This window comes from Nakamurella flava (genome assembly GCF_005298075.1).
GTDB lineage: Bacteria > Actinomycetota > Actinomycetes > Mycobacteriales > Nakamurellaceae > Nakamurella > Nakamurella flava.
This window is the reverse complement of the sequence record NZ_SZZH01000003.1, coordinates 1-56072: the sequence shown is the minus strand read 5'-3', so window position 1 is coordinate 56072 and position 56072 is coordinate 1. Positions and strand designations below refer to the sequence as shown.

General features: G+C 71.7%; 51 protein-coding genes and 1 rRNA gene (1 of these 52 running past the window's edge). 23 read left to right on the top strand and 29 right to left on the bottom strand.

Going from position 1 to position 56072, the window contains the following annotated elements:
* Positions 1-764, top strand: partial view of a DMT family protein gene (locus tag FDO65_RS12010; protein WP_137449968.1) — the 3' portion only. 184 nt of this gene lie to the left of the window's left edge; 764 of the gene's 948 nt are visible here — the last part of the coding sequence; the start codon falls outside the window, past its left edge; its stop codon occupies positions 762-764.
* On the opposite strand, the gene FDO65_RS12005 is transcribed toward FDO65_RS12010, so the two are convergent.
* The 5 genes from FDO65_RS12005 to FDO65_RS11985 all read right to left on the bottom strand — a co-directional run bounded on the left by FDO65_RS12005 (position 695) and on the right by FDO65_RS11985 (position 5419).
* Positions 695-1432, bottom strand: a complete 738-nt coding sequence (locus tag FDO65_RS12005; protein WP_240757570.1) for an FAD-binding oxidoreductase — start codon at positions 1430-1432, stop codon at positions 695-697. The genes FDO65_RS12010 and FDO65_RS12005 overlap by 70 nt on opposite strands.
* Entirely contained in the window at positions 1425-2030 is a 606-nt protein-coding gene (locus tag FDO65_RS12000) for a sulfite oxidase-like oxidoreductase (protein WP_137449967.1), read from the bottom strand. The genes FDO65_RS12005 and FDO65_RS12000 overlap by 8 nt, the downstream gene beginning before the upstream one ends.
* A 40-nt stretch (positions 2031-2070) precedes the next feature.
* On the bottom strand, positions 2071-3336 hold the full coding sequence (locus FDO65_RS11995; RefSeq protein ID WP_240757644.1) for a Wadjet anti-phage system protein JetD domain-containing protein: 1266 nt from the start codon (positions 3334-3336) through the stop codon (positions 2071-2073).
* Positions 3337-3448: 112 nt separating this feature from the next.
* On the bottom strand, positions 3449-4987 hold the full coding sequence (locus tag FDO65_RS11990; RefSeq protein WP_137449965.1) for an MFS transporter: 1539 nt from the start codon (positions 4985-4987) through the stop codon (positions 3449-3451).
* Between the two features lie 75 nt (positions 4988-5062).
* Complete coding sequence (locus FDO65_RS11985) at positions 5063-5419, bottom strand: serine/threonine kinase (protein WP_137449964.1); 357 nt, start codon at positions 5417-5419, stop codon at positions 5063-5065.
* Positions 5420-5736: 317 nt separating this feature from the next.
* Here FDO65_RS11985 and lon point away from each other — a divergent pair, with 317 nt between their 5' ends.
* The 3 genes from lon to FDO65_RS11970 all read left to right on the top strand — a co-directional run bounded on the left by lon (position 5737) and on the right by FDO65_RS11970 (position 13985).
* Positions 5737-8097: an endopeptidase La gene (gene lon / locus FDO65_RS11980; RefSeq protein ID WP_420847539.1), complete on the top strand. Its 2361-nt coding sequence runs from the start codon at positions 5737-5739 to the stop codon at positions 8095-8097.
* A 216-nt stretch (positions 8098-8313) separates the two neighbouring features.
* Positions 8314-10200 (top strand): RCC1 domain-containing protein, encoded by a 1887-nt coding sequence (locus tag FDO65_RS11975; RefSeq protein WP_137449962.1) that lies wholly within the window; start codon positions 8314-8316, stop codon positions 10198-10200.
* On the top strand, positions 10197-13985 hold the full coding sequence (locus FDO65_RS11970) for a hypothetical protein (RefSeq protein WP_137449961.1): 3789 nt from the start codon (positions 10197-10199) through the stop codon (positions 13983-13985). The genes FDO65_RS11975 and FDO65_RS11970 overlap by 4 nt, the downstream gene beginning before the upstream one ends.
* A gap of 120 nt (positions 13986-14105) precedes the next feature.
* On the opposite strand, the gene FDO65_RS11965 is transcribed toward FDO65_RS11970, so the two are convergent.
* Complete coding sequence (locus tag FDO65_RS11965) at positions 14106-14603, bottom strand: hypothetical protein (RefSeq protein WP_137449960.1); 498 nt, start codon at positions 14601-14603, stop codon at positions 14106-14108.
* A 218-nt stretch (positions 14604-14821) separates the two neighbouring features.
* On the opposite strand from FDO65_RS11965, the gene FDO65_RS11960 reads away from it, so the two are divergent.
* Together FDO65_RS11960 and FDO65_RS11955 are read left to right on the top strand one after the other, a co-directional pair.
* Positions 14822-15454: a response regulator transcription factor gene (locus FDO65_RS11960; RefSeq protein ID WP_137450616.1), complete on the top strand. Its 633-nt coding sequence runs from the start codon at positions 14822-14824 to the stop codon at positions 15452-15454.
* The gene (locus FDO65_RS11955; RefSeq protein ID WP_205850000.1) at positions 15451-16746 is read left to right on the top strand and encodes a sensor histidine kinase; all 1296 of its coding nucleotides are present in this window, start codon (positions 15451-15453) and stop codon (positions 16744-16746) included. The genes FDO65_RS11960 and FDO65_RS11955 overlap by 4 nt, the downstream gene beginning before the upstream one ends.
* A gap of 23 nt (positions 16747-16769) precedes the next feature.
* On the opposite strand, the gene FDO65_RS11950 is transcribed toward FDO65_RS11955, so the two are convergent.
* Positions 16770-17387, bottom strand: a complete 618-nt coding sequence (locus tag FDO65_RS11950) for a response regulator (RefSeq protein WP_166442215.1) — start codon at positions 17385-17387, stop codon at positions 16770-16772.
* 136 nt (positions 17388-17523) lie between these two features.
* Between FDO65_RS11950 and FDO65_RS11945 the strand changes: the two genes are divergently transcribed.
* Both FDO65_RS11945 and FDO65_RS11940 read left to right on the top strand, forming a co-directional pair.
* On the top strand, positions 17524-18798 hold the full coding sequence (locus FDO65_RS11945; protein WP_166442160.1) for a sensor histidine kinase: 1275 nt from the start codon (positions 17524-17526) through the stop codon (positions 18796-18798).
* 71 nt (positions 18799-18869) lie between these two features.
* Positions 18870-19799, top strand: a complete 930-nt coding sequence (locus FDO65_RS11940; RefSeq protein WP_137449957.1) for a DNA-3-methyladenine glycosylase family protein — start codon at positions 18870-18872, stop codon at positions 19797-19799.
* A gap of 49 nt (positions 19800-19848) precedes the next feature.
* Here FDO65_RS11940 and FDO65_RS11935 read toward each other — a convergent pair whose 3' ends face one another.
* From FDO65_RS11935 to FDO65_RS11930, 3 genes are all read right to left on the bottom strand, one after another.
* Entirely contained in the window at positions 19849-20928 is a 1080-nt protein-coding gene (locus FDO65_RS11935; protein WP_166442159.1) for a serine hydrolase domain-containing protein, read from the bottom strand.
* Between the two features lie 270 nt (positions 20929-21198).
* Complete coding sequence (locus FDO65_RS22180; RefSeq protein ID WP_166442158.1) at positions 21199-21369, bottom strand: hypothetical protein; 171 nt, start codon at positions 21367-21369, stop codon at positions 21199-21201.
* An 84-nt stretch (positions 21370-21453) separates the two neighbouring features.
* Positions 21454-22251, bottom strand: a complete 798-nt coding sequence (locus FDO65_RS11930; protein WP_137449955.1) for a helix-turn-helix transcriptional regulator — start codon at positions 22249-22251, stop codon at positions 21454-21456.
* Positions 22252-22390: 139 nt separating this feature from the next.
* Between FDO65_RS11930 and ilvD the strand changes: the two genes are divergently transcribed.
* The gene (ilvD, locus tag FDO65_RS11925; protein WP_137449954.1) at positions 22391-24253 is read left to right on the top strand and encodes a dihydroxy-acid dehydratase; all 1863 of its coding nucleotides are present in this window, start codon (positions 22391-22393) and stop codon (positions 24251-24253) included.
* 139 nt (positions 24254-24392) lie between these two features.
* On the opposite strand, the gene FDO65_RS11920 is transcribed toward ilvD, so the two are convergent.
* From FDO65_RS11920 to FDO65_RS11905, 4 genes are all read right to left on the bottom strand, one after another.
* Positions 24393-24599, bottom strand: a complete 207-nt coding sequence (locus FDO65_RS11920) for a hypothetical protein (RefSeq protein WP_137449953.1) — start codon at positions 24597-24599, stop codon at positions 24393-24395.
* A 278-nt stretch (positions 24600-24877) separates the two neighbouring features.
* Positions 24878-26257, bottom strand: coding sequence for a glucose-6-phosphate dehydrogenase (zwf, locus tag FDO65_RS11915; protein ID WP_137449952.1), 1380 nt, complete (start codon positions 26255-26257; stop codon positions 24878-24880).
* A 153-nt stretch (positions 26258-26410) separates the two neighbouring features.
* Entirely contained in the window at positions 26411-27547 is a 1137-nt protein-coding gene (locus FDO65_RS11910; protein ID WP_420847538.1) for a YihY/virulence factor BrkB family protein, read from the bottom strand.
* A 119-nt stretch (positions 27548-27666) separates the two neighbouring features.
* On the bottom strand, positions 27667-28275 hold the full coding sequence (locus tag FDO65_RS11905) for an alpha/beta hydrolase family protein (protein ID WP_137449951.1): 609 nt from the start codon (positions 28273-28275) through the stop codon (positions 27667-27669).
* Between the two features lie 110 nt (positions 28276-28385).
* On the opposite strand from FDO65_RS11905, the gene FDO65_RS11900 reads away from it, so the two are divergent.
* The 6 genes from FDO65_RS11900 to FDO65_RS11875 all read left to right on the top strand — a co-directional run bounded on the left by FDO65_RS11900 (position 28386) and on the right by FDO65_RS11875 (position 34175).
* Positions 28386-29744 (top strand): TrpB-like pyridoxal phosphate-dependent enzyme, encoded by a 1359-nt coding sequence (locus tag FDO65_RS11900; protein WP_137449950.1) that lies wholly within the window; start codon positions 28386-28388, stop codon positions 29742-29744.
* Between the two features lie 94 nt (positions 29745-29838).
* Positions 29839-30300, top strand: a complete 462-nt coding sequence (locus FDO65_RS11895) for a cupin domain-containing protein (protein WP_137449949.1) — start codon at positions 29839-29841, stop codon at positions 30298-30300.
* A 197-nt stretch (positions 30301-30497) separates the two neighbouring features.
* Positions 30498-31427: a tryptophan 2,3-dioxygenase gene (locus FDO65_RS11890; protein ID WP_137449948.1), complete on the top strand. Its 930-nt coding sequence runs from the start codon at positions 30498-30500 to the stop codon at positions 31425-31427.
* Positions 31428-31473: 46 nt separating this feature from the next.
* Positions 31474-32769 (top strand): kynureninase, encoded by a 1296-nt coding sequence (locus FDO65_RS11885; RefSeq protein ID WP_137449947.1) that lies wholly within the window; start codon positions 31474-31476, stop codon positions 32767-32769.
* An 8-nt stretch (positions 32770-32777) separates the two neighbouring features.
* Positions 32778-33638: a PaaX family transcriptional regulator gene (locus FDO65_RS11880; RefSeq protein ID WP_137449946.1), complete on the top strand. Its 861-nt coding sequence runs from the start codon at positions 32778-32780 to the stop codon at positions 33636-33638.
* 78 nt (positions 33639-33716) lie between these two features.
* On the top strand, positions 33717-34175 hold the full coding sequence (locus FDO65_RS11875) for a DUF3592 domain-containing protein (protein WP_137449945.1): 459 nt from the start codon (positions 33717-33719) through the stop codon (positions 34173-34175).
* A 20-nt stretch (positions 34176-34195) separates the two neighbouring features.
* Here the strand turns inward: FDO65_RS11875 and FDO65_RS11870 are convergent, their stop codons facing one another.
* Together FDO65_RS11870 and FDO65_RS11865 are read right to left on the bottom strand one after the other, a co-directional pair.
* The gene (locus tag FDO65_RS11870; protein WP_166442157.1) at positions 34196-34678 is read right to left on the bottom strand and encodes a hypothetical protein; all 483 of its coding nucleotides are present in this window, start codon (positions 34676-34678) and stop codon (positions 34196-34198) included.
* Positions 34675-34896 (bottom strand): hypothetical protein, encoded by a 222-nt coding sequence (locus FDO65_RS11865; RefSeq protein WP_137449943.1) that lies wholly within the window; start codon positions 34894-34896, stop codon positions 34675-34677. The genes FDO65_RS11870 and FDO65_RS11865 overlap by 4 nt, the downstream gene beginning before the upstream one ends.
* Positions 34897-35102: 206 nt before the next feature.
* Here FDO65_RS11865 and FDO65_RS11860 point away from each other — a divergent pair, with 206 nt between their 5' ends.
* Both FDO65_RS11860 and ligD read left to right on the top strand, forming a co-directional pair.
* Complete coding sequence (locus FDO65_RS11860) at positions 35103-35786, top strand: NAD(P)H-binding protein (RefSeq protein ID WP_137449942.1); 684 nt, start codon at positions 35103-35105, stop codon at positions 35784-35786.
* Between the two features lie 7 nt (positions 35787-35793).
* Positions 35794-36765: a non-homologous end-joining DNA ligase gene (ligD, locus tag FDO65_RS11855; protein WP_137449941.1), complete on the top strand. Its 972-nt coding sequence runs from the start codon at positions 35794-35796 to the stop codon at positions 36763-36765.
* 13 nt (positions 36766-36778) lie between these two features.
* Here the strand turns inward: ligD and FDO65_RS11850 are convergent, their stop codons facing one another.
* From FDO65_RS11850 to FDO65_RS11840, 3 genes are read right to left on the bottom strand one after another with little or no spacing between them, the layout of a single operon-like run.
* Complete coding sequence (locus tag FDO65_RS11850) at positions 36779-37540, bottom strand: glycosyltransferase family 2 protein (protein WP_137449940.1); 762 nt, start codon at positions 37538-37540, stop codon at positions 36779-36781.
* The gene (locus FDO65_RS11845) at positions 37537-38988 is read right to left on the bottom strand and encodes a bifunctional PIG-L family deacetylase/class I SAM-dependent methyltransferase (protein ID WP_137449939.1); all 1452 of its coding nucleotides are present in this window, start codon (positions 38986-38988) and stop codon (positions 37537-37539) included. The genes FDO65_RS11850 and FDO65_RS11845 overlap by 4 nt, the downstream gene beginning before the upstream one ends.
* Positions 38985-40046: an acyl-CoA dehydrogenase family protein gene (locus FDO65_RS11840; protein WP_205849998.1), complete on the bottom strand. Its 1062-nt coding sequence runs from the start codon at positions 40044-40046 to the stop codon at positions 38985-38987. The genes FDO65_RS11845 and FDO65_RS11840 overlap by 4 nt, the downstream gene beginning before the upstream one ends.
* A gap of 274 nt (positions 40047-40320) precedes the next feature.
* On the opposite strand from FDO65_RS11840, the gene FDO65_RS11835 reads away from it, so the two are divergent.
* On the top strand, positions 40321-41355 hold the full coding sequence (locus FDO65_RS11835) for an alpha/beta hydrolase (RefSeq protein ID WP_166442156.1): 1035 nt from the start codon (positions 40321-40323) through the stop codon (positions 41353-41355).
* A gap of 63 nt (positions 41356-41418) precedes the next feature.
* On the opposite strand, the gene FDO65_RS11830 is transcribed toward FDO65_RS11835, so the two are convergent.
* Positions 41419-42792, bottom strand: a complete 1374-nt coding sequence (locus FDO65_RS11830) for an MFS transporter (RefSeq protein ID WP_137449937.1) — start codon at positions 42790-42792, stop codon at positions 41419-41421.
* 94 nt (positions 42793-42886) lie between these two features.
* Here FDO65_RS11830 and FDO65_RS11825 point away from each other — a divergent pair, with 94 nt between their 5' ends.
* Positions 42887-43378, top strand: a complete 492-nt coding sequence (locus FDO65_RS11825; RefSeq protein ID WP_137449936.1) for a winged helix-turn-helix transcriptional regulator — start codon at positions 42887-42889, stop codon at positions 43376-43378.
* Positions 43379-43448: 70 nt separating this feature from the next.
* Here FDO65_RS11825 and FDO65_RS11820 read toward each other — a convergent pair whose 3' ends face one another.
* On the bottom strand, positions 43449-43904 hold the full coding sequence (locus FDO65_RS11820) for an arsenate-mycothiol transferase ArsC (protein ID WP_137449935.1): 456 nt from the start codon (positions 43902-43904) through the stop codon (positions 43449-43451).
* Complete coding sequence (arsM, locus tag FDO65_RS11815) at positions 43901-44701, bottom strand: arsenite methyltransferase (protein WP_137449934.1); 801 nt, start codon at positions 44699-44701, stop codon at positions 43901-43903. The genes FDO65_RS11820 and arsM overlap by 4 nt, the downstream gene beginning before the upstream one ends.
* Positions 44702-44790: 89 nt before the next feature.
* On the opposite strand from arsM, the gene FDO65_RS11810 reads away from it, so the two are divergent.
* Positions 44791-45135 (top strand): ArsR/SmtB family transcription factor, encoded by a 345-nt coding sequence (locus tag FDO65_RS11810; protein ID WP_137449933.1) that lies wholly within the window; start codon positions 44791-44793, stop codon positions 45133-45135.
* On the opposite strand, the gene FDO65_RS11805 is transcribed toward FDO65_RS11810, so the two are convergent.
* The 3 genes from FDO65_RS11805 to pta are packed head-to-tail and all read right to left on the bottom strand — an operon-like array spanning position 45113 to position 49305.
* A complete protein-coding gene (locus FDO65_RS11805; RefSeq protein ID WP_137449932.1) occupies positions 45113-46036 on the bottom strand; it encodes an AEC family transporter in 924 nt (307 codons plus the stop codon). The genes FDO65_RS11810 and FDO65_RS11805 overlap by 23 nt on opposite strands.
* A 3-nt stretch (positions 46037-46039) precedes the next feature.
* Positions 46040-47236, bottom strand: a complete 1197-nt coding sequence (locus FDO65_RS11800; protein ID WP_137449931.1) for an acetate kinase — start codon at positions 47234-47236, stop codon at positions 46040-46042.
* Positions 47233-49305 (bottom strand): phosphate acetyltransferase, encoded by a 2073-nt coding sequence (gene pta, locus FDO65_RS11795; protein WP_137449930.1) that lies wholly within the window; start codon positions 49303-49305, stop codon positions 47233-47235. The genes FDO65_RS11800 and pta overlap by 4 nt, the downstream gene beginning before the upstream one ends.
* Before the next feature lie 217 nt (positions 49306-49522).
* Between pta and FDO65_RS11790 the strand changes: the two genes are divergently transcribed.
* The gene (locus FDO65_RS11790) at positions 49523-50155 is read left to right on the top strand and encodes a peptide deformylase (protein ID WP_137449929.1); all 633 of its coding nucleotides are present in this window, start codon (positions 49523-49525) and stop codon (positions 50153-50155) included.
* Between the two features lie 46 nt (positions 50156-50201).
* Here FDO65_RS11790 and FDO65_RS11785 read toward each other — a convergent pair whose 3' ends face one another.
* The 3 genes from FDO65_RS11785 to FDO65_RS11775 all read right to left on the bottom strand — a co-directional run bounded on the left by FDO65_RS11785 (position 50202) and on the right by FDO65_RS11775 (position 53795).
* Complete coding sequence (locus tag FDO65_RS11785; RefSeq protein ID WP_137449928.1) at positions 50202-51023, bottom strand: phosphoenolpyruvate hydrolase family protein; 822 nt, start codon at positions 51021-51023, stop codon at positions 50202-50204.
* Between the two features lies 1 nt (position 51024).
* Complete coding sequence (locus FDO65_RS11780) at positions 51025-52278, bottom strand: Tm-1-like ATP-binding domain-containing protein (RefSeq protein ID WP_137449927.1); 1254 nt, start codon at positions 52276-52278, stop codon at positions 51025-51027.
* Between the two features lie 116 nt (positions 52279-52394).
* Entirely contained in the window at positions 52395-53795 is a 1401-nt protein-coding gene (locus FDO65_RS11775; protein WP_205849996.1) for an aminotransferase-like domain-containing protein, read from the bottom strand.
* A 78-nt stretch (positions 53796-53873) separates the two neighbouring features.
* Here FDO65_RS11775 and FDO65_RS11770 point away from each other — a divergent pair, with 78 nt between their 5' ends.
* Complete coding sequence (locus FDO65_RS11770; protein WP_137449926.1) at positions 53874-55229, top strand: MFS transporter; 1356 nt, start codon at positions 53874-53876, stop codon at positions 55227-55229.
* Between the two features lie 33 nt (positions 55230-55262).
* Positions 55263-55868: a GyrI-like domain-containing protein gene (locus FDO65_RS11765; protein ID WP_276606863.1), complete on the top strand. Its 606-nt coding sequence runs from the start codon at positions 55263-55265 to the stop codon at positions 55866-55868.
* Between the two features lie 78 nt (positions 55869-55946).
* Here the strand turns inward: FDO65_RS11765 and rrf are convergent.
* Positions 55947-56063 (bottom strand): 5S ribosomal RNA (rrf, locus tag FDO65_RS11760).
* Between the last annotated feature and the right edge of the window lie 9 nt (positions 56064-56072).

The window sequence follows — 56072 nt, the reverse complement described above, 5'->3', positions numbered from 1 at the left end:
TGGGGTCGGTGTGCACCGTCATCGCTCTGCAGTACCTGCCGTTGTTCCTGGTCCAGGCGATCGTGGCGGCCAGTGTCGGGGTGACCGCGGTCGTCATGGCGGTCACCGGGCGCCCGGTCGGCCGCCGGGCGTGGATCGCCCTGGGCGCCTCCCTGATCGGGCTGGCCCTGCTCGCGACGTCCGCCGAACCCGCCAACGGCCCGATGGTGGACACCGTCTGGCAGTGGCTGCTGCTGGCGTCCGCGCTTCCGCTGACCGGGCTCGGCCTGGTGGTCGAACGCCGTCCCCACCGGGCCACGCCGGTGCTGTTCGGCCTGCTGGCCGGGGTGTCCTTCTCGGTGGTGTCGATCTCGGCCCGTGGCCTGGACCTGCCGGAACCACCCTGGCTGCTGATGCGGATGCCGTCGGCCTGGGCGATCGCCGTGCTGGGCATCCTCGGCACCGTGTTCTTCGCCCGCGGTTTGCAGCACGGCCGGGTCACCGTGGTCGCCGCCGTCACATTCACCACCGAGACCATGCTGCCGGCTGCGGTCGGGTTGCTGTTCCTAGGCGATGAGATCCGGCCCGGACGCGAGCCGCTGGCGGTCGTCGGCTTCGGCATCGCCGTCGTCGCGGCCATGTTCCTGGCGCGATTCGCCGCCCCGGGCCTCCCGCCCGGGCCGGCTCACCGAGCGAACGGCGCAGAAGCGACCCGTCAGCCCGACGGGCCGAAGCGCTCGACGCGCAACGCGGCGGCGGGCAGTCCACCGTCGACCAGCAGCTGAGTCGCGAACTCGGCGAACGGTGTCGATCCGCACACGAACCCGGTGGCATCCGGTCGCAGCAGCGGGGCCACCTCGGCCGCCGTCAGATGACCGGCGGGACGCCCCTCGTAGTCGGTCCGGGACAGGGCGACGACTGCGCCGGCGGCGGCGAACTCGTCAGGGAAGGGCAGGTCGTCCAGGGTGCGGGCGGCCACGGCGAGCCGCAGGCGGTCGGTCGCGCCGACGGCCTGCGCGTGCCGCAGCATCGCCAGCAACGGGACCGCCCCGCTGCCGCCGCCCACCGCGACGGCCGGCGTCATGCCGTCCCAGACGAACCAGCCGCCGATCGGCCCGCGGATGACCAGCTCGTCACCGGGCTCGACGACCTCGGCCAAGAACCCGGACACCTCGCCGTCGACCAGGCGTTCCACCCACAGCTCCAGCAGGGGGTCCGCCGGGGCGGAGGCCACCGAGTAGGAACGCTGGGCGACGTAGCCGTCCTCGGCGGTGAGCCGGACGGCGTAGTGCTGGCCGGGCAGGTGGTCGATGCGGTCGGGGACGCGCAACCGCAGGATCACCGCCCGCGGGCTGGGGTGCACCACCTCGACGACGGTCGCCGTCCGCCACGCCCCGGTGCCCACGTGCGGACCGGCCGCGAGCAGCCGCGGGTGCAAAGGCTCGTCAGTCACCGGTGTACCGCTGTTCCCGCCACGGATCGCCGAGGTCGTGGTACCCGTTGCGTTCCCAGAAACCCTGCTCCTCGTGGTCGAGCAGGGTGATCGAGGTGACCCACTTCGCGCTCTTCCAGAAGTACAGGTGCGGGACCAGCAACCGGACCGGGCCGCCGTGGTCGACCGGCAACGGGCGACCCTCGTGGGTCCACACCAGCCAGGCCTTGCCCCCGGTGACGTGCTCGAGCGGCAGGTTGGTGGTGTACCCGGTCTTGGCGCGGGCCAGGATGTGGGTCGCCTGCGGCGACGGTCCGGCGATGTCCAGGAGGGTGTCGAGGCTGACGCCCTCGAACGATGTGCCGAGCAGCGACCACGTGGTGACGCAGTGGATGTCGCCGTCGTAGCGGGAGGCCGGCAGCGCGTGAACCTCGTCCCAGGTCCAGGTGGTGGGGGTGGCGACCAGGCCGTTCAGGGTGAACGACCAGTTCTCCGGGGCGATCCGCGGGGTCGCCTCCGCGGTCAGCACCGGCCAGTCCGTTCCGGTGTCGTACTGGCCGGGCGGGAGCCGGGGGTCGCGTTCGGTGCGCCGCCGGCCGACGAAACCTCGGGTTGCCATGGGCCGTCCCCTCTCCTGCTGACGTTCTGCTCGCCCGAATCTACGACGGACCGCCCAGCGGCAGCCGGAGCGCCCGGTACAGCGCCGACATCCGCACCCGCTCGGAATCGAGCCGGACGGCCGGGCCGTGCACGTTGTCGGTGATCTCCCGGTAGGTCAGCTGCTCCTCGTCGTCCAGACGGTCGAGCATCACGACCTTCGGCGAGTCCTCACGACTCCAGTGCCCGCGGTGCTCGGCCAGCGTGGTCCGGTCCATCAACAACGACCGCACGCGCGGGTGCCGGTGGCGGAGCCGGTCGAGGACGGCGAACCCGTGGGTGTCGATGTCACCCCAGTACAGCAGCTCCCGCTCGGCCAGCCAGGGCGGGACGGCCACCCCGTCGGCGGCGAGCGCGGCGCTGCCGAGCACGATGACGGTGTCGGTGAGATCGGGGACGGCCAGGTAGGTGGCCTCGTTCTCGACGGCCATCACCCGCGCCCCGATGGGGGCCAGAGCAGCGAAGTCGTCGCTGCGGACCGACAGATCGGGCAGGCCGGCGAACCGCTGGTCGCCGCGCAGCGGCCGGAACCGGACGAAGGTCGGCCGCCGCCGGAACCCGAACCGCTGCTCGAACTCGGCCCGGGCCGCGGTGCGGTCGATCCGGCCGGTCGGCAACTGCCGGTCGAGCAGGTCGGTGAGCACGTTGCGGTGCCGTTCGAGGAACCGGGTGTCGACGCCGGGGACGTCGATCTGCCGCAGGTAGAGGTCCTTGCGGCTCTGGCGGGAGATCCAGACGACGGTGGCCATCAGGGTGTCCCACTCGTCGCGCAGCGCCAGCACGCGCAACGGGTAGGCACCCATCCACTCCCGCAGACGGGGCGTCTCCCGGGCGGCCGTGTCCAGCCGTTCGGTCAGCCAAGCGACGTCGGGTTGCACCTGCAGCAGAGTCCACGCGGTGGCCGGTTCGTCGATCCACACCGCCTCGGGGATCCGCAGGACGGCGGCGTCCGAGCCCTCGGCGGGATCGGCGTCCTCGGTGAGGTCGGCCAGCCGGGCGGCCCCGGGGGCGGCGGCCGCCGTGGTCTGCACCCGCCACGGTCGTCCCACGCTCGGTCGCCAGAGTTCCAGCCAGCTGCGGACGGCGTCCGGGGTCTCGGCGATCTGCCGGGCCGTCGGTCCGCGGACGGCGAAGGAGAACGGCGCCCACTGCTGCCCGTCGGCCAGCGCCCGGGGCAGCACCCCGGTCTCCCAGCGCCGCCGCAGCGCCTCGACGACGTCGACGGGCTGCGTCCACGCCGTCCGGCTCGATCCCCCGCCGCGCATCATGGCCACCAGCAGTCACACCTCATCGTTCGGTCGGTCTCGGCGAGCTCGCCCGAATCTAATGGGGCCGGTCCGGGCCACCGAATCGCCCCCGCCGTGATGCCCGGCCAGACGATCAGCGGGGCCGGATATGCGGGGAGCTGACCGGGCACGCCGGGCAGTCCAGCGCCGGATCGTCCCCCTCAGCTGCCGGGTGACCGGATGACGCAGAACCGTCCGCGTCGCCCCGCCGGCCCGGCACGGTCAGGAAAGCCAGTACTCCGCCCAGGGCGCACAGCCCACCGGCGATGAGTACCGCCCGGCCGTATCCGGCCGAGAAGAGCGCCGGGTCGGTCGACGCGGCCGGGCCCAGCCCGGCCAGGCCGGGCAGCACGGCGACGGCCAGCAGCCCGGCGACCCGGGCGACGTCGTTGTTGATGGCCGAGGCGACGCCCACCTGATGCTCCGGGGCGGCGGCCAGCACCGTCGTGGTCAGCGGCGCGACGGTGAACGACAGACCCAGGCCGAAGAGCACCATCGGGATCAGCACCGAGCTCAGGTAGGTGGCGTCGGCGCCGATCCGGGACAGCCACAACATGGCCCCACCGGCCAGCAGCGGGCCGATCGTCATCGGCAGCCGTGGCCCGATCCGCTGGGCCAGCCGGCCCATCCGCGCCGACAGCAGCAGCATGACGACGGTGATCGGCAGGGTCGCGACCCCGGCGGCGACCGGACTGAACCCGGCGACCACCTGCAGTTGCACCGGCAACAGGAACAACATCCCGGACAGCGCGGCGTACAGGACCAGGGTGACGCCGTTGGTGGCGGCGAACACCGGATTGCGGAACAGGCCCAGCGGCAGCAGTGGGCTGGTCGACCGGGCCTCGACCAGCAGGAACACGAGGAGCAGCACCAGTCCGGCGACCAGGGCGACCGTGGCCGCGGTTCCCCAGCCGGTGGCCGGCCCCTCGGTCAGCCCGTAGACGATGCCCGCCAGGCTCACGCAGGCCAGCACCGCACCGGGGTAGTCGAGCCGCCCGATTGCCTCGGTGTCCCGTGATTCCGGGATGTAGCGGCGGGCCAGCACGATGACGATCGCGGCCAGCGGCACGTTGATGAGGAACACCAGCCGCCACCCCCACGGCGCGACACCGACCAGCAGGCCACCGACCAGCGGCCCGATCGCGGTCGCCACCCCGCCCAGGCCGGACCAGGCGCCGACCGCGGTCGAGCGGTCCTGCGGCCGGAACGACGCCTGCAGGATGGCCAGGGATCCCGGGGTGAGCAGCGCCGCGCCGGCGCCCTGCAGGGCACGCATGGCGATGAGCGTCCCCGCATCCGGGGCGAGCGAGCAGCCGGCCGAGGCGACGGTGAACCAGACGACGCCCAGGATGTAGATCCGGCGGCGACCGAGCCGGTCGCCGAGGGACCCACCGAGCAGCAGCAGACCGGCCAGCACCAGCGTGTAGGCGTTGACGGTCCACTGCAGTCCGGTCAGCCCGGCGCCCAGGTCCGCACCGATCCGCGGCAGCGCCACGGATACGACGGTGCCGTCCAGTTGGGCCAGCCCGCTGCCGAGGACCGTCGCGACGAGCACGGCGCGGGCGCGGGGCGTGCCGTAGACCAGGGCGTCGTCAGATTGCTTGTCGACCGGGTCGCGCGGCGGTGTCGTCATCGTCGTGTCCGCCCCTCGCCGGCCCGCGGTCTCACGACCATCCGGCCGGGATGGTCGCGCGGACATTCATCCGCATCATCCGCTCGATGCGGATCGCACGCTGTCGTCAGCGTCGACCGAACGCATGCGGGACATCACGAGAGGGTCCGGTGACGGACGGCGTGGTTCTCGGACGCCGTCGCCGCCGTCCTCGCGCCACGTCACCGTGACCGCCGATCCGGGGAACACCGCCGTTCCGGTGGGCGGGCACTGACTGAGCACCGTCGCCGTCACGCCGTCGGACACGACCGCCACCACTTCCCCGGGGGTGTCGGGGTTCTCGCGCACCATGCACACCTGATGCCGGGACGCGACGCCCCCGGCGTCATCGACGGACAGACCGACGAGGCGTGGGGTCAGCACCGGCGAACGCTCCGTCTGGTCACCCGACATCGCTCCAGCATGACCACTGACCAGGCCCGGAGCACCCCGGACGACGTGGCTATCCGGCCGAACGTGCGGGCGCAGCGTCATCGATGGACCGGCCCGGAGCTGGCGCCGTTCGCTCACGGTGAACCGCACCGGCCCTCCCGGAATGAAAACCCCGCCCAGCCGCTTGAGCTGATCAGACTCAACTCTCCTGACAGGAGCCTGATATGGCCGATTCGGCTGATCGCCGATCCCCCGGTACCGACGCCGCCGGCGCCGAGACCGCCACCGTTCGCAACCTCCCCGTCCTGTCCCTCACCGACGTCGTCGTGCTGCCCGGGATGGTCGTCCCGCTCGAGCTCGACGAGCCCGCCCAGGCGGCCATCGACGCCGCTCGCGCCGCCGCCACCGAGACGTCCGGCACGGACTCGGACGACAGCAAGGGCGAGCTGCTCATCGCTCCCCGACTGGCCGACCGCTACGCCACCCACGGCGTGGTGGCGACCATCGAGCAGGTCGGCCGGATGGCTGGCGGCGCCCCCGCCGCCGTGCTGCGCGCCGGCCGGCGGGCCCGCATCGGGGTCGGGGTCTCCGGACCCGGCGCCGCCCTGTGGGTCGAGGCCGAACTGCTGGACGACGAGCCCGTCACCGAGCGCACCCGCACCCTGGCCACCGAATACAAGTCGCTCGTCATCGCCACCCTGCAGAAGCGGGACGCCTGGCAGGTCATCGACACCGTCGAGAAGATGACGGACCCGTCGACCCTGGCCGACGCGTCCGGGTGGGCGCCGTACCTGACCGGCGAGCAGAAGCGGCAGATCCTCGAGACCGCCGATGTGGCCGCCCGTCTCGAACTGCTCATCGAGTGGACCCGCGCACATCTGGCCGAGATGGACGTCGCCGAGAAGATCCGCGACGACGTCCGCGAGGGCATGGAGCGCAACCAGCGCGAATTCCTGCTGCGCCAGCAGCTGGCCGCGATCCGCAAGGAGCTCGGCGAGGACGGCGAGCAGGAGAAGGGGTCCGTCGCCGACTTCCGGTCCCGTCTCGAGGCGGCCGAGCTGCCCGAGAAGGTCCGCGAGCAGGCGCTGCGGGAGGTCGACCGGCTGGAGCGGGCCAGCGACCAGTCCCCCGAGTCCGGCTGGATCCGGACCTGGCTGGACACCGTCCTGGAGATCCCGTGGCTGGTCACCACCACCGACCATCACGACGTGACCGCCGCCCGCGCGGTGCTGGACGCCGACCATCACGGGCTGGACGACGTGAAGGACCGGATCGTCGAGTACCTGGCCGTTCGCGGCCGTCGGGCCGCCCGCGGCCTGGAGTTGGTCGGCGGACGGGGTTCCGGCGCCGTGCTGGTGCTGGTCGGCCCGCCCGGGGTCGGCAAGACGTCCCTGGGCGAGTCGGTCGCCCGCGCGCTGGGCCGGAAGTTCGTCCGGGTCGCCCTGGGCGGCGTCCGCGACGAGGCCGAGATCCGCGGTCACCGCCGCACCTACGTCGGGGCGCTGCCCGGGCGGATCGTGCGGGCGCTGACCGAGGCCGGCTCCCGCAACCCGGTGATGCTGCTGGACGAGATCGACAAGGTCGGCGCCGACGGCTACCGGGGCGATCCGGCCGCGGCACTGCTCGAGGTGCTGGACCCGGCGCAGAACCACACGTTCCGCGATCACTACCTGGACCTGGACCTCGACCTGTCCGACGTGCTGTTCCTGGCCACCGCCAACGTGCTGGAGACCATTCCGTCCGCGTTGCTGGACCGGATGGAGCTCATCACGATGGACGGTTACACCGAGGACGACAAGGTCGCGATCGCCCGCAGCCACCTGCTGCCCCGGCAGCGGGAGCGGGCCGCGCTGACCGCCGACGAGGTGACCCTCACCGACGAGGCGCTGCGCGAGCTGGCCGCGAACTACACCCGGGAGGCCGGCGTCCGGCAGCTCGACCGGCTGCTGGCCAAGGTGTTCCGGAAGGTCGCGACCCGGCTGTCCGGCTCGCCTTCGGGGAACGACGGCTCGGACGCGCCCGTGGTGGTCGATCAGGCCGATCTGCGTGGCCTGCTCGGCCGGCCCCGGTTCCTGCCGGAGACCGCCGAGCGCACCGCGGTGCCCGGGGTGGCGACCGGTCTGGCCGTCACCGGGATGGGCGGCGACGTGCTGTTCATCGAGGCCAACACGGCCCCGCGGGACGACTCCGAGCCGCGCCGCGGTGGTGGATCGCTGACCCTCACCGGGCAGCTGGGCGACGTCATGAAGGAGTCGGCGCAGATCGCGCTGTCCTACCTGCGGTCGCACGGCCACCGGTTCGGGGTCGACCCGGCCGACCTGGACGGACGCATCCACCTGCACGTCCCGGCCGGCGCCGTCCCCAAGGACGGACCGTCCGCGGGCGTCACCATGGTCACCGCGCTGACGTCGCTGGCCACCGGTCGCCCGGTGCGCTCGGACGTGGCCATGACCGGCGAGGTCACGCTGAACGGTCGGGTCCTGCCCATCGGCGGGGTGAAGCAGAAGCTGCTGGCCGCGCAGCGGGCCGGCGTCACCACGGTGTTCATCCCGGCCCGCAACGAGCCGGACCTGGACGACGTGCCCCGTGAGGTGTTGGACGCGCTGACCGTCAAGCCGGTCGCCGACGTGGCCGACATCCTCGCCGAGGCGCTGGAGCCGATTGCCGGCGTCGATTCCGAGGTCGCTCGGGTCGCCTGAGCCGCCTCGCCGACCGCCCGTCCCCGTTATCCAGGGGGCGGGCGGTCGTCGTGTCGGCGCCGCGTGGTCCGCCGGTCGCCGCGACCCACGGCTCGATCGGTCGATCTTTCGCCCCTGTTCCCGACCGGCCAACGCGTCGTTGTCCCCCAGTTGGGGGACAAGAGCGCTCGGCAAGGTCTCGACAATCACCCGCGTGATCGCAAAGAGGGCCTCGTTATGACGGGGAAGAGACGATCGGCTCGCGCCGGGGGACTGGGCGGCGTCCTGGCGGTGGCGTTGCTGACCCTGGCCCCGACGAGTGCTGACGCACAGTCGCCTGCACTCGCCGCGCCGGCCACGGCCGGACGACCGTCGGCTCAGGTCGCCCGAGCTACCGGGAATGACCTGGCCACACCAGGTCTGGGGTGGGGTGACGGCAACGACGGCCAGCTGGCCGGATCGACCGGGCGATTGCCCGGACCCATCCCGGTACTGCTGCCACCGGCCACGGTGTCGGTGGCCCTCGGCCGCCGACACTCGTTGGCGCTGACGGCCGATGGCGCCGTGTATTCCTGGGGCGCCGACTCGGCCTCCCTGTTGGGCGCCGCGGCAGGACCCGCGCCCGCTGCGGGTCCGGCATTCCGGCGGGTCGCCGTTCCCGAGGGGACCGTCGTGACGGCCATCGCCACCGACTCGGGCCACAGCCTGGCCCTGTCCGATCGGGGAGCCGTCTACAGCTGGGGCGCCAACCGCAGCGGAGAGCTGGGTGACGGGGGCACTGCGGCCCGTCAGACGGTGGCGGCGGTCGCCGGCCTCCCTGCGATCGCCGCGATCGCCACGGGTGAACACCACAGCGTTGCCGTCAGTACCGACGGCCGCGTCTACACCTGGGGGGCAAACGACACCGGTCAATTGGGCCACAGCGGGGGCGGCTCGGCCGCACCCCTGCCCGTCGCACTCCCCGACGGCACCCGAGCGGTGGAAGCCGCGGCCGGAGCACGCTTCACCCTCGTCCGCACGGCCGACGGCCGCGTGCTGGCCTGGGGGGCCAACTCGGACGGACAGCTGGGGGACGGATCCCGGATCGGTCGGTCCTCCGCGGGCACGGTCCTGCTTCCCACCGATCAGCGGGCGACCCACATCGCAGCCGGAGGGTCCGGAGCAGTGGTGGTCACCGAGCGGGGCCAGGCGTGGAGCTGGGGTGACAACAGCCTGGGGCAGGTCGGTGACGCCACCACCACCGACCGCTCCGTGCCCGTCGCCGTTCCCCTCCCCGGGGGTGCCACCGCTGTCGACCTGAGCCGGGCCGGCGACCACACGCTCGTGCGGACGGCCGACCGGCGGCTGTTCGCGTGGGGAGACAACCGATGGGGCCAGCTCGGAGACGGGACGACCACCACGCGTTCCACGCCCACCGTCGTCGACCTCCCCCCGGGCGACGACATCGTGGCCATGGGCGCAGGTTTCGGTCAGGACCTCGCCGCCGTCGCGTCGAACGGCCTGGACCGGCTCACCGTCGCGACCTCCACTCCGGTCATCACCCCGGCGATGCGCGCCGAGTTCCGTGTCGACGGATTCGACGACCAGGGGCACTGGCTGGGGCCGGTCACCACCGGGGTGACGCTGGCGATCGACGACGGCACCTGCGAGGGAATGAGCTGCCGATCCGACCGGGCCGGCGAACGCGCGGTCACCGCCACGGTGGGGTCCGCCGTCGGCCGAACATTCCTGCGGGTGACCAGCTCCGGTTCCGGCCCGTCGACGACGGCCAGCCCGACCGATGACCCGGATCCGTCGACGACGCCACCACCGAGCACGACCCCCGGGACGACCACGACCACTACGCCGTCCCCCACGGCGACGGCCGGGGGTACGACGACGCGCGTCTCGTCCACTGCTCTCGTCGTACCGACGGCCGACCGTCCGGTGCCGGGCACGACGGTGCAGCCGGTCGATCCACCGGCCTTCACCCGGGCCACCGGTGTCCTGTCGTCGACCGGCGTCGGCCCCTGGCTGTTTCCCGCCCTCCTGGCCGCGGTCGCTGCCGTCGCGACCGGAACCGTCCTCGTCGTCGTCTCGCGGCGCCGCCACCGCACCGCTCCCGAGGGAGAACCCCAGTCATGACCGGCATGTCCCGACGCCACCTGCTGCGGACCGCCTCGCTGAGCGCACTCGGCCTGGCCTTGAGCACTGCGGTCACGCCCGGTGCTGCGGCCCGGCCGGAGGGCCCGACGTGGAACCTGGCCCCCCGGTCCGCTGCGCTGCGCGCACTCGACCCGGCCACGTCGCAGTACGAGCCGGTCTTGCCGCTGTCGATCACGGCCACCCACTCGCTGTCCAGCGACGCCTTCGTGTCCACCGAACTGCAGCTCGATTTCACCGGCGACAACCCGGACCAACTCGTACCGATCACCCGGTCCCATGGACGGGTCGAGGCCCTGATCCTGTCGGGCCGTGAGAATCTGCTCTACCTGTTGTACCGGGACGCGAGCGCGGCCGGCGGCTGGCAACGCGATGTCGTCTACCCACCGGCAGGCAGCGACCTGCCGTACCGCTTGACGGAGTTCACGGCCGCATTCGACCCGACCGACGGGAACGTCCATCTCGTCATCCGCGAGCAGGACGGGACGTGGGGAGACTGGATCTCCGTGTTCTACATGGGCGAGGACAACGTCGTCCAAGGCTCGAACATGATCAAGTACTGGGCCAACAACAGCAGCAACGGGGGATGGTGGGGGTACGCGAGCTCGCATGCTCAGCCCCGCTATTTCCTGGACGGGGTCAATGTCCCGACCTTCTACCTGTGGGATGACCCCGGCACCTATTACACGATCGATCGGCAGGTCGCCCCGGGCACCCAACCCACTGTCACTCTGACCCCGAACACACTGGCGGGCTTCCCGAGCACCACGGTCGCCGATGGTCGAATCCTGGGGTATGGCGACCGGGCTTTCGTGGCCTTGACGGTCGATGGGTCGGGGGGCGGATTCGAGTGCCCGTTCGGGGGCGTCGTCTCGGTCGGTCCGCTGCCCGCCGGCGCCAGCATCGAGTGGGCCGGCGTGATACCCACCGAGCAGACGCCGTCCCCGGCATTCCTGTCGGCGGATGCAGACGGGGCGACCCTGACGTACTTCCAGTTCAGCTCAGACAGTCTGCTCCCCCAGAGGGACCAACTCCTGCAGCTACCGGACGGGGCGACACTGGCCAGCGTCGCCTCGTCGAACAACCAGGCCGCCAGTCAGCTCTACTTCGTCCTCGACGGCCCCGACTCGGTGGCCGGCCAGCTGTGGACCATGGTCAGCGGGTTGGCCGACGGAGTGCCCAACTTCGCGCCGATCCCGGTCGACACCGGCTACTCCGCGATCTATGCCCCCGATCTCCTCACCGACGACGTGACCCTGTTCGCGATCCTCGACGACGGCATGACGGTGCGCATTCTCAGCCGGTCCGCGGGCAGTGCGTCCAGCTTCTACAGCCAGCCCCTCAACGGTGTGAGCGCGCCGGACAATCCCGCCGACGGACCGTGGACCGCGGTCCCCGTCCACCTGGCGGCCACGACCGCCAGCCAGGTCGACACCTGGCGGACGTCGATCCGGGTCACCGACGCCTTCGGCGCGGTCCAGGTCGGCGTGCCCGTGACGGTCGCGGTCGATCGTGATGTGACGGTCTGGCAACCGGGTGGCACCGGCCTGAACGGCCAACCCCTGGACACCGTCACCACCATCTCGGCGACCGGGTCCCCGGCCACCTTCTTCACCGACATCGACGGGGAAGTCACCCTGGCCGTACCGGCGTCCGTGCTGCACACCGCTTCCTACTCGGTCACCACCGGCGAAGAACCGTCGGTAATCCTGGCCCCGGATGCCGACATCCACGCCCGCCTCGCCGATCTCAGCTCGCTCCCCGCGGCCCTGCAGTACGCGACGGCGGCCGACGGCTCACCGCTGTTCGGTGCGCTCCAGCCGGCGCCCGATGACGGCATCAGCGCCGGCGACGCAGCGGTGCAGGCCGCCACCCTCATCGCGCAGGTGATGAACGTCGGCCTGGGCACGGCACCGACCGACCTGTCGACGCCGCTGGCTCTGGGTGGTCTGCGGTCGGCCGACTCGCTCTCGCTGACCTCCGGCCCGGCGGTCCAGCGCGCCGCGGTCGGATCCCTCCGGTCGTTCTGGGACGCGGCGAAACACGACGCCGAGTCGGTCGTGCGGGCCGTCGAGACCGCCGCGATCACGGTGGCCGATGATGCCGAGCAGGCCGCTCAGTTGGTCAAGGACGCAGCCACCGGCGTCTGGCAGATCACCCTGAACCTCGCGGGCGACTTCGACGATGCCGTGTCCTGGGCCGTCTCCGACGCGCGCAGCGCGGTCACGGCGGTCACGGGCATCTTCCACGCCCTGCTGCACGACGCCGAGAAGGGTCTGCACGACATCCTGCACTGGCTCAAGGACGACGTGCTCGGTCTCCTGCGCGATGCGGCGGATGCCGCGGCCGCCTTGGCCGGGTTGGTGACCGGCTCGGACGCGAGCACCCAACTCAAGGCGGTCGTCGACCGGTGGCGAACGACGGTGGACGGCGACTTCGACGATCTCCGCGACGAGGTGAAGACGACCTTCTCCGCTGTGCAGACCTTTCTGTCCGGTCAGTCCGTGAACACCATGCGGGCCGGTGTGACCGCTCCGGCCGGATCCGCCGGCGTGCAGGCCATGGCGGTATCCGACCCCAGCCGGCTGCAGGAGCTGGCCGACGTCGTCCACGACGTCCGAGGGCAATGGCTGCGCGACAAGCTCAAACACCAGGCGACGCGGGCACCGGCCGTCGCCGACGAGGTCGGACCCGCCCTGTTGCAGCTGATCACAGACCTGGGGAACGACATCGAAGGTCTGCTGGGCAGCTTCGGGGCGGTGGCCAGCGATACGGTCGGGTTGTCCGCGGACGGGAGCCAGGCAGGAGTGTCCGATGGCGGTCTCGGCGGCATCTTCAACCACGTCGGGACTTTCATCGACGAGGTCTTCGCGGTGGTCGACAAGCTGATCGACGATCTGCTCGACGTGCTCCTGGCCATCTGGGACAACATCGTTGCGGTACTGAGCCAAACGCTGGACCAGGTATTCCCGGCGGCCGCACCGATCATGGACCTGATCGGACTGGAGAACGTCACCGTCGCCCAGCTGCTGGCAATGTTCATCACCCTGCCCGGCACGCTGTTCGCCCGCGTGCGTTTCGGTGGCGACGCCACCATGTTCTCCACCTCCGCGTCGGCGACCTCCGGGGCCCTGGACGCCGACGCGCAGGACTGGGGTTCGTTTCTCGCCACGGCCAGCCTGCTCGGCACGTTCTTCTGGGGCGTCCTCGACGGTTCCGTCGACGTCCTGCGCCTCGCGGCACAAGCGGACGGTCAGACCTACGACCCGCCCACCTTCGTCGCCTGGACCGACCTGGGGTTCTCGTTCTTCGCCAACCTGGTCTCCTACCCGTTCAGCTCCACGCAGCCGTTGAGTTGGGTGCCGACGACGTGGACCGGGAAGTATCCGAACCTGCCCGTCGGCGTCTGGGCCGCCGGTTTCGCGCCGGCGGCGGTGTCCTTCGCTGGCACCTGGGCGGCAACGCATTTCGACAACCAGGACATCAAGGACGGGATCGGTCTTGTTCAGACCTTCACGGTCAGCGGTATCGGCGTGGCGCTGACCGCGCTGGACTCGACGGTGGCCTGGAGGGGCGCACCGAGCAGCGACGCCGCCGCCTCGAAAACCATTGCCGTCACCGGCAATCTCACGAACGTGATGTCGCCCCTCGGACTTCTCGCCGGGAACACCGTAGCGTTCAGCGACATCGTCAAGGTCGTGTTCGACATCGCCTGCCCCATCATCTGTTTCGGAAGCGGCCTCGCCCTGCTGGAGACCGCCGGCTGAGCCGACGGTCGACCGGCGAGCCACGGCGGCCCACCGGACCGCACGAGGGGGCGGGGCGGCAGGCCGAGCGACCCCGGCCCGTTGCCCCGAGGGGCACGGACCGGGGCCGGAGCGGGCAGGTCAGGCGGGGTTGATGGTGAACGTGGTGCTGGGGTGCCAGCCGGTGGGATCGCTGGAGAGGGAGACGGTGAACGCCGAGTCGTTGCTCGTTCCGTTCGCGTTGTCCTCGGATGAGAGGGGCACGACTTCGTAGAAGTCCAGGACGTTGCCCGCGGGAGTCAGGTACTGGACGTCCAGCTCGGCGCCCTCGATGGACAGGCTCTTCACGCTGACCGTCGTCGTGGCGTGCGCGGCCAACACCTGGACCGGGTGATCGACCAGATGACCGTAGGGGCTCCGCACCCCGCCCAGGTTCAGGTCGGCGTCGCTGTTGTTGACGATGGTCATGATGATCCCGGTGCTGCCCGCGATCTGCGCCGTCGACGACGCGGTCGGCGCAGCGGCTCCGGCGGTCACCGCGGGCGTGGCCGCGCTGGCGACCCCGGCTCCCAGGCCGCACAGGGCCCCGGAGAGCACGAGCGCGGCGGTCAGACGGCGGGCGGTGGTGGTGATGGACATGATCGGCTCCTGGGGCCTGATGCCCTGGGGCGGTTCCCCGGGGCGATGAGAAGAACTCTGCCGCCGTCGATCTGCCGGCACCGTCCTGCGCGATGACGACCGCAGTGATGACTCGCGCTGTCCCCCAGCAGTAGGACACGGACTCCCGCCCGGTGGGCCACCCTGGCGGTGGATCACGGTCGGTGGGTGCTCGACGGGGGTGTGCGGTGCGACAGGGTGTGCGGGTGACCGCGGTGGTCGCGGACGACCATCCGATGGTGCGGGACGGGGTGGTGCGGGCCCTGCAGTCCAGTGGTCGCATCGAGGTGCTCGGCGAGGCCGGCGACGGTCGCACCGTGATGACCCAGATCGCTCAGCTGGCACCGGATGTGGCGGTCCTGGACTACCGGATGCCTGATCTGGACGGCGCGGGAGTGGCAGCCGCGCTGCGGCGCGACGGTGCCCGGACCCGGGTGCTCCTGCTGTCCGCCCACACCGAGAGCGCCATCGTCTTCCACGGATTGGAGCAGGGCGCGGCGGGGTTCCTGTCCAAGGACGCCGACCGCGGTGAGATCGTGCAGGCGGTGCTGGACTGCGCCGCCGGTCGCCCCGTCCTGCCCCCGGAGCTGGCGGCCGGCCTGGTCGGGGAGATCCAGCTGCGGAGAACCGCTGCCGCGCCGGTGCTCTCCGGTCGCGAGCGCGAGGTGCTCGCCGGGTTGGCTGCGGGCAAGTCGGTTCCGGTGATCGCCGGTGAACTGTTCCTGGCCCAGTCGACCATCAGGACCCACGTCCAGCGGCTGTACGACAAGCTGGGGGTCTCCGACCGGGGAGCGGCGGTGGCCGAAGGAATGCGGCACCGCCTGGTGGAGTGAGCGTCCGCGTCGCCGGACGGATCGACAGGGGCCGTCCGCGCCAGAAGCGCCCCCTCCCCGCGACTGGACACCTGCCCGGCGACGACGCCCCCCAGAACGCGTCACTGGTCCGGGCCACTGCTGTGCTGCGGCTGCCGCTGATCGCCCTGCTGGCCCTGCTCGCCGGGCCAGTACCCGACGACAACGTCGATCTCCCCTGGTACCTCGCCGTTCTCGTCGGCCTGCTCGTCGCCGACTGCTGCTGGCTGCTGTTGACCCGGCGGCCACGCGTCGTTCGGTGGCTGCCCTGGGCATCCACCGCCGTGGACGTCGTCGCTTTCGTGATGCTGGCTGCGGTGTCCGGGGGCCCGACATCGCTGGTGCAACCGGTGTTCTTCATGCTCCCCGTGGCCGTGGCCTTCTACGGGCTGCCGTGGTTGACCGGCTCCCTCGGTGTGGCCACCGCCGTGGGCTACCTGGCGGTGTGGTTGACCCGGACGGGTACCGACGGCGGCCCGGGCGTCCCGCCGCTGGTGTTCCTGCACGCCGGATTCCTGTTGTGGCTGGCCGGTGCGACGACCTGGCTGTCGATCGTGCTGCTGCGCCGCCGGCAGGCGGTGGACGAGCTCTCCCGGGTCCGCCGTCTGCTGGTCGCCCAGGCTCTGCAGTTGGAGGAACGCGAACGCACCGACCTGGCCGAGAAATTGCACGACGGGCCGCTGCAGGTCCTGCTGGCCGCCCGCATGCGACTGGAGGAGACGCGCGACTGTTCGCGGGAAGGCCGGGACACGGCCCGAAGGGACGACGCCCTGTCCGCCGTCCTGATGCAGCTTCGTACCTGTGCCGGCCAGATCCGTTCGGTCGTCACCGTTCTGCACCCCCAGGTCCTGGCCCAGCTGGGTCTGGCCGAGGCGCTCGCCGAACTGGCCCGTGACCACACTGCGCGGACGGGGCAGCCGGTGGACACCGACATCGGCGAGGTCGGCCGACCGACGCATCAGACCCTGCTCTACGGGGTGGTCCGCGAACTGCTGGTCAACATCGACAAACACGCCCGGGCGACCCGGGTATCGCTGTTCCTCGGCGCGGATCCGGGACGCCTCGTCATCCGCGTGGTCGACGACGGGGTCGGCTTCGACCCCGCGATCATCCGGAGCCGGGTGGCCACCGGCCACATCGGACTCGGATCCCACCTGGCCCGGGTGGCCGCCGTGGGCGGGGTCATGGACATCCGGTCTGCGGCGCCCACCGGCACCGCGGTACTGGTCTCCGTCCCCGACGGCGTCGACCGGTCGGAGCCGGTCTCGCCATGACGGCCCGGCACGCGGGCCCCCGGTCAGTGCAGCAGTTTGCGCCGCATCCCCTCCGCCACCGCTGCGCCCCGATCGCTGACGCCGAGCTTGCCGTACAGCCGCTTCGTCAGGGTCTTCACCGTCGAGGGGGCCAGCACGAGGTCGGCGGCGATGGTCGCGGTGGCCCGGCCGGCGGCGATGGCCCGCAGGACCTCGAGTTCGCGGGGGCTGAGCGGTACGTGCGGCTCGTCGCGTCGGGCCCGGACCTCACCCGCGGCAGTGAACGGGCTGATGACCTCGCCGCGGGCGACAGCCCGGACGGTCGCGATGATCTCGGCCTTGCCCGCCTCCTTGGACAGGTAGGCCGAGGCGCCGTGTCGCATGGCGTCCTCGACGAGCGGGCGCTCGGAGTGGGCGGACAACAGCACGATCCGGGTGGGCAGACCGAGCGCACGCACCCGGGCGGCGACGTCGGCACCCGTCTGGTCCGGCAGCCGGAAGTCGAGGAGCGCGACGTCGGGGCGTTCCGCCCGGATGACGTCGAGCGCCGCCCGACCGTCGCCGGCCTGGGCCAGGACGCGAATGTCCGCGGCCGCGGTCAACACCCGGACCACGCCTTCCCGGACGACGAGGTGGTCGTCGCACACCACGACAGTGATCATCTCGTCCTTCCCGGTGTCGAGGTCGCCGTCCGACCGTCGTTGGAGATACTCCTCATCGACGGGGACCAGCATGTCCTCCCGCGGGGGGACATGCCGTGACGACCGGCCGGGGCACGGTGATCAGGGAGGTCGGCCGATGACGGCAGGATGGCGCCGGGACCGGACCGCGCGGTCGGCGGCCGCGGAGGCCCGCGGGGCGGTGGCCGCGTCGTTCGCCGGACCGGCGGCCCGCCTGACCAGCTGGTTCCGGGTGTCGGTGGTCGTACTGCTGTCGCTGATCGGCCCGGTGGTGACCGAACCACGGCTGAACGTCACCGCCTACCGGACCATCCTGGCCGTATACGCACTCTGGTCGGTCGGCGTCATCTGGTGGGCGTACCGACGGCGGGTCCCCCCGCTGTTCGGGGTCCTTGCCACAGTCCTCGACCTGAGCGCTCTGGTCCTGCTGACCACCGTCGGCAACGGGCCGACCTCCTACCTGCAGCCGTTCTTCATCATCCAGCCCATCATCGTCGTCCTGCAGTTGCGTCCCCGGTTGACCGCCGGTGTCGGGCTGTTCATCGCCGGTGGGTACGCAGCCATCTGGGTTCACAACCTGGGCATCGATGGCGGCCCCGGTGACATCGGTGTGGTCATCCTGCATTTCGGCCTGCTCGTGTGGGTGGCGGTGGCGACCACCGCCAGCACCGCGTTCCTGGTCAACCGGTCGGCGGCCGTGCTCGAGTTGTTGCAGGGGCGGCAACGACTCATCGCCGACGCCATCACGATGGAGGGTCGGCAACGCGGGCGCATCGCCGAGGATCTGCACGACGGACCGCTGCAGAACGTCATCGCTGCGCGTCGCAACCTCGAGGACGTGGCCGAACTGCTTCCCGGAAACGGGCTGCTCGATCAGACCGATCGACTGCTCCGGGACACCGCCGCCGCCCTGCGGGGAACGGTGACCGTGCTGCATCCGCAGGTGCTGGCCCAGATCGGGTTGGCCGCCGCCCTGCAGGAACTGGCCGACCAGCACACCGCCGCCGGGCGGCTACGGGTCCATACCGATCTGCCGGACGGCGGGCACCTCCCGGAAGAGCAGTTGGTCTACAGCACCGCCCGTGAGCTGCTGAACAACGTCGAACGCCACGCGCAGGCGGGTCACGCCTGGTTGATCCTGCGGCGCGAGGGTGACGTGCTGCGGTTGACCGTGCGCGACGACGGGGTGGGGCTCGCGAAGTCCGCACCCCCGGCGACCAGCCTCGGACTGGCCACCCACCAGGCCCGCGCGGCCAACGTGGGCGGCCGCCTGTGCATCGAGGACGCCGATGATGCTGACGGCGCCGGTTCTGGCGTGCGGGCGGTCTTGGAGATACCGGTGGGCTGTCCGGCTCCTCCCGCCGCGTCGATCCGTGCCGCGCCGACGGGCTGACCGGTCGTCAACGCCCCCCGCGGACCGCAGGAAGAAAACCCGCTGTCGGTGCCCTGCGGCACCCTCCGGCCATGACGACGTTCACCATCACGCCGAGCGGGCCGTACTCGCTGCGAGAATCGGCCGAGTTCGCCTTCGGGGGTCGGGACCGCAGCCGGTTCGACGGGGTGATGCGGCTGGCCTTCGTCCTCGACGGCCATCAGACCCAGGTCGGGGTGGAGTTGCGGCAGGACCCGTCCGGCGGCCCCTACACCGTGGGCGGCCAGGTGCAGGGGATTGTGCACGGCGACCGGGATGTCGATGTCGCGGTGGTCCGCCGGCAGGTGGCCCGGATGCTGTCGCTCGATCACGACGCGTCGGGGTTCACCGCCATCGGCGCCAAGGACCCGGTCATCGGCCGATTGCAGGAAGCCGCGCCCGGTCTGCTGCCGCCACTGTTCCACTCGCCCTACGAGGCGGCACTGTGGGCGGTGCTGAGCGCGCGCCGGCCGGCACAGCAGATGGCGGATGTGCGACGCCGTCTGGCCCAGGCCCACGGCCGGGTCTTCGAGCTGGCCGGGCAGAACGTGGCCGCAGTACCGACACCGGTTCAGCTACAGCAGGTCTCGACGTTCCCCGGGTTGACCGGCGAGAAGATCGACCGGCTGCATGGCATCGCCCGGGCGGCCGCGCGCGGCACGCTGGACGCCGACCGCCTCCAACGCCTCGGTCCGACGGCGACGGACGCCGAGATGCAGCACCTCAAGGGGATCGGCCCGTTCTACGCCTCGCTCATCACCATCCGGGCGGCCGGGTTCGCCGACGTCCCGCCGGCCGACGAGCCGATCGTCCGCGAGCTGGTGACCCAGCTCTACCACCTGCCGGAGCGGTGCTCCCGGGAGCAGTTCCTGGAGATCGCCGAAGGCTGGCGCCCCTACCGGACGTGGGCCGCCGTCCTGATCCGAGCCGCGAGCAGCCGGTTGGGGGCCGCGGAGGCGACCGGTCGGCCCCGAAGCGCCTGACACCGCTGCGCCGGGCGGTCGTTCGGCTCGGACCGGGGTGCCTCTCAGGTCATTTCCACTGATCCGGATACAACTGCTTGATCACCCCGTAGACGAAGTCGGACGTCGGGGTGGAGAAATTCGTCGACTCGTTGGCGACTGCGGCGATGGTGACGTCGGCCTTCGGATTGCTCATGACGACGGTGCTGTAGCCGATGATGGCGCCGTTGTGACCGACGAAGTCGTTGAACACCTCGCAACCGAGCCCGTAACCGACGTTGATCTGCGCGTCGGGGAAGCGGGTGTACTGCAGACGCAGCGCTTGCGTCTCGGGCTTCAACAGGGACCCGCCGGCCAGCTCGCGACCCCACGCTCGCAGGTCGGCGAGCGTGGAAATCATCGCCCCGGCGGCTCCCGAGACCGCCGGGTTGACCTCGTCGGCGACCCGTGGCGGGTTCGCCGTGTTGTCGAACGGCTTACTTCCGTCGGAGGTGTCCCCGCCGGGGAAGTACGCGGTGGGATGGGGTTCCGGCATGGCGGCGTCGGTGGGGTAGCTGGTGCCCGTCAGCCCCAGCCGCGAGATCACCCGCTCGGTGATGACTTCGCTGGTCGTCTGACCGCCGACCTTCTCCAGGATCATCCCGAGCAGGAAGAAATTGGAGTCGCAGTACTGCAGCTGGCCTCCCGGCGCAAAAGCCGGCTGGTTGGCCTTGATGATCTCGACCGTCTGGTCGGGGCTCCAGACCATCGTCGGGTTGGCGTTGAACTCTTCCAGAAACCGGGCGTTGCCGGTGAAATCGTAGATGCCGGACTTCATCCCCAGCAGCTGCGCAATGGTGATGGTGTCCCCGTAGGCGATCCCAGGGACGAACGACTCGAGGACATCGGTGAGCTTCAGGGCGCCTTCGTCGACGAGTTGCAGCACAGCCGTTCCGGTGAACGACTTGGTGATCGAGGCGATCCGCACGTATCCGTCGGCCGGGTAGGCCGCCTGCGTGGTCAGGTCACCGACACCGTAGGTGGATTGCCAGGCCTGATCACCGATCCAGACGGCCGCTGCCATCCCGGCGAGCCCACTGCGGGTGTAGACCGAATTCGCGATGCCGTCCAGCGTGGCGCGATTGGCGTCGTCGAGCGGGACCAGCGGCACAGACACACTGGACGGAGTCGACGTGGTGGGCGACGATCCCCCACCTCCGCCACATGCGGCCAGGAGCCCCATGACGCCCGCCGCCCCACCCAGCTGCATGACTCGACGCCGGGTGAGCGCCGAGGACGAGTGAGCGGGAGACGGCATCCGTGGGGGTGGGCGAAGACTCATCCGAGCAGTACAGCCGATGACCTTCGTGCCGACCAGGGTGAATACGGACAGCTGGCCGCCGGGCGAAAGACGCTCCGACGGCCAGCCGAGGCGGTCACCTCAGGACGAGGGCTCCGAACCCGGTTCACCCGCGTCGGCGGAGGCATCGGGGGCCTGCCAGACCTCCGACAGCTCCTCGTCGCTGATCGGCACCCCGCCGTAGTCCTCGGTCGCGCCGGCGCGTTCTTCCGCGGCGTCGGAGGCGTCGGGAGTTCGGTCCGGTTCAGTCATGGCGCACCCTCCACGGTTCGTTGATCAGTCGCCCGGCCAGTACCCGGCCGCTGGGTGATCACACGCGACCCCGCTGGCGGGGCGTCACGGCAGCCGGGTGTAGACGACCAGCCGCAGGTCGGGATGGTCGGTCGGGGTGAGCTGGTGGTGCTCGAAGCGGGCCGTGCCGCCGTCCGCCGTCCGGAACCGCCGTTCCCGGGACGCGAAGCCGCGGACGTCGTACCGGTCCCAGGCATCCCGGAACTCCGGACTGACCGCGGACAGCCGCTCGACGAGCGCGCGCACGGCCGGATCGCCGGACCGACCACCGGTCTCGGCCCGGAACTCCCCGAGGAACTGCCGGCTGGTCTCACCCCAGTCGGGTAGCAGTTGGCGCACGGTCGGATCGGTGAACACCGCCCACAGCAGGTTGCGGTCCGGCCTCGGCACTGCGGCGACGTTCGGGTAGAGGTGCTGGTAGCCGGCGTTCCACCCGGCGATGCCCCAGTCGGGGGCGAGCGCGAACGCCGGGTTCGGGTCGAGCGCGTCGAGCAGCCGCTGCAGGTGTGGCGGCGCGTCCTCGACCGCCGTCGTCCGGTCCGGAGCGGACAGTCCCGGACCGGCGAGCGACACCACGAACTCGTGCTCGGCGCGGGTGAGCCGGAGGGCTCGGGCCACGGCGTCCAGCACCGACTGCGACGGCCGGATGGGCCGGCCCTGCTCGACCCACGTGTACCAGGTGACGCTGACCCCGGCGAGAACGGCGACCTCCTCGCGCCGCAGCCCACGGTCCCGGGACCGGCCGATCGGCGGCAGCCCGTGGTCGGCCCGGATCGCCTGCTCACGGCGGGACCGCAGGAACCGGCCGAGCTCCCGGCGCCGGTCGGCGTCCTCCTCAGCCATCGGCGATCCTCTCTCGGCGAGCCTCGCGGCAACGGACCCGCGGGCGCCGCCGGACCAGGCATAGACCCCGACGGGTAGTGCCACTACCAGTATCGGCGCCGTCTTCCTGCACTCCGCCGGCGTCCGCACGATGGAACGCATGCCTGCCCTGCGCTCCCGCACCGTCACCCATGGCCGCAACATGGCCGGCGCCCGCGCGTTGCTGCGCGCCGCCGGCGTCGCCCGCGAGGACTTCGGCAAGCCGATCGTCGCGGTGGCCAACAGCTTCACCGAATTCGTGCCCGGCCACACCCACCTGCAGCCGGTCGGCCGGGTGGTGAGCGCGGCCGTCCAGGCGGCCGGCGGGATCGCGCGGGAGTTCAACACCATCGCCGTCGACGACGGCATCGCGATGGGCCACGGCGGGATGCTCTACTCGCTGCCCTCCCGCGAACTCATCGCCGACTCCGTCGAGTACATGGTCAACGCGCACTGCGCCGATGCGTTGGTCTGCGTCTCCAACTGCGACAAGATCACCCCGGGCATGCTGCTGGCCGCGCTACGGCTGAACATCCCCACGGTGTTCGTCTCCGGGGGTCCGATGGAGGGCGGGCGCACCGTCCTGGTCGACGGCACCGTGCGGAAACTGGACCTTATCTCGGCCATCGCCGACTCGGCGAACGACGCGGTCTCCGACGCCGATCTCGACCGGATCGAGGAGAACGCCTGTCCCACCTGCGGTTCCTGCTCGGGGATGTTCACCGCCAACTCGATGAACTTCCTCACCGAGGCGCTGGGCCTCGCCCTGCCCGGCAACGGCTCGACGCTGGCCACCCACACCGCCCGCCGGAACCTGTACGAGAAGGCCGGCGCGACGGCCGTGCACCTCGCCCACCGCTACTACGACGGCGATGACGCCACCGTGCTGCCCCGGGCGATCGCCACCCGGGCCGCGTTCGGCAACGCGATGGCCCTGGACATCGCGATGGGCGGGTCCACCAACACGATCCTGCACCTGCTGGCCGCCGCCCGGGAGGGCGGCGTCGAGTACGACCTGACAGACATCGACGCCCTCTCCCGCCGGGTGCCGTGCCTGGCCAAGGTCGCCCCGAACGGCGCGGCCCTGGTCGAGGACGTGCACCGGGCCGGCGGAGTGCCGGCCCTGCTGGGCGAGCTCTGGCGGGCCGGACTGCTCGACGAGAACGTGCACGCGGTGCACGCCGACTCGCTGGCCGGGTGGCTGGCCGATTGGGATGTCCGCGGCGGCACCTCCACGGCGGAGGCGGTCGAGTTGTTCCACGCCGCCCCCGGCGGTCGACGCTCGGCCACGGCGTTCTCGCAATCCGAGCGGTGGGCGAGCCTGGACATCGACGCCGCCGCCGGCGTCATCCGGGACGTGGAACACGCCTACTCCGCGGACGGTGGCCTGGCGGTACTGCGCGGCAGCCTGGCTCCCGACGGGGCCGTGGTGAAGACCGCGGGCGTGGACGACCGCATCCTCACCTTCCGCGGACCGGCCGTGGTGGTGGAGTCGCAGGAGGACGCGGTCGAGGCGATCCTGGGCAAGCGGGTGCGGGCCGGCGACGTCGTGGTCATCCGCTACGAAGGCCCCCGGGGTGGGCCCGGGATGCAGGAGATGCTGTACCCCACCTCGTTCCTCAAGGGCCAGGGCCTGGGCGCTGCCTGTGCTCTGATCACCGACGGCCGCTTCTCCGGCGGTACGTCCGGGTTGTCCATCGGTCACGTCTCCCCCGAGGCGGCCGCCGGCGGTCCGATCGCCCTGGTGCAGGACGGCGACATCGTCACCATCGACGTCCGCGCCCGGTCCCTGGAGCTGGAGGTGCCGGAGGCCGAACTGCGGGCCCGCCGGGCCGCCCTGGTAGCGGGCGACGGTTACCGCCCGCGTGATCGGGTGCGTCCGGTGTCGGCGGCCCTGCGCGCGTACGCCGCTATGGCCCTGTCGGCCGACCAGGGCGCCGCCCGGGACGTCGAGCGACTCGACCGCGCTCCCGTCCGGGCGTGAGCCGCCCGTCCGTTCCCGCGAAGGGGCCGAGCGTCCGTCCCAGACCTGTCCAGGTCGTACCGGCCGCAACGACAACGGCCCCGCTCCCGTCGTGACGACGGGAGCGGGGCCGGTGCCGGCAGGAGAGTGGCTGTGGGGGTCAGACGAACTGACGGTCGAGGATGTCGCGGACCTCGCGGGTCTCCTCGTCGGGGTAACGGCTCACGATGGCCTCGATCTCCAGGCGATCGGCCGGGGTCGAGAAGGCGGCCAGTTCGGCCTCGAGGACCCGACGACGGGCGGCGGCGGCGCGGTGCTCCGCGACGAACTCACGGGCGGCGGCGAACTTGGCGGTGATGACGGACATGGGATGCCTCCGAATACTCGGTGCGAGGCGTCATTGCGCTCTGACGGCTGGGATCTTCGATGTCCCGGTCACACCGTCTGAATCGATTATGTCACCAGGTCAGAGCGTCGTCGGTGATCTTGCCTGTGGTCTTGGGAACATGCGATCCCGACCACATCACGCAACCGCCCGATCCCCGCGCCCGCCCTTCACCGCTTCCGGGGGACGTGTCACCGTCCCGGGGTATGCGAACGGCGGCGGAGCGTGTGCTCCGCCGCCGTTCGTGGACCGGATAGGGGTCAGCCCGTCTGCAGACCGACCGGGTGCCAGGACTTGATGGCGGAGGAGTCCGGGCCCCAGGTGCCCTTGTAGTACGGGACCGGCCGGGTGTCCATGTCGAGGATGGGTTCGACGATGCGCCACTCCTGCTGGATGGTGTCCTCGCGGGCGAAGCGGTGGCGGTGCCCGTCCAGGGCGTCGTCGAGTAGCCGCTCGTAGGCTTCCTGCCGGTAGCCGAGGGCGGTCTCGAAGTCGACCTTGAGGTCGACCGGCTGGGCGATGGTCCGCGACCCGGGCGCCTTGGTCTGCACCGTCATCGTGACGCCGTCGTCGTGGCCGAGGCGGAAGCGCATCAGGCCGGGCGCGGGTTCGGCGGCGTCGCGGCCGGCGAACAGCAGCCGCGGCGGGCGCCGCAGCTCGACGACGGCCTCGGTGGCGTTGCCCGGCATGTTCTTGCCGACCCGGACGTGGAACGGCACCCCGGCCCACCGCCAGGACTCGATGGCCAGGGTGGTGGACACGAACGTCTCGGTGGTGGAGTCGGGCCGCACCCCGGGTTCGTCCAGGTAACCGACGTACTGGCCGCGGACGGTCTGGGCCGGGTCGATCGGCGCGATCTGCTTGAGGACCTTGAGTTCCTCGTCGCGGTAGGCGTCCGCATCCTGCGCGATGGGCGGCTCCATGGCCAGCAGCGCGACGACCTGCAGGAGGTGGTTCTGCAGCACGTCGCGGACGGCGCCGACGCCGTCGTAGAAGCCGGCCCGGCCCTGGGTGCCGAACCGCTCGGCCATGGTGACCTGCACGTTGGCGATGTAGTTGCGGTTCCAGAACGGCTCGAGGAACGAGTTGGCGAAACGGAAGACCAGCAGCCCTTCGACCGACTCCTTCCCCAGGTAGTGGTCGATGCGGAAGATGTCGCGCTGGTCGAACGCGGCCGACAGGCAGTTGTTGAGCTCGGCCGCGGTCTTCGCGTCCCGGCCGAAGGGCTTCTCGACGATGACCCGCCCCCGCTTGGCCAGCCCGACGCTGGCCAGCCCGCCGACGACGTCGCCGAACACCGACGGCGGCACGGCCAGGTAGAACACGGGACGCTGGGCGTCCGCCAGCCGGGCGGCCAGCGCGCGGTAGGTCTCCGGGTCGCTGTAGTCGCCGCTGATCATCGACATGTTGTCGACGAGTTCGCCGGTCACCGCGCCGTCGGTGGTGTCCTTGCGGGCGCCCAGCACCTCACGGACGTGGGTGCGCAGCTGTTCGTCGTCCCAGACGCTGCGGGCCACCCCGACCACCGGCACACCCAGCCGGCCGGCCGCGGTCAGCTGGTAGATGGCCGGGATGAGCTTCTTACGGGCCAGGTCTCCGGTGGCCCCGAAGAGAACGAGTGCGTCAGCCCTGTCGGGCATGGCGTGCCTCCCTGATCGCGGTGCCCGCGCTCGACGCCCACTCGGACGCACGCTGAGCACCAGTCATCGACGTCAAGTGTCGACCCCACCATCTCACCGCGCTGTTTCGGAAGGGTGTGCGGGGGCGCAGCACGCGTCTCGGAGAGTGTGCGTTCAGCCGCGCGGTGAAACCCCCGCACTGCGATCCGGTGCCGGGCCGTCCGGACCAGCGGCCACTCCGATGACGTCGGCGGCGCTGCCCCGGCCGGCGCCCCAGGCCCGCCGGTTCGCGACGAGGCTCTCGGGGGCCGGGTCGGCACCCCCTACGGAGCTCTGTTCGCGCAGGGCCCGACCGAGTTCGACGTCGCGCGCCAGCTGGGCGGCCTTCTTCTCCGTGGCCCGGACATCGCGGGGTGGCAGCTGCAGGGTGTCCTCGGCCGGCAGGCCGGCCTGCAGTTCGCGGCCGCGTTCGATCTCGGCGTCGACCTCGGCGCCGAACAGCAGCGCGATGTTCGTGACGTACAACCAGATCAGGAACACGACGACGCCGGCGAGCGAGCCGTAGGTCTTGTCGTAGTTGGCGAACTTACTGACGTACAAGGCCAACAGCAGGGACGCGGCAACCCAGGTGAGGATCGCGAGCACCGAACCGGCGGTGATCCACCGGAATTTGCTGTGCCGGATGTTGGGGGTGGCCCAGTAGAGCAGGGCGACCACGACGACGATCATCGCCAGGATGACCGGCCATTTGGCCACGTTCCACAGGGTGACAGTGGTGTCGCGCAGTCCGATGGTCTCGCCCACGGCGCGGGCGACCGGTCCGGTGATGACCAGCCCGAGGCCGACGAGCCCGATGAGCACCACCGCGACGAGGGTGACGAGCAGCATCGTCGGGCGGAGCTTCCAGAACGGCCGGCCCTCGTGGACCTCGTAGATGTGGTTCATCGCCCGGCCGAAGGCACCGACGTATCCCGAGGCCGACCACAGCGCACCGGCCAGGCCGACCACCAGTCCCCAGCCGGCCGCCGGGGCGGTCGTCATCGCCTCGATGGGCTGTCGCAGGGTGGCGGCCATGTCCGCCGGCCCGAGGCTGTCGGCGATGTCGAGCATGGCGTCGGCGGTGGTCCGGCCCTGGCCGACGACGTGCAGCAGGGAGATGACGGCCAGGGTGGCCGGGAAGATCGCGAGGACGGCGTAGAACGTCAGGGCCGCCGCGGAGTCGATGCACTGGTCCTTGCCGAACTCGCGCACGGTCTTGCGGGCGATGTACTTCCACGAACGCCGCAGCACGGCGACCTGCTCGCCGACCATGGACTGTTCCAGCGGCTGCCCGTGCGGCTCGCCGCCCGTCCCCTGCCGCGCTGCCGTGTTCTCCGCCATCCGACACCCCCGTCTGTCACACAAAGTGTCCGCGACATGACGGTGTGCTGTCAGTCCTTCGTTTCGGTGGACCCGACCGCGCCACCCAGAGCGGTCAGCCACTCCCGCACCGCCGCGCATACGGCAGGATCGGAACGCCGCTGGTCGTGACCGCCCGGCAGCCAGACCGTGGTCACCGGCCCGGCGATGGCCGGCAGGTGGGCGGCGAACTCCTCGGGTGACCCGAAGGGGTCGGCAGTCCCCCCGACGAAGAGAACCGGAACGGTGATGTCACCGAAGTGCTCGACCCGCAGTCGATCGGGCTTGCCCGGCGGATGCAGCGGGTAGCTCAGCAGCACGAGACCGGCAGCCGGGAGCCCCTCGGCGACGGCCATGGAGCACATGCGACCGCCGTAGGACCGACCGCCCAGGACCAGGGACTCGGGGGCGACACCCACCCGGGACGTGAACGCGGCCGCGCCGTCCCGCAGGGCCGCGATCGCCACCGGCGGCTTGTCGGGCATCCGCTTGCCGGCCTGCCGGTAGGGGAAATCGAACCGTTCACACGGCAGCGGGGCGACGGCCTGCCCGACCGCGACGAGCGTGTGGTGGTCGCGGCCGGCCCCGGCCCCGGGGGTCAGCAACAGCGCCCCGGGAACGGTCGACGGCGAGGTGGTCACCGCCCGACCCTGCCGTACGGATGCGACACCGGCCAAGCGCCCGGCGTGGCACCATGCCCAGACCCGTGGGCACGGTAGCCCCGGGGGACGAATCCGGACGGGAGTGCCCGATGACGATCAAGACGCACAAGTACCTGCTGTCCGAGGACCAGATGCCGACGAACTGGTACAACATCGTCGCCGACCTGCCCGAGCCGCCGCCCCCGCCGCTGCACCCGGGCACGCACGAGCCCGTCGGGCCGGACGATCTCGCGCCGTTGTTCCCGATGGACCTGATCCTGCAGGAGGTCTCGACCGAGCGGTACATCCCGATCCCGGACGAGGTGCAGGACATCTACCGGCTGTGGCGGCCGTCGCCGCTCTACCGGGCGCACCGGCTGGAGCAGGCGCTGGGCACCCCGGCACGGATCTACTACAAGTACGAAGGCGTCTCGCCGGCCGGCTCGCACAAGCCGAACACCGCCGTGCCGCAGGTCTACTACAACGCCAAGGCCGGCGTGAAGAAGCTGACCACCGAGACCGGCGCCGGCCAGTGGGGTACGGCGCTGGCCTTCGCGTCCTCGCTGTTCGGCGTGGAGTGCGAGGTCTGGCAGGTCGGGGCGTCCTACGACGCCAAGCCCTACCGCCGCACGCTGATCGAGACGTTCGGCGGCACCGTGCACCGCTCGCCGTCCCGGTTGACCGCGGCCGGACGAGCGTTCCCGGAGGACCACTCGGGCTCACTGGGCATCGCCATCTCCGAGGCGGTCGAGGTGGCCGCGCAACGAGAGGACACCAAGTACGCCCTTGGGTCGGTGCTCAACCACGTGCTGCTGCACCAGACCGTGATCGGCGAGGAAGCGCTGCTGCAGCTCGAGATGGCCGGTGAAAAGGGTGCCGACCTGGTCATCGGATGCACCGGTGGCGGGTCGAACTTCGGCGGCCTGGCGTTCCCGTTCATCCGGGAGAAGCTGGCCGGCCGCCAGTCCCCGGTGATCCGCGCGGTCGAACCGGCGTCCTGCCCGTCGCTGACCCGCGGCGAGTACCGCTACGACTTCGGCGACACCGCCGGGTTCACGCCGCTGATGAAGATGCACACCCTGGGCCACGATTTCGTGCCCGACCGCATCCACGCCGGTGGGCTGCGCTACCACGGGATGGCCCCGTTGATCTCGCACGTCTACGAGCTGGGATTGATGGAAGCGATCGCGATCGAGCAGACCGAGTGCTTCGCCGCGGCCATCCAGTTCGCCCGCACCGAGGGCATCGTGCCGGCGCCGGAGCCGACCCACGCCCTGGCCGCGGCGATGCGGGAAGCGCTGGCCTGCAAGGAGTCCGGCGAGGAGAAGGTCATCATCACCGCACTCTGCGGGCACGGCCTGCTCGACCTGGCCGCCTACGAGTCGTACCTGGGCGGGCAGATGGTCGACTCCGGGCTGTCCGACGCGGAGCTGCAGGCCGCCCTGGCCGGAGTGCCCACGCTGGCCTGATCACCCATCGACAGGACGCTTGTGCCGCGCCGAAGACGGAACAGCGCAGCACAAGCGTCTTCTCGATGCGCGAATACCCGGGCACACTCGCCCGATGACTGCCGACCTCGACCCAGCGACCCTCGCCGCGGCCCTCGATCTCGCCCCGCTCCCCGAGGAGGGCGGGCTGTTCCGGCGCACCTGGGCCAACGACACGGCCAGCGCCATCCTGTTCCTGCTGGCCGACGGCGACTTCTCGGCACTGCACCGGCTCACCGCGGACGAGGTCTATGTCCACCAGGCCGGGGCACCGCTGGACCTGCTGCTGCTCGGACCGTCCGGCGAGGTCGACCGGGTCCTGATGGGGACGGACGTGCGGGCCGGACAGGTCCCGCAGCTGACGGTGCCGGCCGGTTGGTGGCAGGGCTCGTCGTCGACCGGTCGCTGGACCCTGGTGACCACGATCGTCAGCCCGCCGTTCGAGTGGGATCAGATCACCATGGGCCGGCGTGAGGACCTGACGGCGCGGTACCCGGCAGCCGCCGAGCGGATCCTCGCCCTGACCCGCACGGGGTGACCGGCCCGCCAGCGGTTCTCGCCATACCCGACTCCCGTCCGGGGATCCGAACTCTTCGTCGACAAGGAGTCGGGTTCGCCGACGAGGAGTCAGGTGTGACCCACGACGCCCGGCGGTGTCGGACCGAGAGACTTATAGCGTTCCCTTGACGCCCGTCATCTGAGCACTACACTCGGAACCAGTCGAGAGGAGTGCCCATGTCCCCCGTCGCACCCGACCAGCAGGACCGATCGGCCACCGATCCGCTGGCGGCGAACCTGCGCCCGGTCGAGGCCGGGCTGATCGACACCGCCGCGGACGTCGAGGAGGCGGCCGACAGCGGCCGGGCACTCATCCGCGACCTGGACTACGCCGGCTATCTGCACCTGCAACGGCTGCTGTCGGCCCAGGAACCCCTCACCGACCACCACGACGAGCTGCTCTTCATCGTCATCCACCAGGCCACCGAGCTCTGGCTCAAGCTGGTCGTGCACGAGATGCGGTCGGCCCAGGAACATCTGCGGGCCGACGAGATCGGCCCGGCGCTCAAGCGGCTGGCCCGGGTCAAGCACGTGCTGCGCCAGCTCATCGACCAGTGGGCGGTGCTGGCCACGCTGACCCCGTCCGAGTACGCCGAGTTCCGCGGCAAGCTCGGCCGGTCCTCGGGCTTCCAGTCGGTGCAGTACCGCGAGCTGGAGTTCCTGCTGGGCAACAAGAACAAGGCCATGATCGCCGTCTTCGACCACGACCAGGCGGCGGCCGACCGGTTGCGGGCCACCCTGGCCGAACCATCCCTCTACGACGACTTCCTCGATCTCCTGGCCCGCCGCGGCTATGACGTCCCGGACCGGGTGCTGCAGCGCGACCGCACCGCCCCGCACACTCTCGACGACGGCGTGACCGCGGTCTTCGGCCGGATCTACGGCGCCCCCGAGTCGCAGTGGGACGTCTACGAGACCTGCGAGGAACTGGTCGATCTCGAGGACTCGTTCCAGACCTGGCGGTTCCGGCACCTGAAGACCGTCGAGCGCATCATCGGCTTCAAGCCGGGGACCGGCGGCTCCTCCGGCGTGCCGTTCCTGCGGCGCGCCCTGGACCTGACGTTCTTCCCCGAGCTGTACGCCGTGCGCGCCGACATCGGCAACTGAGCACACCCCCACCACCCGACCGGTTCCGACCACCTGAGGACTAGCGATGACCAGCATGGCCGCCCCCACCCGGCAGGACGCCCTCGACCTCGACGCCCGCGACCCGCTGGCCGGCTTCCACGACCGGTTCGAGCCGCTCCCCGACGGCGTCGTCGCCTACCTCGACGGCAACTCCCTCGGCCGGCCGCTCCGGGAGATCCCCACCGCCTGGGCCGATTTCGCCCGCGACCAGTGGGCCGGCCGGTTGATCCGCGGCTGGTCAGAGGGCTGGATGGAACTGCCCGAGCAGGTCGGGGACGAACTGGCGGCCGCGGCGCTCGGGGCGGCCCCGGGGACGACCGTCATCGCCGATTCGACGACGGTCAACTTCTACAAGGCGCTGCGCGCCGCGGTGAACATCGCCCGGGCCGCCGACCCGGCCCGCAACCGGGTGGTGCTCGACCGCGACAACTTCCCCACCAACCGCTACATCGCCGAGTCGCTGGCCCGCGACTTCGACCTCGAGCTGGTCTGGCTCCACCCCGAACCCGCGTCCGGGGTCACGGTCGCCGAGGTCGAGGCGGTCACCGACGAGCGCACCGCTGTCGTCACCCTGAGCCACATCGCTTACCAGTCCGGCTATCTCGCGGATGCCGCCGCCATCACCGCGGCCGCCCATCGGGCCGGCGCCCTGGTGGTCTGGGACCTGTGCCACTCGGTGGGATCCACCGAGATCGAGCTGGATGCCTGGGACGTCGACTTCGCCGTCGGCTGCACCTACAAGTTCCTGGGCGCCGGCCCGGGCGCCCCGGCCCTGCTCTACGCCAATGCCCGGCACCACGGTCACCTCGACCAGCCGATCTGGGGCTGGCTGGGCCGGCGGGACGCGTTCGAGATGGAGCAGGGTTACGTCCCCGCGCAAGGGATCAGCGCCATGCGGTCGGGCACGCCGCCCATTCCGGCCATCCTCGGAGTGCGGGCGGGGGCTGCGGTCGTCGCCGAGGCCGGCATCGGCGCCATCCGGGCCAAGGCCGAGGGTCTCACCGAGTTCGTGCTGTCGCTGGCCGACGAGTGGCTGGTCCCGCTCGGGTTCACCGTCACCTCCCCGCGCGAGACCGCCCGCCGCGGTGGGCACGTCAGTGTCGACCGGGACGACGCCCGCGAACTGTGCCTGCGACTGGTGGAGGCCGGCGTGCTGGCCGACTTCCGGACCCCGAACACCATCCGCATCGGCCTGTCCCCGTTGTCGACGTCGTTCACCCAGGTCTGGGATGCCCTCGCCGTGATGCGGGACGTGGCCGGCGCCGCCCCCGTCGCCCCGGCGGCCGACGTGCCCGCCGACGCCCTGGCCTCGACCGGCTGAGCAGTTCCATGACGTCGGCCGTCCTGCCCCCCGACCGGCCCGGGTCGCCCGGGTCGCTGATCGTCACCTTCGCCGGTCTGCACCTGCGGCGGCTGGGCGGCTGGATCGCGGTCGCCGACCTGTTGCGGGCACTGGCCGCGGCCGACCTGGGGTCCACCGCGGGCCGGCAGGCGTTGACCCGCCTGAAGACCCGCGGATTCCTGACGGCCGAGAAACACGGCACCGCTGCTGGTTACACGCTGACCGAGTTCGGTCGTCGGGACCTGGCCGGCGGCGACCGGCGGATCTTCACCGCCCCCGACCGCGACCCCGCGGCGGGCTGGGCGCTGGCCGTGTTCTCCGTGCCGGAGTCCGACCGCGACCACCGACACCGGCTGCGAACGCTGCTGGCCGGCTCCGGGTTCGGCGCGGTGGCCAACGGCGTGTGGATCGCCCCCCGCCCCCTGGCCGGCCCGACGCGCGCCGAGCTGGCCGCCGGCGACCTCGACCGGTACGTGACCTGGTTCGGCGTGCAGAACGGTGACGATCCCGGTACGCCGTCCCCGATCGCCGCGCCCGGGCCGGCCCAGGTCGCCCGCTGGTGGGACCTGGCCGGCCTGGCGCAGCTCTACCGTTCGTTCCTGTCCGTCTGGGGAGACGTCGACCCGGCGACGGTCCTGCGGGACGGCGGCGAGCAGGCGGCCTTCGTCCACGACCTGCGGCTGGTCGATGCGTGGCGGGTGTTCCCCCGCACCGATCCCGGTCTGCCGCTGCCCTTGCTGCCGGACGACTGGCCAGGGGTGGCCGCCTGGGACACGTTCACGCGGCTCCGTGACGCGTGGGCGGAGCCGGGACGAGTCTGGGTCGACGCCTTGGTCGCCCGGACCTGACCGGATGTCGCGCGCCCCGGCGCGAAGCCGGCGAACCGCGGGTGGTCGGAACCGCTCCGGTCGCCGCAGAATCAGGGGATGCCGAACTGGTTGGCGTTGACGCTGCTGGTGATACCAGCCGTGCTGGCCGGTCTGTTCGGTACCCGCGAGGTCCGCGCCGCCCACCGGGAACGAGCGGTTCCCTCGGTGCCGCAGGGCTGGGTGTCGGCGCGGGGTGTGATCGTCGACGAGCAGCTCACGGCCGGTCGGGGCGGCGAGGCCAATCCCCTGCGCCGCCCGGTCGTCACCTATCAGACGGCTGACGGCCGGGAGGTCACGTTCACCTCGCGCATCCAGGCCGCCGGAATGCCCAAGCGCGGCACGGCGCTGGCGGTCTTCCACGACCCCGTCCAGCCGACCCGGGCCTGCATCGACCCCCAGGCGTTGACCGGGGTGCCGATGCCCCTGCCGGGGTCGTCACGCATCCTCGTCGCCCTCATCTGGCTCGTCGTGATCGTGGTGACCGCGATGTTCGCCGTGGTGCTGTTCAACGTCTGATCCAGGTGACCAGCGGTGGTTCAACCGCGCAGGCGACGGAGGAACCGACGTCCGGCGCTGATCCGGTCGGCGACCAGCGGGCCGGCCCAGCGTGCCGCCACCCGTGGTGAGGCGATGGCGAACGCGTCGCTCCCGACGAGGAGGCGTCCCGGTCGGGACCGGACGTCGGCGCCGAGGCTGGCCACGGGGCCGTGGTCGTCGACGATGTCGACCCGCAGACCGCGCGCCCGCAGGACGTCGGCCGCCTGCCCGGCGGCGGTCAACCGCGGCGACCGGCGCAGCCGCCGTCGGCCGGAGGCGGACGCATCGGTCATGACCCCCGGCACCGACAGCAGCGGCCACCACGCAGCCGCGTTCGCAGTACGCAGCGTGAGCCGCTCACCGGACCCGCCCAGATGTGCGGTGACCCGCCCGACCCCACCACCCGGGTCGACGTCGATCCGCAGATCAGCCGTCACCGTGGTGGTCAGGTCGGACGAGTCCCGCGCAGTGCCGACGGTCATCCCTTCGAGACGCCCTCGGCGGTGGTGATGCGCAGCGTGCCGTTGAGCTTCCACGTGGCGCGCGGCGAGTCGGCTCCGGTCTCCCGCGGAACCTCCACGGCCATGTCCACGAACTCGTAGTTGATGGCCGCTCCCTTACCCGTCAGGTACGACCACATCTGCTTGCCGAGGTCGGCGAAAGTGCTGGTGCCCTGGTCCTGCAACGACGGCTCCGACATGACATGTCCTCCCTGGTTTGACGTCTCGACCTCCCACACGCCAGCAGTCGACTCCGAACGCTGTGTGCGGGGGTGAGTGGCGGCCCGCCGGTTGCGGCGCTCGCTGCCGGATGGGTACCGCCCGTCGGGCCGACCGAAACCGACCACGTCGCCTCTTTCGTTCACCGTCCGCTGCCCCGACGGCGAGCACTGCGTACGGTTGGGGCATGTCTGTCGTCATCGCCGGAGGACACGGGAAGATCGGGCTGCGGTTGGCCCGGCTGCTGGCCGGGCAGGAGCGGCGCCCGGTCGGTCTGGTGCGCAAGCCCGAACACGAGGCCGATCTGATCGCGGTGGGCGCGCATCCCGTCCGCTTCGATCTGGAGTCGGGATCGGCCCAGGAACTGGCCGAGCACCTGCGGGGCGCGCAGGCCGTGGTCTTCGCGGCCGGCGCCGGTCCGGGTTCGGGCGTGGCCCGTAAGGACACCGTCGACCGGGCGGCGGCGGCGTTGCTGGCCGACGCGGCCGAGATCGCCGGTGTGCGGCGGTACCTCATGATCTCGGCCATCGGGGTCGACGAGGCGGCCGAGCAGGACTTCGGCCCCGACCAGGACCAGTGGGCCGCCTACGTGCGGGCCAAGAAGGCCGCCGACGACGACCTGCGATCCCGGGACCTGGACTGGACGGTCCTGCGGCCCGGTCGGTTGACCGACGCGTCGGGGACCGGGGAGGTCGCCCTGGGATCGGACGTCGGCCGCGGAGACGTCCCGCGAGAAGACGTGGCCGCCGTGCTGGTGGCGCTGCTGGACGAGCCCCGGACCATCGGCCTGACCGTCGACCTCGTCGCCGGATCGACCCCGATCGCCGAGGCGGTGGCCGCCCTGGCGCCGTCGACCGAGCCGACCGACTGAGCGACTGGTGGCCGCCAAGGCGTCGTTCGGCGAGCCGGTCGAATTGACCGTCGGCGACCGGGTCGTGCGCGTCAGCAACCCGGAACGGGTCTACTTCCCCGAGCGTGGCGAGACCAAGCTCGATCTGGTCCGCTACTACCTGTCCGTCGGGGACGGGATCGTGAACGCCCTCCGCGAGCGGCCCTGCATGCTGCACCGCTTCCCGGACGGCGTGAGCGGCGAGAAGGTCCATCAGAAACGGCTGCCCCGCGGCGCCCCGGACTGGGTGCAGACGGTGCGGCTGTACTTCCCGCGCTTCGGCCGCACGGCCGACGAGCTGTGCGTGACCGAGCTGGCCGCCGTCGCGTGGGCGGTGCAGATGTCGACCGTCGAGTTCCATCCGTGGAACTCGCGGCGGGCCGACCCGGAGAAGCCCGACGAGTGGCGGATCGATCTCGACCCGGGCCCGGAGTGCGACTGGGCCACGGTCCGGCGGGTCGCCCACGTGACGCGGGAAGTGCTCGACGAGCTGGGGGCGGTCGGCTGGCCCAAGACGTCCGGCGGGCACGGGATGCACGTCTACGTGCGGATCCGGCCGGAGCACGGTTTCCCCGACGTCCGACGGGCGGCGTTGGCCTTCGCGCGGGAGGTCGAACGGCGCGCGCCGCAGGACGTCACCACCACCTGGTGGCGCAAGGACCGCGACCCCCGCAAGCTGTTCGTCGACTACAACCAGAACACCCGCGACCACACCATCGCCGCCGCCTACTCCGTGCGAGGCAACCCGTTGGGCACCGTCAGCACCCCGATCGCCTGGCCGGAGGTCGACCACGTCGTGCCCGACGACTTCACCATCGCCACCGTCCCCGCGCGGTACGCCGAGATCGGTGACCTGCACGCCGGTATCGACCAGGCCGTCTTCGACATCGCCCCGCTGCTGGAGTGGGCGGACCGCGACGAGCGGCAGGGCGCGGACGACCCCGGTCAGCCGGACGACTGACCGGGCTGGTCCGTCAGGCCGACGGATCCAGGTCGACCAGCTCCCGCAGATAGGACGACAGACCGGCCGGGGCACGGCCCACCCGCCGACCACTGGTGAGCACCGGAGCCCGGCCGGTGGCCACCACCCGGCCACCGGAACGACGCACCGCATCGGCCAGCCGGACGTCCTCGTGGGTGGGCAGGTGCGGGAACCCGCCGACCGTCTCGTAGCGATCACCACGGACGCCCAGGTTGGCTCCGTGTACGTGGGGGTGCCCGTCGGTGAGCAGGTGTCGCCGCCACCAGCTCTCGAGCAGCGCGGACGGCAGGTCGGCCGGATCGGGGCGGACGGTGCCCAGCACGAGATCAGCTCCGCTGTCGGCGATCTCGACATGCACGGCCAGCCAGTCGGAGGGGACCCGAGAGTCGGCGTCCGTGCAGGCGATCCACACCCGGCGGGGCTCCGCACCGCCGGCGACGGCGCAGCGCAGGGCCGATCGGACGCCCTCGTCACGGGCGGCACCGACCTGACCGGCCCGGCTGGCCACCACGGTCACCGACCGTCCCGGAGACACCGGGGTGAACGCGGCGGCCCGCTCGGCGGTGGCGTCGGTGCAGCGATCGGCCACCACGATGACGGACACCGGAACGGCGACCGCAGCGGCCGAGACCATGACCGCCTCGAGGCAGGCGGTGATGGTGGCCTCTTCGTCGCGGGCCGGGATGACGACGGCCACCGCGTCGACCGACGCGCAACCGCCCCGCGGGGTGCCGAGCGGTCGCACGACGGTCATGGCGCCAGACCCTCGACGCGGCCGACCGACCGGACCTGCGGGCCGGCGAGCACGTCGAGCCGGAAGTCGTCCTCCACGTGTTCCACGAGGACCTGCAACCCGGTCTCGCCGCGCAGTCGCTGGTGCACCTCGTCACCGGTCAACGGGTAGTCGGCCACCGGGTGCCGCCAGTGGCAGGCCAGCAGCACACCATCCGGGCGCAGGGTCGCCCTGATCCGCTCGATCACCGTTCCCAATTCGAGATCGCCGCAGTAGTAACCGACCTCGGACAGCACGATGAGATCCAGCGGGCCATCCGGCCACAGCTCGGGAATGCCGCCGCGGGCGAACCGCACGTGTGGGCTGGACTGGAGTCGCTCCCGGGCGACCTGCAGGGCGGCGTCGGCGACGTCGGTCGACAGCAGGGCGTCGCACCGGTCGGCGAGTTGCGCGGTGAGCACCCCGATCGCGCACCCCGGTTCGAAGGCGTTGGCGAACCGCCGCCGCGGGAGGGCGGCCATGGTGACCGCCCGCTTGCGCTCCTCGTACCAGCGGTCCTCGAAGCCCCACGGGTCGGTGCCATCGGTCGCGTACTGGCGCTCGAAGTAGCTGCCCGGCAGGGCCTGTCGCGGGGTGGTCGGCGTTGCGGGCTCCGACACGGTGGTGTCGCCTTTCGTCGGCCGGGCGACGAAGTACTCGGCGTCACCGGTGAAGTGTTCGAGCATCCCGGGAAGCAGCACGGCCTCGTCGCCGGGTCGCTGGGACAGCGGGGCCGTCTGGGAGGGGTAGCTGTCGATGGCGATCCGCTTGCGACGTCGTTCGTCGGGCCCGAGGTCGATCCGCACCATCCGGTCGAACGGCAGGTCCTCGCCGGCGGGGTCGGCCCAGTGCCAGGCCCAGATGGGGCAGGCCAGTACGCGAGCGACGCCGGTCGGCACGGCTCGCTCGACGGCGGCCGCCGCGGCGGCGTGGTCGGGGTGGCGGTCGCCGGCCCAGGTGCTCACCACCCAGCAGTCGGCGGGGGTGGAACCAGCGGGCAGCACCGAACCGACCGCGGCGGCGACGATGTCGACGTGGTCGCCCAGTCGGCCGTCGGGCAGTCCCAGCTGCTCCACCGTGGCTCCGGGCGCGAGAGCGCAGACGGCGGTGAGCAGTTCACCGCGGCGTCGCTGGGCGAGCGACTCCGGCGATGTCGTCGGGGACTGCGGGTGTGATCCCTCCCCCGCGGTGGCGCAGACGACGGTCACCGCCGCACCGGCCGCCGCGCAGCGGGCGATCAGCCCACCGGCGCCGAGGGTTTCGTCGTCCGGGTGGGCGACCACGACGATCAGCGCTCTCACGGTCAGCGGATCGAGAACCGGAACCTGGTGCAGCCGTTCCGACGCGACCCACCGGGCGGCCGTGGTGCCCGGGTCCGCGGCGTCGAACGTCGGGACGACAGCGGGATCGAGGTCGATGTGAGCGCTCATGCCGGGTACCCGGGCGACGAGCCGACCGCGGGCGCGTCGGGGTAAGCGCCGACGGGACCGGCGAGACCGTCGCTGTCGGGCCAGGCGTCGACGTCCAGGACGGCGCGACCCAGCGCCGCGGCATCCCTTTCGGCGTGGTGTTGACGGACGTACAGCTGGAGGTCGGCCACCCGCCGGGCGTGCCGTTCGTCCTGCGCCAGCGGGGCCGGGCCGAGTGAGTGGCCGACCCGGACGATGACGTCCTCCACCGCGGCGGCGACCACCGCCCGCACGCGCAGGGCCAGCCGGGAGGCGGTCGGACCGGCGTCCGGCCCGTCCCAGCGCCCGCCGTCGACGGTCGCCGCGGCCGTCGTCAGCACGGCCCGGGCTCCGGTGAGTGCGGCGTCGACCGCTCCGAGGTGGGCGAGCGCGATCTGGTCGGCCGGCCGCTGCGGGTTCGCGCGGGCGGCGTCGGCCATCGACCGGGCCAGGCCCACCGCCCCGCCGTACCAGCAGGCGGCGACCCCGATACCGCCCCAGGCGAAGCCGGGGCGGCGCAGGTACCAGCCGTCGTCGCCGACCGGGACGGCCGAAACGTCGGCGAGCTCGATCGGCCCGGACGGCACGTCGGTGAGCCCGCGGGCGCGCCACGTCCCGGTCCGCACCGTCACCCCCGGGTGCCGCAGGCTGATGGCGAACAGGCGACGGGTGCCGTCGCCGGTGAAGGCGGTGATCAACGCGGCCGGCAGCCGGTCGGCCAGCGAACACCAGGGCTTCACGCCGGTCAGTCGCCAGCCGTCCGCGGTCTGCACAGCCGTGACCCTGCCCTCCCGGCCCTCGGCGGCGAAAACGCCCCACGGTCCGGCCGGGTCGACTCCGATGCCGGCCAACTGGTGGTCCGTCCAGCCGGTGGCCGGGTCGGCGGCGGCCTCGGCGAGGATCGCGACGGCGTCGGTGTGGGCCTCGAGCACCCGGCCGGCCGTGATGTCACCGTCGGCCAGCGCGGCCAGCGCCTGCCATCGCTGCGCGGTGCGACCGGAGCCGGGGAGCGGCAGACCAGGGGTGACCCGGGCGGCCAACCCGAGCGCGGCGGTGGCGGATCCGTCGACCGCGATCGCTTCCCGGCGGAGGGCGACCGCATCGAGGGTGTGTTCGGGCAGCGCCGACAGGGCGGTGGTGATGGTGGACTCCGTTCACCGGTCGGCTGTTCGACCGGAACCGGCGGGCGGCTCTCACCGGACCCGCACTGTCGGACGTCCCCGTTTGTTCGAAGACCACCCGGCCCCGTCACGAACGGGGAACCATGCCCGACTTACCCAGGGGTCGAAGCACCGAAACCGTAGTGTCGCCGTCGTGAACAGCGGTGCGCCGGACCCGGCGTCGTCCTTCTCCTTGCCGGTCCCCGATGTCCTGGGTGACGACTACGAATCGCTGACTTTCCCGCTGCCCGCGGACGAGGAGGGCGAGCTCGTCGCCACCGTGGTCCGCCGGCGACACCCCGGCGCGACCCGCGCCGCGCTCTACGTGCACGGGTTCACCGACTACTTCCACCAGACGTCCCTGGCCGACTTCCATCTCGCCCGGGGCGAGTCGTTCTACGCCATCGATCTGCACAAGTACGGCCGCTCCCTGCGTCCGCATCAGACGCCCTACCGGATGGCCGATGTCAGCGAGTACTACCCGGAACTCGAGGCGGCGGCCGACCTGATCGCGGCGGACGGCCACGACGACCTCGTCGTCAGCGCGCACTCGACCGGCGGTCTCATCACCGCGCTGTGGCTGCACGACCGCCGCGCGACTCCGTCGCCCCCGGGGGGCCCGACGATCACCGCGCTGGTGCTCAACAGTCCGTTCCTGGCTCTCCCGGCGAACTGGCTGGTCCGCACCCTGGCCGGCCCGTCGGTGACCCTGCTGGCCCAGCGTCGACCGCTGGCCGTCCTGCCGACCGGGGGACTCGGGCTCTACGGGCCGAGCATCCACGCCACCGAGTACGGCGAGTGGACGTTCGACCTGACGTGGAAGCCCGTGGCCGGCGGCCCCGTGCGGGCCGAGTGGTACGCCGCCGCCAGCCGGGCGATCGGCCGGGTGGCCGCGGGTCTGGACGTCGGCACCCCGGTGCTGACCCTGCTGTCGGACAAGGCGGTGCGCGCCACCAAGTGGACCGAGGAGGCCTTCACCGGTGACACCGTGCTGGATCCGGATGCTCTCGCGCAGGCCTGCGTCCGGCTCGGCGCCCACGTCACCTGCGTACGGATCGTGGACGGCATGCACGACCTACTGCTGTCCCGCGCCCCCGCCCGTGAACGCACCCTGACGGAGATGGGCCGCTGGCTGGACGCCTACGCCCGGACCGACTCCCCCACCCCGCACTCCCCCGCGACTCGGTAAAGACGGTCGCCTTTGTGTCGGGGAGACGGCGTGTCGCTCCCAGTCGCGTCCGGTACGGGCGCGTCAGGGGGTGAGGTCGGACGCCGCACCGGCCACGGTGGCGGCCGGACCCGGGGTGGCAGCCGGTTCCCGGGTGGGCGTGGCCGCGGTCCCGGTCGGACCCGACGGCAGCGGCCGCACGTCGTCGCCGAGGCCGGAACCGGAGCGACGCCGACGGACGGCGATCGACAACACTGCGGCGACCAGGCACAGCCCGGCCCCGCCCAACCAGGCGGGGGTGTAGGTCCCGACGGAGTCCCGGATCGCGCCGGCCGCGAGAGCGGCGACGGCCGCACCGATCTGGTGCGAGGCGAAAACCCAGCCGAACACGACGGTGCCGTCGGCGCCGAAGATCCGCTGGCACAGCGCGACGGTCGGCGGGACGGTCGCCACCCAATCCAGCCCGTACACGACGACGAACACGATCATGCTGGGGTGCACGGAGTCGGCCAGCAGGAACGGCAGCACGGCCAGGCCCACGCCACGGAAGGTGTAGTAGCCGACCAGCAGCAGCCGAGGGTCGATCCGGTCGGTCAGCCAGCCGGATCCGATGGTGCCGGCGATGTCGAAGATCCCGACGACGGCGAGCAGACCGGCCGCCGTCGTCTCGGCCATGCCGTGGTCGTGCGCCGACGGGATGAAATGGATGCCGATGAGTCCGTTGGTGGTGGCCCCGCAGATCGCGAACGCGGCGGCCAAGGCCCAGAACGCCGGCACCCGGGCGGCGGTGCGCAGGGCGTTCAGGCTGCGGGCCGCGGGCCGGCCGGCCTTGCGCGGCGGCGGCGTCCAGTCCTCCGGCGCGCCGAACGGGGCCACTCCACGCTGTTCCGGATAGTCGCGCAGCACCAGCCACAGCAGCGGGACGATGGCCAGCGCGACCGCCGCGATGATGAGCGAGGCATTCCGCCAACCCTGCCCGGTGGCCACCGCGGCGATGATGGGCAGGAACACCAACTGCCCGGCCGCGCCCCCGGCGGTCAGAATGCCCATGGCGAGGCCGCGGTTCCGGATGAACCAGCGTTGCGCGACGGTGGCCGCGAAGGCCAGCGCCATCGAACCGGTACCCAGCCCGATGAGCAGGCCCCAGGTGAGCAACAGCTGCCAGGAGGCGGTCACGAACACCGTGGCCGCGCTGCCGAGCGCCACCAGACCGAGCGCGATCGTCGCCACCGGCTGGATGCCGAACCGGTCCATCAGGGCGGCCGCGAACGGCGCGGTCAGCCCGTACAGCAGCAGGTTGACGCTGACCGCGGCCGAGATCGAGGTGATCGACCATCCGAAGTCCGTGGACAGCGCGGGAATCAGCGGGCCGGGGGCGGCGCGGAAGCCGGCCGCGGCGACGAGCGCCAGGAACGCGACCACCAGGACGGCGATGGCCGGGTGCGGACGACGATCCATAGACTCGCTCTCTCGTCGAAAGCCTGTTTCGCGGTACCCTAACGGCACTGGCTTCGTTCGAGCAAGCCAGTTCGGCGTCAGGAGGGGGCACGGCATGGTGCGGGCGGACTGGTCCGGTGCGTTCTGCCCGGTGCGCCGCGGCCTGGACGTCGTCGGCGACCCGTGGTCGCTGCTGATCATGCGCGACGCCCTGCACGGCCGGCGCCGCTTCGAGGACTTCCGCTCGTCCCTGGGTATCGCCGATTCGGTGCTCAGTCGCCGGCTCACGGCCCTGGTCGACGCGGGCCTGCTGACCCGCAACGACTATCGGGCCGCCCGCCGGACGCACGCGGAATACCGGCCGACGCAGGCCGGAACGGATCTGCTGCCCGTGCTGCACGCATTGGCCACCTGGGCGGAGGTGCACACGACGCTGCCCGACGGAGGCGGCCACATGGCCGTCATCCACACCGCCTGCGGCGCCGAGACCCGCTCGGCCGACACCTGCACGGCCTGCCGTGAGCCGCTGCGCTCGGAGGACGTGGCCTGGGACAAACCCTGGCACGACCGTCGGGACGCACTGGTCGGCCCGGTCGACGCCTCCTGATCCGCCTCAGAGCCTGAAGCTCGCTGTTTGCCGACCGAATAGCGGCGTCCACGCCGCAAGGCCAGGCGCGTCAGCGGGAGGGACCCTCCGCGACCGGCGCGATTCCCAGCCGATCGGCCAGATCGGCCACCCGCCGTGCGATGTCGTCGCGGACCAGCCGCATCCGCTCCATGCCATCGATCCCCCGCGCGGACGGTTCGTCGGTCTCCCACACCTCGATCCGGGGACCGTCGACCACAGGCAACCGCGCCTCCCGGCCGAGCACCACCACAACGTCGGCAGCCCGCGCCATCTCGGCGGTCAGTAAACGCGGCCGGTGCTGCGAGATGTCGGCGCCCACTTCGATCAGAGCGTCCCGCGACTGCGGATTGACGTCGACATCGCCCGTCTGCGCCGCCGCGGTACCGGCCGAGGTGACGTCCGCGGCATCGCCGACGAGCTGTTGCAGCAGTCCGGCGGCCATCGGCGACTTGCCCCGGTTCCTGGCACACACGAACAGCACCCGGGGACGCAGGTGTCCGGTCATGCGGGCTTGCGGGCACTGACGATCGCGCCGTGCAGGCCGTCGGCGACCGGGTGGGTGAAGGTGACGTCGACGTCGGAGAAACCGGCAGACCGGAGCTCGTCCAGGTATTCGGAGCGGGAGAGGGCGCCGGCGATGCACCCGACGTCGGAGCCGCGTTCCGCGCGGTCGGCCGCCGTCAGGTGGTCCTCGGCGACGACGTCGGAGATGCCGATCCGCCCGCCGGGGCGGAGCACCCGGAACGTCTCGGCCAGCACCGCCGGCTTGTCCGCCGACAGGTTCACCACGCAGTTCGAGATGACGACGTCGACGGCGGCGTCGGACAACGGGATCGCCTCGATCTGACCCTTGAGGAACTCGACCCGCGTCTCTCCCGCCGCGGCCGCGTTGGCCCGGGCGAGGTCGAGCATCTCGTCGGTCATGTCCAGGCCGTAGACGTGGCCCGTCGGACCGACGCGGCGGGCCGAGAGCAGGACATCGATGCCACCACCCGAACCGAGGTCGAGCACGATCTCGCCGGGCGCGAGATCGGCCACCGCGAGCGGATTGCCGCAGCCCAGCGACGCCGCGACCGCGTCGACCGGCAGGACGTCGACGACACCCGGCTCGTACAGACCGGCTCCGAAGCGATCGACCTCCGCCGGATCCAGCGCGGCCGTCGATCTCGTTCTCCCCGAGCAGCAGGCACCGGACGTCGACCCGTCCGATGGACCGGTCACCGCCATGGCCGCTGCCGCGTACCGCGACCGGACCCGCTCCCGCCCGGCGTCCGCGTCCGCCCGTCTGACCTGGGTTCCCATCACGTCTCCCATCGATCTACGTCGATATGAATGACTCAGCACACGCCCACCCATCGATATCTGTCAATAGGTCGGGGCATACTGCAGCAATGGTCGCTCTCTCCCTGGCCCGTCGACCGCTGTCGCCCGCCGAAGCCGACGAGTGGGCGCACCGGTTCAAGGCGGTCGCCGACCCGACCAGGCTGCGACTGCTCGGACTGGTGGCGGCCGGACCCGACGGTGAGGCCTGCGTCTGCGACCTCACTGACCCCGTCAACCTGAGTCAACCGACGGTCTCGCATCACCTCAGGGTGCTGGTCGAAGCGGGCCTGCTCACGCGCCAACAGCGGGGCCGCTGGGCCTACTACCGGACCGTTCCGGCCGCGCTGGCCGCGCTGGCGCACGTGTTGGACCCGCACCGCAGCCCACCCGTCAGCCCAGCAGCGTCGCGATGACGACCAGCACCGGGATGGCCGCCACCGTGGTGAGCGTGACCGCGTCGCGGGCCATCGGCACCGCGGCCTGGTAGCGCACCGCGTAGGTGAAGACGTTCTGCGCGGTGGGCAGCGCCCCGCACAGGGTGGCCCCGAGCAGCGCCACCCCGGACAGCCCGAAGACGAAGCGGGCCATTACGAAGGCCAGCACCGGAAGCACCAGCAGCTTGAGCGATGCGACCAGCACCAGCTCGCGACGGTTGCCGCCCCGGCCGGGGACGGGGGCTCCGCGCAACGAGATGCCGTAGGCGATCAGCGCGGCGGGTACGGCCAGCCCGGCGATGAGACCCAGTGGGGCGGCCACCGGTTCGGGGATCTTCGTCCCGGTCAGCGCCAGGACGACACCGACCGCCGAGCCCAGGATGATCGGGTTGCGGACCGGCTGCGCCAGTACCCGCCGCCACGAGGGCCGCCGGCCGGTCTCGCTGATGTCCAGGAACACCATGGCCACGGGGGCGAGTACGACCAGCTGAAACAGCATGACCGGGGCGACGTACGCGGCGTCACCGAGGACGAAGACCGCGAGCGGGATGCCGAGGTTGCCGGCGTTGACGTAGCTGGACGCCAGGCCGCCGATGACGACGGTGGCCAGCGGCCGCTTCCACCAGAGCCGCGCGACGAGCACGAACACCAGCGCGCAGGTCGACGTGGCGATCGCCGTCACCGGCAGCGCCCCTGAGAGCACCACCGACACCGGCGCTCTCGACAGGGTCTGCAGCAGCAGACACGGCGTGGCGACGAAGAACACCAACCGGGACAACACCACCGGCGCGGTGTCCGGCAGCACCTTCGACCGGCCCAGCAGGTAGCCGACGGCCACCACCACCGCGATGGTGGCCAGGCCCTCGAGGACGGCGAGCACGGATCAGGTCAGCAGGGCGACGGTGGCCCGGGCGATCGCCAGTTCCTCGTTGGTCGGCACCACCAGGACCGTCACCGGCGAGCCGTCGGCCGAGATGACCCGGGCCTCGCGTGAACGCACGGCGTTCCGCTCGGCGTCCAGCACGATACCCAGCCCCTCCAACCCGCCCAGCGCGGTGGCCCGGGTGACGGCGTCGTTCTCGCCGACCCCGGCGGTGAAGGTGATCGCATCGACGCCGCCCAGGACGGCCATGTACGCGCCGACGTACTTGCGGATGCGGTGGCAGTAGACCTCCAGGGCCAGCGCGGCCTGCGCGTCCCCGTTCGCCGCGGCCTGATGCACGTCACGCAGGTCGTTGAACCCGGTGAGGCCCCGCATGCCCGAGCGGCGGTTGAGCAGTTCGTCGATCGCGTCGATGCCCATCCCGGCGACCCGGGTCAGGTGGAAGACGACGGCCGGGTCGATGTCGCCGCTGCGGGTGCCCATGACGAGGCCCTCCAGCGGGGTCAGCCCCATGGACGTCTCGACGGCGTGACCATCGCGGATGGCCGACGCCGACGCCCCGTTGCCCAGGTGCAGCACGATCTGTCGCGCCGACGCCTGCGCGCCCAGCAGTGCGGTGACCTGCTGGCTGACGTACTGGTGCGAGGTGCCGTGAGCCCCGTAGCGGCGGATGCGGTAGTCCGCGGCGACGGCCCGATCGATGGCGTAGGTGGCGGCCGCGGCCGGCAGATCCCGGAAGAAGGCCGTGTCGAACACGGCGACCTGCGGGACGCCCGGGAACGCCAGCTGGGCCTGCTCGATACCGGTGGCGTTGGCCGGGTTGTGCAGCGGCGCCAGCGGACTGAGCTCGCGGATCACGGCCAGCACGTGCGAGTCCACGAGAGTCGGCTCACCGTAGCGGGACCCGCCGTTGACGACGCGGTGGCCGATGCCGAGCAGGTCGACGGTGTCCAGCGGTCGGCCGGCCTGCGCGAACAGGTCCTGCATGATGCGCAGCGCGACGCCGTGATCGGAGATGGCGCCGGCGAACTCGGCGGTGCGGTCGCCGTCGGTGTGCCGGGCCGAGCCGTCTGCGCTGCCGACCCGCTCGATGAGACCGCTGGCCACGGCGGTACCGGCGGCCGGGTCGACCAGTTGGTACTTCATCGACGACGAACCGGAGTTGACGACCAGCACCAGGTGCCCGGACTCGGTCATGCGGTCTCTCCGGTGGTCTGGGCCTGAATGGCGGTGATGGCGACGGTGTTGACGATGTCGGCGACCAGCGCCCCGCGGGACAGGTCGTTGACCGGCTTGTTCAGGCCCTGCAGGACCGGGCCGATCGCGATCGCGCCGGCGCTGCGCTGGACGGCCTTGTAGGTGTTGTTGCCGGTGTTGAGGTCCGGGAAGATCAGCACGGTCGCCCGGCCGGCCACCTGCGAGTCCGGCAGCTTGGTCCGGGCCACCGAGGCGTCGACGGCCGCGTCGTACTGGATCGGCCCCTCGACCAGCAGGTCGGGTCGCTGCTCGTGGACGAGATCGGTCGCGAGGCGCACCTTTTCGACGTCGGCCCCGCTACCGGAGGTCCCGGTGGAGTATGACAGCATCGCGACCCGGGGGTCGATGCCGAACGCGGCGGCGGTGGTCGCCGACGAGATGGCGATGTCGGCCAGCTGCTCCGAGGTCGGGTCCGGGTTGACGGCGCAGTCGCCGTAGACCAGCACCTCGTCGGCCAGGCACATCAGGAAGACGCTGGAGACGATCTTCGTGCCCGGCACCGTCTTGATGATCTCGAACGACGGCTTGATGGTGTGCGCCGTGGTGTGCGCGGCACCACTCACCATCCCGTCGGCCATCCCCAGGTGCACCATCATGGTGCCGAAATAGCTGACATCGCAAACGATCTCAGCCGCCCGCTCCACCGTCATCCCCTTGTGGGTACGGAGCCGGGCGTACTCGGCCGCGAACGTGGCGACCAGCTCCGGGTCGTTGGGCGAGACGATGCTGGCCCCGGAGATGTCCAGGCCGAGGCTCGAGGCGCGCGACCGGACGGCGGCCTCCTCGCCGAGCAGGACGAGGTCGGCCACGCGGAGCCGCAGCAGGCTGTCGGCCGCCTGCAGGATGCGGTCATCGTCGGACTCGGGCAGCACCACACGCTTGCGGTCGGTGCGGGCCCGTTCGATGAGCCGGTACTGGAACATCAAGGGGGTGACCACGTCTGACTCGCCGACGTCGATGGCATCGAGCAGGGCCTGCCCGTCGACGGCCTCGTCGAAGGTCCGCAACGCGGTCTGCAGTTTGACCCGGGAGTCGGCGGTGAGGCGGCCACGGACGGCGGCCAACCGGGTCGCAGTGTCGAAGGTGCCACCGTCGGTGAGCAGGATGGGCAGGTCGGAGTCGACCCCGTCGATGAGCTGGACGACCGGGTCCGGCGGCCGGTAACCGCCGTTGAGGATGATGGCGGCCAGTGCCGGGAAGGTGCCCGACTGGTGGGCCAGCAGCAGGGCGGGCAGCACGTCGGTGCGGTCGCCGGGCGCGATGATCGTGTAGGCCTCCCGCATCCGGACCAGCACGTTGGGCAGTGACATGGCCGCGACCACGAAACCGAGCGACTCCCGTTGCAGCCACTCGGGATTACCGCGCAGCAGGGTCGCTCCGATGGCCTGCTGGATCTGCGCGACGGTCGGCGCGGTGAGCAGCGGCACCTCCGGCAGCACCCCGCAGACCAGTCCGGTGGTAGCCAGCAGTTCCCGGGTCGGCCCGACGAACTCGGCCGCGACCCGGTTGGCGAAGACGGCGACCGGGCTGACGTGGGCGTGCTGCAGGTCGCCGCGCGCGTGTCCTACGGTGGCGGCGACCTCCTCCGGGGTCCGGTCCCGGCCGGACACCACCAGCACGACCGGTGCGCCGAGATTGGCGGCGATGGCCGAGTTCACCGACCACTCGGTGCCGGTGCTGATGTCGGTGTAGTCGCTGCCGATCACCACGAGGGCGTCGTAGTCGGCCAACAGCCGGCCGTACCCGTCGACGATGCGGGACATCGCCGCGTCGAGGTCGGCGTGCACGTCGTCGTAGGTGACGGCGAACGCGGTCGAGGCTTCCTGCTCGACGGCCGGATGGGAAAGCAGCAGCTCGACCACCGGGTCGGGTTCGGACAGGGAAGCCGTGACGGGACGGAACACCCCCACCCGGCCGACCTGTCGGCTGAGCAGGACCAGGAGGCCGTAGGCCACCGCGGACTTTCCGGTCTGCCCCTCGGGGGCGACCACGAACACGCTCTGTGCCATGGGGGAAGGCTATCGGGGGACGCCACCGGAGCCGGCGACGAGCGCCCGTTCGTGACGAGCGCCATGTGCGGCTCGGCCGGTGCGGGCGACGTCCAGCCGGCCGGCGCCCTGGTGGTTTCCGTCGCCCGGACGTCCCGACGGCCACGAACGGGGTAACAGTGGACCAGTGCCCGCCCGGGCACACGGCACGGACCGGACACCGCTGGGGGATGAACAGATGACCACCGTCGACCCGACCGACGACGCCGACCTGTTGCCGCTCGTCCACGCCGGGGATCCGGTGCTGCGCCGGCCGTGCCGGCCGGTCGGCGACACCGGGGTCGACCGGCTCGCCGACCTGGTGGCGGCCATGCATCGGACGATGCGCGCGGCCCCCGGGGTGGGGTTGGCGGCGAACCAGGTGGGCCTGGATGTCCGGGTGCTGGTCGCGGCGGATCCCGCCCTGGCCGAGGACGACGCCACCCGGGCGTTGTTCGCCGCGCAGGGCCGGGCGCCCATGGCCCCGCTGGCCCTGGTCGACGCCACCCTTGAACCCGTCACCGGCGCACCTCACGCCTGGTGGTTCGAGGGGTGCCTGTCGATCCCCGGCTGGTTCGCGGTGGTGCCGCGCGCGGTTGCCGTCCGGGTCCGCGGACGCACCCCGGACGGGGAACCGGTGGACACCGAGCTGACCGGCTGGCCGGCCCGCATCCTGCAGCACGAGGTCGACCATCTGGACGGCCGGATGTACGTGGATCGGATGATCACCCGCACGTTCATGTCGATCGAGAACTACCGGTCGACGTGGCGGGGTCGGCCGATCACCGAGGTGCTGCGCGAGCTGGGAGCGGACCCGGTCGATGCCCCCTGAGCGGCACTGAGCACCTCCCCTGGCCCCCGACCGCCGGGGGAGGTGCTCAGAACTGCAGGGCCTTGAACGCGGCGGCCTGCTCCGCGATGGCCCGTTCGGTGGGGAGCCGTTCCATGGACGAGGCCCCGAAGAAGCCGACGATGCCCTCGGTGTTGGCCAGCACGTACTGGGCGTCGGCCGGCTCGGCGATGGGCCCGCCGTGGCAGAGCACGATGATGTCCGGGTTGACGGCCTTGGCCGCGTCGCACATCTCCTGGCACACCCGCACCGACTCCTCGAGGGTGAGGGCGGTGGTGGCCCCGATGGTGCCGCTGGTCGTGAGACCCACGTGGGGGACGAGGATGTCGGCCCCGGCCCGAGCCATGGCCGCGGCCTGGTCCGGATCGAAGGCATAGGGGGAGGTCAGCAGGTCCCGCTCGTGGGCGGCCGCGATCATGTCGACCTCGAGGCCGAAGCCCATGCCGGTCTCCTCGATGTTCTGCCGGAACACCCCGTCGAACAGACCCACCGTGGGGAAGTTCTGGACCCCGGTGAAGCCCATCCGCTTCAGCTCGTCCAGTAACGGGCCCATCAGCCGGAACGGGTCGGTCCCGCACACCCCCGCCAGCACCGGGGTGTCCCGGACGACCGGCAGCACCTCGGCGGCCATCTCGACGACGATCTGATTGGCATCGCCGTACGGCAGCAGCCCGGCCAGCGAGCCGCGGCCGGCCATCCGGTAGCGGCCCGAGTTGTAGATGATCAGCAGGTCGATGCCGCCGGCCTCGGCGGATTTCGCGGACAGGCCGGTGCCGGCGCCGCCGCCGATGATGGGCCTGCCGGCGGCCACCGTCGCACGCAGGCGGGCCAGGGCGGTGCTGCGATCCATCTCAGTTCTCCTCCTCCGACCGGGCGGTGATCAGGGCGTGCAGCGCGTCGGCTGCGGACGTACCGAACCCGGGATCGTTGATGGCGGCGTCGATCTCGTCCACCGCGACGGCCGACCCGGCCAGCCCGGTGGTCAGGGCGGCGAAGCAGGCCCGGTCGGCGTCGGCGTCGCGGAACGGTGCGCCCGGGACGTCCACCGCGGACACCCCACCCAGCGGGATCAGCACGCGGGTCGGCCCCTGCGCGGCCCGCAGCTTGTCGGCGATGATCCCGCCCAGGGTCGCCATCTCCCCGGAGGTGGTCCGCATCAGCGTGACGGTCGGGTTGTGCACCAGCAGGTTCCGGTCGGCGAAGCGCTCGGGCACCGTCTCGCGCGGGCCGAAGTTCACCATGTCCAACGCGCCGAGGCTGACCACCTGCGGCAGTCCGGCCCGGCCCACCGCCTCCAGCCGGTCGGGGCCGGCGGTCAGCACGCCGCCGACCAGTTCGTCGGCCAGTTCGGTGGTGGTCAGGTCGAGCACCCCGGCCAGGAACCCACCCGCGGCCAACGCCTCCATCGCTCGGCCACCGGCGCCGGTGGCGTGGAAGACCAGGACCTCGTAGCCGAGTTCGGTGAGCCGGGCCCGGGCCTCGTCGGCCGCCGGCGTGGTCACCCCGAACATCGTCATGCCGATGAGCGGTCGCTCGTCGTTCGCCTGGTCGCCCTGGTGGGCGTCCCGGTCAGCCCGGTAGTGCTGGGCCATCCCGGCGATGGCGGCGACCGCGTTGCCGAGGATCCGTCGCGAGATCGAGTTGATCCCGGCGATGTCGACGACCGAGTACATGAGGGTCACGTCGACGGCGCCGACGTAGGGACCGACGTCCCCGGCGGCCATCGTCGACACCAGCAGCTTGGGCACCCCGACCGGCAGCGCCTGCAGGGCACCGGCGGCCACCGACGATCCGCTGGACCCGCCGACGGCCAAGAGCCCGTCGATCCGTCCCGCGGCGAACAACTGCCGGACGACCTCGGCGGCCCCGGTGGCCATCGCGCTCATCGCGGCCCCGCGGTCCCGGGTGCGACGCAGCTCGTCCCGGTCGGTCCCGCCGGCCGTGGCCACCGCGGCCGAATCCACGTCGGCGAGGCCGGCCCCGTCGGAGAACGTGCCGACGTCGACGACCAGGACGTCGCAGCCGGCGGCCGCGAGCTGTTCACGCAGCCACCGGAACTCCTGCTCCTTGGTGTCGAGCGTGCCGACCAGGGCCACCGTCGTCATCGACGTCCACCTCGCGAGTTCGTCCGAGCGCTGCCGTACGTCCCGAGTGTGGGTCGTCGACCGGGCCCACGGTTAGGCCAGTCCGAGGTGATTGGTCCATCGTTCCGTCTCGCCGATCAGGCGCCGGTGATGCGGTCGAGGGCGGTGGCCAACCGCGCCGGGGGGTGCCAGAACGGCAGCTTGAGGTGCGAGCGCTGGCCCTCGAAGGCCGAGAAGGACGGTCCCGCCACCATGCGCACCCCCCGGCGGCGGGCCTGTTCGACGAACGTGACGGCGTCGGCGTCGCCCAGGTCGATCCACAACGACGTGCCACCGGACGGGCGGACCCAGCGCCAGTGCGGCCGCCGTGCGGCGAGCAGCTCCTCGGTCGCGGCCAGTGCGGGCACCAGGTCGGCGGTCCGCCGCCGTCGCAGGTCAGCGGTCGTGGCGATCAGGTCGGCGGCGACCAGCTGATCGGCCACCGGGGTGCCGATGTCGATCGTCGTACGCATCCGGGTCAGCGTCTGCACGACGGCCGGGGCGGCCCGCACCCATCCGACCCGCAGACCGCCCCACAGGAGTTTGGACGTGGTGCCGATCGTGACGACTCGGCGCGGATCGAGTTGCCCGGCCAGGGACGGCCGGAACCCGGCCCCGTCGAGGACCAGGTCGGCCGACGACGTGTCCTCGATGACGTGCACGCCGTGCCCGGTCAGGACGTCGGCGAGGGCGGCCCGCTGCGCCGACGACAGGGACGTCCCGGTCGGGTTGTGCGCGGCCGGCTGCACGTAGAACGCCCGCGGCCGTCGGGTCCGCAGCAGCGCCTCGACCGCGCAGACGTCCAGTCCGTCGACGCGACGGGGAACGGTGAGCAGCGCGGCGCCGGCATCCCGGAACGCCTCGAGGCCGCCCCGGTACGTCGGGTCCTCGACCACCACCTCGTCACCAGCGCTGACGAGGGTGTGCGCCACCAGCCACAACGCCTGCTGCGATCCCGAGGTGACGAGGATCTGGTCCGGTGCGGTGTCCAGTCCGTCCCGGGTGTACTGGGCGGCGATGGCCTCGCGCAGCCGCGGCAGGCCGGCAGGGTGGTAGCCGTCGGTCGCCACCTCGGCGGCCAGCTCGATCGGATCAAGACGGGCGAACGCGCCGACCACGCCCGGCAGGCCGGGCAGGGCCCCGCTGCTCAGATCGATCTCGTCGTGGCCGTGGCCGGCGAACGAGGAGAGCCGCCCGCTGGTGGCGCCCTTGGCGGTCAGGACGCCGCGGCGGCGCACCCGCGACCCGGAGCCCTGGCGGGCCTGCACACAGTCCTGGGCGGCCAACAGGTCGTAGGCCGTGGTGACGGTCCCCCGGGCGATGCCCAGCGCGGCCGCCAGCTCGCGCTGGGGCGGCAGAATGGCGCCGTCGGCCAGGTGGTCGGCGGCGACGAGCGCCGCCACCGCATCGGCGAGGCGCTGCGGGAGCTGACCGTCCCCGTCGGCCCACCCGTCCAGCAGCCGGCACAGAACGGTGACGTCGATCCGTTCACCGGCCATCCGGCCAGGCTAGGGCTTGTGTTCGCTTCGTGGGCCGTCCACCGCCCGAGCGGGCGGGACACGCTCTACTGTGCGGCCATGACCGGTTCGCCCGCGGGGCGCGGCCCCGTTCCTTCGTCGCCCGTCGACCCGATCCCCACCAGCCGGGTCGTGGCCTGGGGCCTGTGGGACTGGGGGTCGTCGGCCTTCAATGCCGTCATCCTGACGTTCGTCTTCTCCGTCTACCTCACCGACGCGGTCGGCGCGGATCTGCCCGGTTCCATCGGGGCCAGCACCTGGCTGGGGTGGGGCCTGGGGGTGGCCGGCGTTCTGGTCGCCGTTTTCGCCCCGGTCAGCGGCCAGCGGGCCGACATCGGCGGGCACCGACGCCGCTCGCTGGGCCTCTGGACCGTGCTGACGGTGCTGGTGATGGCCGGCATGTTCTTCGTGAAGGACACCCCGGACTGGTTCTGGCTCGGTCTGGCCCTGCTGGCGGTCGGGTCAGTGTTCTCGGAGTTCGCGTGGGTCGCGAACAGCGCGATGCTGCGCCAGGTGTCGACCCCGACGAGCATCGGTCGGGTCTCGGCGTTCGGCTGGGCGCTCGGCTATTTCGGCGGCATCGTGCTGCTGCTGATCTGCTACTTCGGGTTCATCGCCCCGGACGTCGGCTGGTTCGGGGTGACGTCCACCGACGGCCTGAACATCCGGGTGGTCGCCCTGATGGCGGCGGCCTGGTTCCTGGTCTTCGGTCTCCCGGTGCTGTTCGCGGTTCCAGAGATCCCACCCCGCCCGGGCGCCCCGCACGTCGGGTTCCTGGCCTCGTACCGGGTGTTGTGGCGGGATCTGCAAGCGTTGTGGCGCACCGACCGCCGGACGGTCTGGTTCCTGGCCGCGAGCGCCCTGTTCCGGGACGGCCTGGCCGGCATCTTCACGTTCGGCGGGATCCTGGCCGTCTCCGTCTACGGCATCAGTTCCGCCGACGTCATCCTGTTCGCGGTGGCCGCCAACGTCATCTCGGCGCTCGGGGCCCTGGTCGCCGGCCGGCTCGACGACCGGCTCGGACCGAAGACGGTGATCCAGTTCTCACTGGTGGGGACCCTGGTGGCCGGCGTGATCCTGATGCTGGTGTCGGGACCGACCATGTTCTGGATCTTCGGCCTGGTGCTGTGCCTGTTCGTGGGGCCGGCGCAGTCGTCCGCACGGACGTTCCTGGCCCGGTTGACCCCGGCCGGGCACGAGGGGGAACTGTTCGGCCTCTACGCCACGACCGGTCGGGCCGTCTCGTTCCTGGCCCCCACCCTGTTCGGGTTCTTCACCTTCCTCTTCGACGCGGACCGCGCCGGGATCGCCGGAATCCTCATCGTGTTGCTGCTGGGACTGCTGGCGCTGCGACCCATCGAGTCACCGCCCCGGGCCAGTGCACCGCCGGCGTTGGCCGAACACCAGGGGGCGTGAGACGTGTCTCCGCAACCGACGGCCGGCGGTCCGGTGGACGGCAAGCGGACCATCCCGGGATACCGCGCCCGGCGCGGCCGGTTCGATGTGATGACCGTCCCAGCGATGCCGTTCCTCATGATCGACGGGCACGGTGATCCGAACACGGCACCGGAGTACGCCGCGGCACTGACGACCATCTACCCGGTGGCGTACGCGCTGAAGTTCCTCGGGAAGTCGACGGGCCGGGATCACGTGGTCATGCCGTTGGAGGCGCTGTGGTGGGCGGACGACCTGGCAGCGTTCACCGCAGAGCGGGACAAGTCACGGTGGGACTGGACCGTCATGATCACCGTCCCGGAATGGGTGACGGCCGAGCACGTCGATGTGGCGCGCGAGAAGGTGCGGACCAAGGACGGGGTGACCCGGCTGCCGGACATACGGCTGGAGACCTTCGACGAAGGCCTGGCCGTGCAGACCCTGCACGTCGGGTCGTACGACGCCGAAGCCCCCGTCCTGGACGAGCTGCACCAAGCTGTGATTCCGGGGCTGTCGTTGCGGATGACCGGCAAACACCACGAGGTCTACCTCAGTGACGCCCGGCGGACGGCGCCGGAGAAGTTGCGCACGATCCTGCGGCAACCGGTCGAACACATCTAGCACCCGGGTAGAACAGAGCAACGCAAAAAGCCCTGTAGGGGCGAACTCGAAAGAGTTCGCCCCTACAGGGGAATGATTGTCCGGCGGTGTCCTACTCTCCCACACCCTGGCGAGTGCAGTACCATCGGCGCTGAAAGGCTTAGCTTCCGGGTTCGGAATGGGACCGGGCGTTTCCCTCTCGCTATAACCGCCGTAACTCTATGA

Coding starts and splice junctions, on each gene's coding strand:
- FDO65_RS12000 (WP_137449967.1), bottom strand. CDS start 2,030: ATGGCAACCCGAGGTTTCGTCGGCCGGCGGCGCACCGAACGCGACCCC.
- FDO65_RS11995 (WP_240757644.1), bottom strand. CDS start 3,336: ATGATGCGCGGCGGGGGATCGAGCCGGACGGCGTGGACGCAGCCCGTC.
- FDO65_RS11990 (WP_137449965.1), bottom strand. CDS start 4,987: ATGACGACACCGCCGCGCGACCCGGTCGACAAGCAATCTGACGACGCC.
- FDO65_RS11985 (WP_137449964.1), bottom strand. CDS start 5,419: ATGTCGGGTGACCAGACGGAGCGTTCGCCGGTGCTGACCCCACGCCTC.
- lon (WP_420847539.1), top strand. CDS start 5,737: ATGGTCGTCCCGCTCGAGCTCGACGAGCCCGCCCAGGCGGCCATCGAC.
- FDO65_RS11975 (WP_137449962.1), top strand. CDS start 8,314: ATGACGGGGAAGAGACGATCGGCTCGCGCCGGGGGACTGGGCGGCGTC.
- FDO65_RS11970 (WP_137449961.1), top strand. CDS start 10,197: ATGACCGGCATGTCCCGACGCCACCTGCTGCGGACCGCCTCGCTGAGC.
- FDO65_RS11965 (WP_137449960.1), bottom strand. CDS start 14,603: ATGTCCATCACCACCACCGCCCGCCGTCTGACCGCCGCGCTCGTGCTC.
- FDO65_RS11950 (WP_166442215.1), bottom strand. CDS start 17,387: ATGATCACTGTCGTGGTGTGCGACGACCACCTCGTCGTCCGGGAAGGC.
- FDO65_RS11945 (WP_166442160.1), top strand. CDS start 17,524: ATGACGGCAGGATGGCGCCGGGACCGGACCGCGCGGTCGGCGGCCGCG.
- FDO65_RS11940 (WP_137449957.1), top strand. CDS start 18,870: ATGACGACGTTCACCATCACGCCGAGCGGGCCGTACTCGCTGCGAGAA.
- FDO65_RS22180 (WP_166442158.1), bottom strand. CDS start 21,369: ATGACTGAACCGGACCGAACTCCCGACGCCTCCGACGCCGCGGAAGAA.
- FDO65_RS11930 (WP_137449955.1), bottom strand. CDS start 22,251: ATGGCTGAGGAGGACGCCGACCGGCGCCGGGAGCTCGGCCGGTTCCTG.
- ilvD (WP_137449954.1), top strand. CDS start 22,391: ATGCCTGCCCTGCGCTCCCGCACCGTCACCCATGGCCGCAACATGGCC.
- FDO65_RS11920 (WP_137449953.1), bottom strand. CDS start 24,599: ATGTCCGTCATCACCGCCAAGTTCGCCGCCGCCCGTGAGTTCGTCGCG.
- zwf (WP_137449952.1), bottom strand. CDS start 26,257: ATGCCCGACAGGGCTGACGCACTCGTTCTCTTCGGGGCCACCGGAGAC.
- FDO65_RS11910 (WP_420847538.1), bottom strand. CDS start 27,547: ATGGTCGGCGAGCAGGTCGCCGTGCTGCGGCGTTCGTGGAAGTACATC.
- FDO65_RS11900 (WP_137449950.1), top strand. CDS start 28,386: ATGACGATCAAGACGCACAAGTACCTGCTGTCCGAGGACCAGATGCCG.
- FDO65_RS11895 (WP_137449949.1), top strand. CDS start 29,839: ATGACTGCCGACCTCGACCCAGCGACCCTCGCCGCGGCCCTCGATCTC.
- FDO65_RS11890 (WP_137449948.1), top strand. CDS start 30,498: ATGTCCCCCGTCGCACCCGACCAGCAGGACCGATCGGCCACCGATCCG.
- FDO65_RS11885 (WP_137449947.1), top strand. CDS start 31,474: ATGACCAGCATGGCCGCCCCCACCCGGCAGGACGCCCTCGACCTCGAC.
- FDO65_RS11880 (WP_137449946.1), top strand. CDS start 32,778: ATGACGTCGGCCGTCCTGCCCCCCGACCGGCCCGGGTCGCCCGGGTCG.
- FDO65_RS11875 (WP_137449945.1), top strand. CDS start 33,717: ATGCCGAACTGGTTGGCGTTGACGCTGCTGGTGATACCAGCCGTGCTG.
- FDO65_RS11870 (WP_166442157.1), bottom strand. CDS start 34,678: ATGACCGTCGGCACTGCGCGGGACTCGTCCGACCTGACCACCACGGTG.
- FDO65_RS11865 (WP_137449943.1), bottom strand. CDS start 34,896: ATGTCGGAGCCGTCGTTGCAGGACCAGGGCACCAGCACTTTCGCCGAC.
- FDO65_RS11860 (WP_137449942.1), top strand. CDS start 35,103: ATGTCTGTCGTCATCGCCGGAGGACACGGGAAGATCGGGCTGCGGTTG.
- FDO65_RS11850 (WP_137449940.1), bottom strand. CDS start 37,540: ATGACCGTCGTGCGACCGCTCGGCACCCCGCGGGGCGGTTGCGCGTCG.
- FDO65_RS11845 (WP_137449939.1), bottom strand. CDS start 38,988: ATGAGCGCTCACATCGACCTCGATCCCGCTGTCGTCCCGACGTTCGAC.
- FDO65_RS11830 (WP_137449937.1), bottom strand. CDS start 42,792: ATGGATCGTCGTCCGCACCCGGCCATCGCCGTCCTGGTGGTCGCGTTC.
- FDO65_RS11825 (WP_137449936.1), top strand. CDS start 42,887: ATGGTGCGGGCGGACTGGTCCGGTGCGTTCTGCCCGGTGCGCCGCGGC.
- FDO65_RS11820 (WP_137449935.1), bottom strand. CDS start 43,904: ATGACCGGACACCTGCGTCCCCGGGTGCTGTTCGTGTGTGCCAGGAAC.
- arsM (WP_137449934.1), bottom strand. CDS start 44,701: ATGGGAACCCAGGTCAGACGGGCGGACGCGGACGCCGGGCGGGAGCGG.
- FDO65_RS11810 (WP_137449933.1), top strand. CDS start 44,791: ATGGTCGCTCTCTCCCTGGCCCGTCGACCGCTGTCGCCCGCCGAAGCC.
- FDO65_RS11800 (WP_137449931.1), bottom strand. CDS start 47,236: ATGACCGAGTCCGGGCACCTGGTGCTGGTCGTCAACTCCGGTTCGTCG.
- pta (WP_137449930.1), bottom strand. CDS start 49,305: ATGGCACAGAGCGTGTTCGTGGTCGCCCCCGAGGGGCAGACCGGAAAG.
- FDO65_RS11790 (WP_137449929.1), top strand. CDS start 49,523: ATGACCACCGTCGACCCGACCGACGACGCCGACCTGTTGCCGCTCGTC.
- FDO65_RS11785 (WP_137449928.1), bottom strand. CDS start 51,023: ATGGATCGCAGCACCGCCCTGGCCCGCCTGCGTGCGACGGTGGCCGCC.
- FDO65_RS11780 (WP_137449927.1), bottom strand. CDS start 52,278: ATGACGACGGTGGCCCTGGTCGGCACGCTCGACACCAAGGAGCAGGAG.
- FDO65_RS11775 (WP_205849996.1), bottom strand. CDS start 53,795: ATGGCCGGTGAACGGATCGACGTCACCGTTCTGTGCCGGCTGCTGGAC.
- FDO65_RS11770 (WP_137449926.1), top strand. CDS start 53,874: ATGACCGGTTCGCCCGCGGGGCGCGGCCCCGTTCCTTCGTCGCCCGTC.